General features: G+C 60.2%; 44 protein-coding genes, 1 tRNA gene and 1 pseudogene (1 of these 46 running past the window's edge). 19 read left to right on the plus strand and 27 right to left on the minus strand.

Annotation, left to right across the window (positions count from 1 at the left end; all coding sequences use genetic code 11):
- The 4 genes from T370_RS26255 to T370_RS0104795 all read right to left on the minus strand — a co-directional run.
- Window positions 1–353 (minus strand): tyrosine-type recombinase/integrase (locus T370_RS26255; RefSeq protein ID WP_428829476.1); only part of this gene is annotated, 353 nt, incomplete at its 3' end.
- Window positions 266–655 (minus strand): Arm DNA-binding domain-containing protein, encoded by a 390-nt coding sequence (locus T370_RS25930; RefSeq protein ID WP_248604211.1) that lies wholly within the window; start codon window positions 653–655, stop codon window positions 266–268. The genes T370_RS26255 and T370_RS25930, both read right to left, overlap by 88 nt.
- Before the next feature lie 204 nt (window positions 656–859).
- A tRNA-Ser gene (locus T370_RS0104790) sits at window positions 860–952 on the minus strand.
- Between the two features lie 94 nt (window positions 953–1,046).
- Window positions 1,047–3,461: an LPS-assembly protein LptD gene (locus T370_RS0104795; protein ID WP_248604215.1), complete on the minus strand. Its 2,415-nt coding sequence runs from the start codon at window positions 3,459–3,461 to the stop codon at window positions 1,047–1,049.
- 417 nt (window positions 3,462–3,878) lie between these two features.
- Here T370_RS0104795 and alr point away from each other — a divergent pair, with 417 nt between their 5' ends.
- Window positions 3,879–5,033: an alanine racemase gene (gene alr / locus T370_RS0104800; RefSeq protein WP_029434934.1), complete on the plus strand. Its 1,155-nt coding sequence runs from the start codon at window positions 3,879–3,881 to the stop codon at window positions 5,031–5,033.
- Window positions 5,034–5,073: 40 nt separating this feature from the next.
- On the opposite strand, the gene cfa is transcribed toward alr, so the two are convergent.
- From cfa to folK, 3 genes are all read right to left on the minus strand, one after another.
- Window positions 5,074–6,186 (minus strand): cyclopropane fatty acyl phospholipid synthase, encoded by a 1,113-nt coding sequence (gene cfa, locus T370_RS0104805; protein ID WP_005027343.1) that lies wholly within the window; start codon window positions 6,184–6,186, stop codon window positions 5,074–5,076.
- 282 nt (window positions 6,187–6,468) lie between these two features.
- The gene (locus T370_RS0104810; protein WP_005027345.1) at window positions 6,469–6,756 is read right to left on the minus strand and encodes a hypothetical protein; all 288 of its coding nucleotides are present in this window, start codon (window positions 6,754–6,756) and stop codon (window positions 6,469–6,471) included.
- Between the two features lie 21 nt (window positions 6,757–6,777).
- Window positions 6,778–7,278, minus strand: coding sequence for a 2-amino-4-hydroxy-6-hydroxymethyldihydropteridine diphosphokinase (gene folK, locus T370_RS0104815; RefSeq protein ID WP_248604212.1), 501 nt, complete (start codon window positions 7,276–7,278; stop codon window positions 6,778–6,780).
- Between the two features lie 77 nt (window positions 7,279–7,355).
- On the opposite strand from folK, the gene xerD reads away from it, so the two are divergent.
- From xerD to T370_RS0104845, 6 genes are all read left to right on the plus strand, one after another.
- Window positions 7,356–8,366: a site-specific tyrosine recombinase XerD gene (gene xerD / locus T370_RS0104820; protein WP_029434936.1), complete on the plus strand. Its 1,011-nt coding sequence runs from the start codon at window positions 7,356–7,358 to the stop codon at window positions 8,364–8,366.
- 18 nt (window positions 8,367–8,384) lie between these two features.
- Entirely contained in the window at window positions 8,385–11,135 is a 2,751-nt protein-coding gene (locus T370_RS0104825) for a CBS domain-containing protein (RefSeq protein ID WP_029434937.1), read from the plus strand.
- 93 nt (window positions 11,136–11,228) lie between these two features.
- Window positions 11,229–11,735, plus strand: a complete 507-nt coding sequence (locus T370_RS0104830) for an HIT family protein (RefSeq protein ID WP_005027354.1) — start codon at window positions 11,229–11,231, stop codon at window positions 11,733–11,735.
- A gap of 10 nt (window positions 11,736–11,745) precedes the next feature.
- Entirely contained in the window at window positions 11,746–12,156 is a 411-nt protein-coding gene (locus tag T370_RS0104835; RefSeq protein WP_009367972.1) for a hypothetical protein, read from the plus strand.
- Between the two features lie 67 nt (window positions 12,157–12,223).
- Window positions 12,224–14,884, plus strand: a complete 2,661-nt coding sequence (gene mutS, locus T370_RS0104840) for a DNA mismatch repair protein MutS (RefSeq protein WP_034505785.1) — start codon at window positions 12,224–12,226, stop codon at window positions 14,882–14,884.
- Window positions 14,881–15,348: a hypothetical protein gene (locus T370_RS0104845; RefSeq protein WP_009367969.1), complete on the plus strand. Its 468-nt coding sequence runs from the start codon at window positions 14,881–14,883 to the stop codon at window positions 15,346–15,348. The genes mutS and T370_RS0104845 overlap by 4 nt, the downstream gene beginning before the upstream one ends.
- Window positions 15,349–15,743: 395 nt before the next feature.
- Here the strand turns inward: T370_RS0104845 and T370_RS0104850 are convergent, their stop codons facing one another.
- The 11 genes from T370_RS0104850 to T370_RS0104900 all read right to left on the minus strand — a co-directional run bounded on the left by T370_RS0104850 (window position 15,744) and on the right by T370_RS0104900 (window position 27,885).
- Entirely contained in the window at window positions 15,744–16,211 is a 468-nt protein-coding gene (locus tag T370_RS0104850) for a phosphatidylglycerophosphatase A family protein (RefSeq protein WP_029434939.1), read from the minus strand.
- Window positions 16,212–16,222: 11 nt separating this feature from the next.
- The gene (gene thyX / locus T370_RS0104855) at window positions 16,223–16,951 is read right to left on the minus strand and encodes an FAD-dependent thymidylate synthase (RefSeq protein ID WP_029434940.1); all 729 of its coding nucleotides are present in this window, start codon (window positions 16,949–16,951) and stop codon (window positions 16,223–16,225) included.
- 11 nt (window positions 16,952–16,962) lie between these two features.
- Window positions 16,963–17,991, minus strand: coding sequence for a Holliday junction branch migration DNA helicase RuvB (ruvB, locus tag T370_RS0104860; protein WP_009367967.1), 1,029 nt, complete (start codon window positions 17,989–17,991; stop codon window positions 16,963–16,965).
- A complete protein-coding gene (gene ruvA / locus T370_RS0104865) occupies window positions 17,991–18,602 on the minus strand; it encodes a Holliday junction branch migration protein RuvA (RefSeq protein WP_005027369.1) in 612 nt (203 codons plus the stop codon). The genes ruvB and ruvA overlap by 1 nt, the downstream gene beginning before the upstream one ends.
- Window positions 18,603–18,696: 94 nt before the next feature.
- Window positions 18,697–19,779: a DVU_1553 family AMP-dependent CoA ligase gene (locus T370_RS0104870; protein ID WP_029434942.1), complete on the minus strand. Its 1,083-nt coding sequence runs from the start codon at window positions 19,777–19,779 to the stop codon at window positions 18,697–18,699.
- Entirely contained in the window at window positions 19,776–21,143 is a 1,368-nt protein-coding gene (gene trsS / locus T370_RS0104875) for a radical SAM (seleno)protein TrsS (protein ID WP_009367966.1), read from the minus strand. The genes T370_RS0104870 and trsS overlap by 4 nt, the downstream gene beginning before the upstream one ends.
- Complete coding sequence (locus T370_RS0104880; RefSeq protein WP_029434943.1) at window positions 21,140–21,589, minus strand: DVU_1555 family C-GCAxxG-C-C protein; 450 nt, start codon at window positions 21,587–21,589, stop codon at window positions 21,140–21,142. The genes trsS and T370_RS0104880 overlap by 4 nt, the downstream gene beginning before the upstream one ends.
- Window positions 21,586–22,296: a DVU_1556 family methyltransferase gene (trsM, locus tag T370_RS0104885; RefSeq protein ID WP_029434944.1), complete on the minus strand. Its 711-nt coding sequence runs from the start codon at window positions 22,294–22,296 to the stop codon at window positions 21,586–21,588. The genes T370_RS0104880 and trsM overlap by 4 nt, the downstream gene beginning before the upstream one ends.
- Window positions 22,293–22,508: a DVU_1557 family redox protein gene (locus T370_RS0104890; protein ID WP_005027380.1), complete on the minus strand. Its 216-nt coding sequence runs from the start codon at window positions 22,506–22,508 to the stop codon at window positions 22,293–22,295. The genes trsM and T370_RS0104890 overlap by 4 nt, the downstream gene beginning before the upstream one ends.
- A 154-nt stretch (window positions 22,509–22,662) precedes the next feature.
- A complete protein-coding gene (locus T370_RS0104895) occupies window positions 22,663–25,026 on the minus strand; it encodes a pyridine nucleotide-disulfide oxidoreductase/dicluster-binding protein (protein WP_029434945.1) in 2,364 nt (787 codons plus the stop codon).
- A 132-nt stretch (window positions 25,027–25,158) separates the two neighbouring features.
- Window positions 25,159–27,885, minus strand: coding sequence for a molybdopterin-dependent aldehyde oxidoreductase (locus tag T370_RS0104900; RefSeq protein ID WP_005027384.1), 2,727 nt, complete (start codon window positions 27,883–27,885; stop codon window positions 25,159–25,161).
- Window positions 27,886–28,187: 302 nt separating this feature from the next.
- On the opposite strand from T370_RS0104900, the gene T370_RS0104905 reads away from it, so the two are divergent.
- The 4 genes from T370_RS0104905 (at window position 28,188) to T370_RS0104920 (ending at window position 34,312) form a co-directional block, all read left to right on the plus strand.
- Window positions 28,188–28,478, plus strand: coding sequence for a cysteine-rich small domain-containing protein (locus T370_RS0104905; protein ID WP_005027389.1), 291 nt, complete (start codon window positions 28,188–28,190; stop codon window positions 28,476–28,478).
- Window positions 28,479–28,551: 73 nt separating this feature from the next.
- Window positions 28,552–28,776, plus strand: coding sequence for a hypothetical protein (locus T370_RS0104910; protein WP_005027391.1), 225 nt, complete (start codon window positions 28,552–28,554; stop codon window positions 28,774–28,776).
- Between the two features lie 140 nt (window positions 28,777–28,916).
- Complete coding sequence (locus T370_RS0104915; protein WP_029434946.1) at window positions 28,917–32,447, plus strand: response regulator; 3,531 nt, start codon at window positions 28,917–28,919, stop codon at window positions 32,445–32,447.
- Window positions 32,448–32,461: 14 nt separating this feature from the next.
- Window positions 32,462–34,312 (plus strand): sigma-54-dependent Fis family transcriptional regulator, encoded by a 1,851-nt coding sequence (locus tag T370_RS0104920; RefSeq protein ID WP_005027396.1) that lies wholly within the window; start codon window positions 32,462–32,464, stop codon window positions 34,310–34,312.
- A 161-nt stretch (window positions 34,313–34,473) separates the two neighbouring features.
- On the opposite strand, the gene T370_RS0104925 is transcribed toward T370_RS0104920, so the two are convergent.
- Window positions 34,474–34,935, minus strand: coding sequence for a CYTH domain-containing protein (locus tag T370_RS0104925; RefSeq protein WP_029434947.1), 462 nt, complete (start codon window positions 34,933–34,935; stop codon window positions 34,474–34,476).
- Between the two features lie 292 nt (window positions 34,936–35,227).
- Here T370_RS0104925 and typA point away from each other — a divergent pair, with 292 nt between their 5' ends.
- A complete protein-coding gene (gene typA, locus T370_RS0104930; protein WP_005027401.1) occupies window positions 35,228–37,078 on the plus strand; it encodes a translational GTPase TypA in 1,851 nt (616 codons plus the stop codon).
- A 263-nt stretch (window positions 37,079–37,341) separates the two neighbouring features.
- On the opposite strand, the gene T370_RS0104935 is transcribed toward typA, so the two are convergent.
- On the minus strand, window positions 37,342–38,313 hold the full coding sequence (locus tag T370_RS0104935; protein WP_029434948.1) for a hypothetical protein: 972 nt from the start codon (window positions 38,311–38,313) through the stop codon (window positions 37,342–37,344).
- A 414-nt stretch (window positions 38,314–38,727) separates the two neighbouring features.
- On the opposite strand from T370_RS0104935, the gene T370_RS0104940 reads away from it, so the two are divergent.
- From T370_RS0104940 to hflX, 6 genes are all read left to right on the plus strand, one after another.
- A complete protein-coding gene (locus tag T370_RS0104940) occupies window positions 38,728–40,143 on the plus strand; it encodes a biotin carboxylase N-terminal domain-containing protein (RefSeq protein ID WP_029434949.1) in 1,416 nt (471 codons plus the stop codon).
- 18 nt (window positions 40,144–40,161) lie between these two features.
- Window positions 40,162–42,411 carry an acetyl-CoA carboxylase gene (locus tag T370_RS0104945; protein WP_029434950.1) on the plus strand — a complete coding sequence of 750 codons (2,250 nt, stop codon included), beginning with the start codon at window positions 40,162–40,164 and terminating at the stop codon, window positions 42,409–42,411.
- A gap of 72 nt (window positions 42,412–42,483) precedes the next feature.
- Entirely contained in the window at window positions 42,484–43,134 is a 651-nt protein-coding gene (locus T370_RS0104950; protein ID WP_005027409.1) for a hypothetical protein, read from the plus strand.
- 1 nt (window position 43,135) lies between these two features.
- Window positions 43,136–43,480, plus strand: coding sequence for a hypothetical protein (locus T370_RS0104955; RefSeq protein ID WP_005027411.1), 345 nt, complete (start codon window positions 43,136–43,138; stop codon window positions 43,478–43,480).
- 23 nt (window positions 43,481–43,503) lie between these two features.
- Window positions 43,504–44,025 carry a single-stranded DNA-binding protein gene (locus T370_RS0104960; RefSeq protein ID WP_016361055.1) on the plus strand — a complete coding sequence of 174 codons (522 nt, stop codon included), beginning with the start codon at window positions 43,504–43,506 and terminating at the stop codon, window positions 44,023–44,025.
- 347 nt (window positions 44,026–44,372) lie between these two features.
- Window positions 44,373–46,001, plus strand: a complete 1,629-nt coding sequence (hflX, locus tag T370_RS0104965; protein ID WP_051643736.1) for a GTPase HflX — start codon at window positions 44,373–44,375, stop codon at window positions 45,999–46,001.
- A 319-nt stretch (window positions 46,002–46,320) separates the two neighbouring features.
- Here the strand turns inward: hflX and T370_RS0104970 are convergent, their stop codons facing one another.
- The 5 genes from T370_RS0104970 to T370_RS0104990 all read right to left on the minus strand — a co-directional run bounded on the left by T370_RS0104970 (window position 46,321) and on the right by T370_RS0104990 (window position 53,390).
- Window positions 46,321–46,830, minus strand: a complete 510-nt coding sequence (locus tag T370_RS0104970; protein WP_029434952.1) for a 3'-5' exonuclease — start codon at window positions 46,828–46,830, stop codon at window positions 46,321–46,323.
- Between the two features lie 51 nt (window positions 46,831–46,881).
- Window positions 46,882–48,435 carry a sulfatase family protein gene (locus T370_RS0104975; protein ID WP_005027419.1) on the minus strand — a complete coding sequence of 518 codons (1,554 nt, stop codon included), beginning with the start codon at window positions 48,433–48,435 and terminating at the stop codon, window positions 46,882–46,884.
- Between the two features lie 10 nt (window positions 48,436–48,445).
- Window positions 48,446–49,858 (minus strand): Na+/H+ antiporter NhaC, encoded by a 1,413-nt coding sequence (gene nhaC, locus T370_RS0104980; protein WP_029434953.1) that lies wholly within the window; start codon window positions 49,856–49,858, stop codon window positions 48,446–48,448.
- 437 nt (window positions 49,859–50,295) lie between these two features.
- A complete protein-coding gene (locus T370_RS0104985) occupies window positions 50,296–51,726 on the minus strand; it encodes a trimethylamine methyltransferase family protein (protein ID WP_029434954.1) in 1,431 nt (476 codons plus the stop codon).
- A 104-nt stretch (window positions 51,727–51,830) separates the two neighbouring features.
- Window positions 51,831–53,390: a BCCT family transporter gene (locus tag T370_RS0104990; RefSeq protein ID WP_029434955.1), complete on the minus strand. Its 1,560-nt coding sequence runs from the start codon at window positions 53,388–53,390 to the stop codon at window positions 51,831–51,833.
- 522 nt (window positions 53,391–53,912) lie between these two features.
- On the opposite strand from T370_RS0104990, the pseudogene mttB reads away from it, so the two are divergent.
- Window positions 53,913–55,391, plus strand: a pseudogene (mttB, locus tag T370_RS25935) ([trimethylamine--corrinoid protein] Co-methyltransferase).
- Between the two features lie 172 nt (window positions 55,392–55,563).
- On the opposite strand, the gene rarD reads toward mttB, so the two are convergent.
- Both rarD and T370_RS0105010 read right to left on the minus strand, forming a co-directional pair.
- Window positions 55,564–56,514 (minus strand): EamA family transporter RarD, encoded by a 951-nt coding sequence (gene rarD, locus T370_RS0105005; RefSeq protein WP_029434957.1) that lies wholly within the window; start codon window positions 56,512–56,514, stop codon window positions 55,564–55,566.
- A 110-nt stretch (window positions 56,515–56,624) separates the two neighbouring features.
- Window positions 56,625–57,671, minus strand: the 3' portion of a protein-coding gene (locus T370_RS0105010) for an aspartate ammonia-lyase (protein WP_029434958.1). Its footprint extends 378 nt past the window's final position; only the last 1,047 of its 1,425 coding nucleotides appear in the window; the start codon falls outside the window, past its right edge; the stop codon is at window positions 56,625–56,627.

A 57,671-nucleotide genomic window follows, 5' to 3' on the forward strand; every position in this document is an offset into this window, starting at 1 on the left:
AGGGCACGCATCACAGCACGCGCACCGTCTTTCGTGGTCAGGGCGGCATGGTGCTTCTCCTGTGCCGGAGCCAGCGCCCCGCGCAAATCCCGGCAGGGATCGCTCTTGGCTTTTCCCGTGGCCACTGCCCTTCGGAAAATCTGCGAGCAAATCCCCAAAACCCGATTTGCCGTCTCAATGACACCCCGCTTCTCCAATGATGTCAGGATACCCATGATCTCGATGGGGGTTATCTCCGACAGTGAGCGTTTGCCCAAGCGTGGGATCAAGTATTCGTCAATCCTGCGCCGCACCAGCCCCTTGTAGTGCTCCGACCACAGCACAGAGTACAGGGAGTACCACTCCTCCGCCATCGCCGCAAAAGAGTTCTCCGCCGCGCGGCTCTCTCAACCTTCTCTTCCTTGCGGGCCTGTGAAGGATCCACCCCGGATACAAGCAACTCCTTCGCTGCTGCCCGCCTGTCACGGGCCAGCTTCAGGGGTACTTCGGGGTATATTCCAAAACTCAGAAGCTTTTCCTTTCCGTTCCACCGATAGCGCCATCTCCACCGCTTTGATCCGGTCGGCGCAACCTCTATGTAAAGCCCCTCTGAATCGTATATCTTGTAGGGCTTATCCGTGACCTTAGCCTGTTTGATTTTTGTGTCTGTCAGCATAGGGAACTCTGGGGTATGTGGGGTATCCAACTGGGGTATGGATTCCCCACTTGGTGAAGATCCCCTCGAATATACCCCAAAAAAGAGTGAGCTGACAAAAGATAATATGAGACGATATGAGACTTCGTGAGACGAAAGAGAGGGAAAAAAGTAAAGGCTCCTGAGACGTTATGAGTCGTCAGGAGCCTTCATGAGATACAAATATGGCGGAGAGGGAGGGATTCGAACCCTCGATACAGTTTTATCCGTATACCCGCTTAGCAGGCGAGCGCCTTCGGCCGTCTCGGCCACCTCTCCGTGGAAATGACGTTCAATGCGTCGTTTCGTGGATTCTTCTAGCGATTCTTCCCGTACCTGTCAACCGTTTTTTCGATTTTATCGTTCCCGGCGATCAATCAAAAATGCCGGGGAGCTCTACCATGATAGAATAACTCTTGTCGTAACCATCGTAATTATACCGGCCTATAATGCGGTAACATTGCGCCGAATAGGCAATATCAATACTTTGATCGTAGGTTTTTCCGAACGTTCCACCTTGGCGCATATTACGGTAGTCATCAAACCTGATAGACCACTCAGGCGTCAAATTGATCGTCAAGTCATTGTGGATAAGCCGCAAATCCGAAGTAAGCTGGACATTGTTCCAGTTTTCATACTGGAATTTTTTTCTGTAGTCGTAATACTTATCACGGAAGCTCATACCGGTGTACCATGATATCTTATCCTTGTAGCGCAGATTGATATCATGATCATGGCGTGTAACTTGTCCATCATACGCCGAGAAATACGTTTTATCATGATACCCGAGCCACGGCCAAGGATAGATCTCGAAATCCGAAACAATATCCATGAATGGCCTGCGCCCATATTCATCCCGATACCGATCCCGGCGAGCCTCTTCAAAGTCGTAACCGCTCTCAAGCCGCCAGCGCAAAAGATCCTGATAAAAAGTACTGCGCCGGGCTTCCTGCTTATCCCCCTCTCCGGTTACCGAAACAATGGAACCCTTCCGCGTTACAATATTGGTGATGGAGTACGTCAGTTCATCCCGGGGCAGGATTCTATCCTCCATCAAATAGAAAGGATTCTTTTCTTGGTCAACATGCGGCGTGCGGGAATACCGGATACGCGGCTGGATTTCGTGACGAACCGCCGTCCACATTTTCTTTCCGGCGTTTTCAGGTTTGAGCGGAATGCTCGATTCGTCTCCAAGCTGCCAGATGCGGCTGGCTTCCGTATACCCTTGGATGTCCATATCGATCATGGTACGGGATTCGCCTGTCTGACGTGGGGAAGCCGAATTGTCCATGTACATGGCCAATGGGCTGGTATGCTCCTTGCGATCCGTATTGTAGTAGGTCTGACGGAGCCCGACCGTACCGATGACGGAACCAAAACCAAAATCGAGAGGAACAGAGAGCTTCGGATAGATTTCCGTACGCCCGCCGGTTGTTCCCGAAGCACGGTACATATATCCGGACTGGAACTGCGCTTCCAGTTCCAAGGGAATCTGCGGAACGATTCTTCCCTTATACAGGAACAAGTCAAGCTGCGGCAGGCGCTGGACCAGTTCATCCTGGCTTTGCGCCCTGTTCCCGTGGCCGAGGGCAGGATCCTGCTCATACCGCATACTGGCGACGATGCCCACGCGCTGCCAATCATTGCTCACCAAAGCGGCGCTCACGCGGTTTTGATCGTCTTCCTGCAAATCACGCCCAAACATCCTGAACAAATTGTCACGGGTCCTGTCAAAACCTGTAGGCCCTTGGTTGAACTCACGAAGAAAGTCCTGATCCGAAACATAATCGATATTGGAGCGGTAACGCCACGTGGAGGCCCCAAGGAATCCGTCGGCCATTCCGCGCAACCAGTACCGATCGTTGTTGGTACGCAGCGTTTGCTTATTTTCGCTTACCCGGCTCGTCCCTGGAATCGCCACGGTATCCTTATCGTAGATGCCGGTGGCGGCGAGCCATGTCTTTTGATCCGTAAATTCGTTCGCCCGATATTCGACACTGAGCGACGGCCCGATCTTCGTCATCCAGCCACCGTAGAACGTCATATCATGGCTTTCATCAATGGCCCAGAAATACGGCTGGGTATAATAAAAGCCACGCTTATCGCTGATGCCGTAGTCTGGCGGCAACAACCCGGACTGGCGAGTTGTCTTTGCCGGCAATACCATGAAGGGGCTGTAAAAGATTCCCGTATTTTTTACGTCAAAAGTCGAGTGGAAAAGCTGGGCATAACCGTCAATCTCCACGACGGCCTGCTCGGCATTCATTGACCACGCGGGACTGGTTCCGTCGCAGGTCGTCACTTTTGCCTTGTTGAAGGTATAGCGATCACCCCAATGCTTGATGATCCGCGAGCCGCTGAAATAAATGTGCGGTCCCTCCATGAAAACATGGCCATTCGTCAGCCAGCCGGTTTTGGAGTGCAGATCAAACTCGGCTTCATCTGAATGGATGTCGTCCTTGCCCATGCGGACGAACACGTTGCCTTTCAGATAAACCCAGTTTGTCGCGGAATAGTACCGGGCGAAATCAGCTTTCAGGATGTCGTTTCCCCGCTGAAGGACAACCCCGCCCTGCGCCTCAACGATGGTATTGTCGCTGAGCGTGACCAGTTTGTCCGCCTCAAGATTCCACGAAGCCTCCTTCGTGTCTTCCATCGGTATGGTGAGCACATCCGTAGCGGCATACGAATGGACCGGCGAACAAAGAAAAAGCGCCAGCAGAGCTATGGGCGCGCAAACCGTTTTTGTCACAAGCCGGAACATTCCGCGAGGCAGGGGCACAATCATGGGCACGGTAAACTTCCTGTTGCATCCAGCGTTCGGACGCACTATAAAAATGCTCCGCACAGGAGCGTGTTTAAAAGGATAACTCCGCAGCAACGTTTCTTTTGTATCACTCGAACCAATTGCCGGGCGCTATCCCGAAGCCTCTCAATGCCTGCCTCCCTCGCGGGGGTGCCTTTTGAAAAACAACGCGGCTTCATGCTCTGGTTCGTGCGGAGTGTACTCTAGCCCATTTTTCAAACAAAAAAAACCCTCGGTTATTCCCCGCCGCCGGGGGGCGGCGAAAAAAAGAGGATCCTTTTTCCGATTCATCCATAACTTTCCCGAGATACGAAATGGGGGATGTTTCCACGCCCGTTTACCGTCCAGAATCCTTGTCCCTGTTTTTTCACCAGCAAAGCGCTTGAGCGTGGAGGTCCCATGTTTTTGAGCAGTGCCATCATCACCGTCCACCTTGAAAACCTTAGGCATAACCTGAAAACACTGCTGGCCCGCCACCCTTCTCTCATGCCGGTCATCAAGGCCGACGCCTACGGGCACGGCGTCGTCGCCGTGGCGCGCGTGCTGGCGGAAGAAGGGATACAGCATATGGCGGTGGGTTCCGTGGGGGAAGGCGCACTGCTCAGGCAGGAAGGGCATACGGCTTTCCTGCTCGCCCTGATGGGACTGGCAAGGGATGAAGATACGGCTCTTGCCGCGAGCTACGACATCACGCCGCTGGTCCATAGCCGGGAAAGCCTTGAGCGGATCCTTGCGCAAAGCCATCTGACGGGACGGGCGAAGCCGTTGACGGTTGCCATCAAATTCGACACCGGCATGTCCCGGCTGGGGTTCCGCGTGGATGAAGCGGCGGAGCTGGCCGACTATCTGCGTACGCTCAAGGAAGTGCGGCCCGTGCTGATCATGTCGCACCTCGCCGCTTCGGATACTCCGGCACTCGACGATTTCACCCACGAACAGGCGCGCCGCTTCCACGAAGCGACGGAAAGCATGAAGGCCGTTTTCCCGGGCCTCAAAACATCCCTGACAAACTCTCCGGGCCTCCTCTGCTGGCCGAGCTACGTCGGCGATCTGGCCAGACCCGGCGTCACGCTCTACGGAGGAAATCCGCTTCACGGCACGGATAGGGCCAAGCTGGGCATGGGCCTGCTTCCCGTCATGGAGATGGCGGCTCCCGTGCTTTCCGTCCACCCCGTCGTGAAAGGTGCCACGGTCAGCTACGGCTGCCTGTACACCGCCCCCAAAGACATCAGGGCGGCCGTCGTCGGGGCCGGCTATGCCGACGGCTACCCGCGTTCGCTGTCCATGCGCGGCTCAGTCCTGATCCGGGGACAGCGCGCCCCTATCCTTGGGCGGGTGTGTATGCAGATGTGCATCGTCGACGTGACCGATATCCCGGGCGTCGAACCCGGCGATACGGCTTATCTGCTGGGGGGCTCGGGCCCGCTGGCCATCCGGCCCGAGGAACTTGCCGAATGGTGGGGGACCATTTCTTATGAGGTATTCTGTGCGCTAGGCCGCAACCGCCGCGTAAGCGAGAAAAAGTTCAGCGAATACAGTAACCGGCGGGCCTAAGCTTCAGCTTCTGGTGCGGCAGGGCTCCCCGCCGCACCGTTCAGCGCTGGCAGCAGTAGCCGCCTTCCACACCTTCCGGGCTCAGCACGATCTGCCAGAGCTGGATGTCACGCGCCCGGAAAGCGCCCGCGCAGCTTAAAAGATAGTACCGGTACATGCGGCGTACGCGCTCGCTGCACTGGAAAGCGCCTTCCGCATAGCCTTCCTCAAAGCGCTGGTGCCATGCCATGAGCGTCTTGTCGTAATCGGCGCCGAAGTTGTGCCAGTCTTCCATGACATAAAGCCCGGTGATGGCCTTTGCGACGCAAACGGGAGAGGGAAGCATCCCGTTGGGGAAGATATATTTATTGATCCACGGATCGGTTCCCGTCTTCTTCTTGCTGTTGCCGATGGTATGCAGCAGGAACAGCCCCGAAGGTTTCAGCAGCCGTTTGGTCGTCTTCATGAAAATATCGTAATTTTTCCGTCCCACGTGCTCGAACATCCCCACGGAGACGATGCGATCGAACTGCCCTTCCATGGAACGGTAATCCTGCAGCAGCCAGTTGACGAGATGCCCGGCATCGTGTTCCCGGGCATAGGCCAGCTGTTCCGTGGAAATCGTGACCCCGGTGACCTTCACCCCGTATTCTTTGGCCATATATAAGGAAAGGCCACCCCAGCCGCACCCGATGTCGAGCACGGACATCCCTTCCTTGAGATCCAGCTTCCGGCAAATCAGATCCATCTTGTTGCGCTGCGCCTCGTCCAGCGTCTCGGCATCCTTCCAATACCCGCAACTGTAATTCATCGTAGGCCCGAGCATACGCGCGAACATGGCATTGTCCGTATTGTAATGCTGTTCCGCGACCATTGGGGCCCTGGCTACGCTTTGCAGGTTGAACAGGAGCTGGCTCGCCACGATCAGCGCGTTGGGCAGGTTGCGCCGTACCTTATCCTCCAGATGCGCGTGAAGGGCCTTACAAAACATCACATCCAGCTGGTCGCAGTCCCACCAGCCCTCGAGATAGGCCTCGCCCGCTCCGAGCGTCCCCTCCCGAAGCACCCGTTTATACAGGCCTTCATTATGAACCCGGATATCCCAGGGACGGTCTCCCCCAACCCGGATATCCGCCTCAGCAAGCATCGAAGTCAAAACGGCTTTTGCATCCATGACTAACCTCCGAAAATATCGCCTTCACACCCCTTCCCGGAGTAAAGGCGGCTTTCCATGATGCACCACGGAATACCCTTTTCTTCAATTATTAGTTGGCGCTAGAATCATTCAACCATAAAAACCTCCTCCATGCGGAGGGACACGAAAAAGCCAAAAAATCCCCACTATTCGGAGAGGCTGTGCGGGCGGCTGAGCCCCTGCCGCCATGATCAAAAAAGAGAAGACGGACAATCCGCCTCCTCTTTATTGTAAGACTGCAACCGCCCTTCGCAAGGGAGATTATTCGTCGTCATCCCCGCCGGTCTTCTCGGGCAGCTTTCCGATGCGCTTCAAGAACTCGTCGCGGCAGTCGTAGCTGCAAAAACGGTGAACCGTCTTGCCGTCCCGAACGGTGATGTTGCTGTCGGAGTCAATATAGGCTCCGCAAACCGGGTCTTTGACCATCTCCCCGGTAGCGATAAGATGTTCCTTTTCCTTCTTGGTATCCTCGCCGCTCTTTTTGCGGTCGTTCATGAACATGCGATACAGGGCATAGCCCACAAGGATGAGGATCAACCATTTCCACATGGTTCAACTCCAGCATTGCCGTTACTGGCGGATGCGGTTCCCTTCCACGGCATGAGCGAGGGAACGCAACGCCTCTCCGGGAGTCCGTCCGTCGGAGAGGAGCAGATTCGGTTCGATATCCCGCAGAGGGACAAGCACAAAAGCCCGTTCCGACATGCGAGGATGGGGCAGAGCCAGATGCGGCGTATCCCAGCGCTCCTGATCAAACAACAAGAGATCCAGATCGATAACGCGCGGGCCGAACCGCATCGCCGGGTCCGACGTCTCCCGGACGCGGCCCAACCTCTTTTCCACATCAAGCAGCATATCCAAAAAATCGGGGGCTGTCATGTCTAAAGCGCAGGATACCTTGAGAACCTGATTGGCGAACCAGGGCTGGTCGCGCATATCCTGCGGCTCCGTAAAATACACGGGCGACGACGCCTCGATTTTCCAGCCCGGCAGGGCCCCAAAAACCTCACGCGCCCGGGCCAGATTCGTTTCCGGTTCGCCCATATTGGAACCCATGCACACATACGCCATATGCCGCTCATTCATCATATCACTCCAAAAGCCGCGACCGGTTTGCGATTCCCCATGCTCTGGTGTATTCTGCGAACATGAAGACGACCACGCGAATCCATGCATCTCCCGTTTCCGACAAGAACGGGCAGTGCCCCGATACTCCGGCAGGTTTTCCCGCCAGACTGGCTTCCCGCTGGCTTGATGGACTCATAGCCGAACGGGGGCTCTCGCGCAACACCGTCGCCGCCTACAGGCAAGATCTGGACGCGCTCCGGGACTTCCTCGACGAGCTGGAAACGCCCCTCAGCGGCCTAGACGACGAAAACATCACGCTGTTCATCGCTTGGCTGCGCAAACGCGGCGACGCGACCCGCACGCTCGCGCGGCGCATTTCGTCCCTGCGCAGTTTCCTCGCATGGTGCGTCGAACGGGGGGAACTGGCCTCCAACCCGGCCGCCCTCATCGACACGCCCAAACTCCCTTCCCTCCTGCCCGACGTGCTGACGCAAGATGAGATCGTCCGGCTGCTCAACGCGCCGGACGCCACCAGCAAGCTCGGGCTCCGGGATCGGGCCATGCTGGAGCTGCTGTACGCCGCGGGTATGCGCGTTTCCGAGCTCATCGAACTGCAACCCATCGATCTGGATCTCCAGCGGGGCGTCGTGCGCATTTTCGGCAAGGGAAGCAAGGAGCGCCTTGTCCCCCTGCATGACGCGGCGGTCATGCGCATGGCCGAATACCTCAAAATCGTGCGCCCCCTCTTCACCCCCGTTGAGGACCGGGTGTTCCTCAACCGCTCCGGCAACGGCCTCTCCCGGCAGGGCGTCTGGAAGCTGGTCAAACGCTACGCGCTGGAGGCGGGCATCCGAAAACCCATTTCCCCGCACACGTTCCGGCACTCCTTCGCCACCCACCTGCTGGAAGGCGGGGCGGATCTCCGTTCCGTGCAGATCCTCCTCGGCCATGCGGACATGAGCGCCACGGAGCTCTATACGCACGTCCAGTCCGAACGCCTGCTCCAGATCCACAGGAAATACCATCCCCGGTCCCAGCACGCCGAGCCCGGCCCGGATGACGCCTCCTCTCCCGAAGACGACCTGTCGTAAGCTGCATAAGGAAACCGCATGAAACCTTCCCTGGCCTCCGCCCCCACCGTCATCACCTGCCACAGCAACGCCGACTGGGATGCCCTGTCTTCGATGATCGGCATGTCCATGATCTACCCCGACAGCATCATGATCTTTCCGGGCAGCATGGAAAAGCCGCTGAACCAGTTCTTCAACGAAACCGCCGTATTTCTGTATACCTTTAAAAATATAAAAGAGATCGATCACGCCAGCGTGAAGCGCGTCGTCGTCGTGGACACGCAAATCCGTTCCCGCGTGCCGCAGGTGCAGGATCTGCTCGATCTTCCCGGCGTGGAGGTGGAGGTATGGGATCACCACCCCACCCCCTACTCCGGCGAAAAGAACAAGGTCATCAATGCCGACGTGACGCACATCGGGACCACGGGCTCCACCTGCACGCTTATCTGCCAAGCCTTGCAGGAACGGGGCATCACCCCGGCCTGTCAGGAAGCCACCTTTCTCGGGCTCGGCATCTACGGCGACACGGGCGCGTTCACCTACACGTCCACCAAGCCGGAAGATTTCCTTGCGGGGGCATGGCTGCGCCAGCACGGCATGGATCTGCCCTTCATCGCTGATCTCGTCCAGACGGGCATGACCAGCGTCCACATCAAGGTTCTCAACGAACTGCTCGACTCCGCCACCGCGCACGAAATCGGCCCTTACAGCGTGGTCCTCGCCGAAGCCACGCTGGACAGCTTCATGGGCGATTTCGCCTACCTCGCCCAAAAATTCATGGAGATGGAATCCTGCAACGTCCTGTTCGCCCTCGCCAACATGGAGGAAAAGGTACAGGTCGTGGCCCGCAGCCGCGTGGACGCCGTGGACGTCGGCCAGATCTGCAAGGCGCTCGGGGGCGGGGGGCACCGTTTCGCGGCGTCCGCTTCGGTCAAGAGCATCCCCATCCCCGAACTCAAGGACGCCATCTTCCAACAGCTGTACATGCAGGTAAACCCGAACAAGCAGGCGCGGGATCTCATGTCCTCGCCCGCCGTCGGCATTGAGGACAGGCAGACCATCCGGGAAGCGGAACAGCTCATGAACCGCTACGGCCTCAAGGCCGCTCCCGTCTTCCGGGCGGGGACGCGCCATTGCATCGGCTATATGGAATGCCAGACGGCTTCCAAGGCTATAGCCCATGAACTGGGCGACATGCCGGTTTCCGAATACATGCAGCGCACCATCCTGACGGTCCCGCCGGACGCCCCTCTCCAACGCCTCATGAAGATCATCGTGGGCGCGCACCAGCGGCTGGTTCCCGTCGTCGAAAAGAACGAGGTCATCGGCGTGGTCACCCGCACCGACCTCATCAACATGTTCGTCGAGGATCCTTCCGGCGTGCCCATCCCGGTCAACACCAGCGCACGCGAACGGAATCTGGCGAAACTGCTGTCCACCCGGCTCCCACAGCCCATGCTGCACATGCTCCACAGGGCCGGGGAACTCGGTGACCGCCTGCAGGTCAGCGTCTATGCCGTGGGCGGTTTCGTCCGCGACATCATGCTCAGCCGCCCCGCCGTGGAGTTCGACGACGTCGATCTGGTGGTCGAAGGCGACGGCATCGCCTTTGCCAAGGCGCTGGCGCAGGAACTTGGAGGCCGCGTCCGCGAGCACCGGACCTTCATGACGGCCCTCATCATCTATCATGACGAAAACGGCGAGGAACAACGCCTCGACGTGGCCACGGCGCGCCTCGAATACTATAAATACCCCGCCGCCCTGCCCACCGTGGAGCTCTCTTCCATCAAAATGGATCTGTTCCGCCGCGACTTCACCATCAACGCAATGGCCCTCCGCCTCAACAAGGGGCAGTTCGGCTGCCTCGTCGACTTCTTCGGCGGCCAGAGCGACATCCAGCGCAAGACGATCCGCATCATCCACGCCCTGAGCTTCGTGGAGGATCCCACCCGCATCATCCGGGCCGTGCGCTTTGAGCAGCGGTACGGCTTCCACATCAGCACGCAGGGCGAAAAGCTCATCAAGAACGCCCTGTCCCTGAACCTCGTGGAAAAACTGTCCGGCGCGCGCATCCTGCACGAGCTGAACCTCATCTTCCGCGAGGACGAACCGGAAACCTGCCTGCGCCGCCTCAACGAACTCGGCGTACTGGCCGCAATCCATCCGAGCCTCGTCCTGAACGCCGACAAGAACGAACTCCTCGACTCCCTGCGCGAAGTCATCGACTGGTACCGCCTCCTCTATTTCAAGGAAACGCCGGAACTCTCCACCCTGTACCTCATGGCCCTGTGCAGTGCCGTCCCGGCCATCGAGACGGCGGACATCCTGCACCGCCTCGGGCTGACGCCCACGATGCGCGAAGAAATCCTCAGCCTGCGGGAAAGCGTGCGCATGACGCTGGTGGAACTCATCAACTGGCACCGGGATACGCAGAAGAAGGGGCAGGCGGAACAGTCCGTAAGCCGCTTGTGCGCCCTGCTTGCTCCCCTGCCCCTCGAAAGCACGCTCTACCTGATGGCCCGCTCCGACAACGAGGAAATCAGCAGCAGCGTTTCCCAGTACATCTACAAATGGCGGCAGATCAAGGTGGACATCAACGGCGACGACCTGCACCGCCTCGGCCTGGAGCCCGGGCCGCAGTTCGGCAGCGTAATGCGCATGGTCCTCGCCGCAAAGCTGGACGGGAAGGCCGAAACGAGAGAAGCGCAGCTGAAACTGGCTGAGGAACTGATCAGGAAAGGATTTCCGGGAAACGGGACGGCGGGCGCCGCCCCGAAGAAGCCGCGCTGAAGCCTCCTCCGCAAGCGGGAAGGGCTTGCCGTGAGCGCCCTTGCCGTGTAGAAGAGGAAAAACGATTTTCACTCAAGATAAGGAAGCTGTCGTATGACACATCCTCTGTGGGCCCCGTGGCGTATGGACTATATTTTGGGGCCGAAACCGGATTCGTGCGTTCTGTGTCTCCCTCCCGATGATCTTTCCCATGACGAGGAACGGCTCGTCCTGTACCGTGGCAAGACCGCTTTCGTCATCATGAACAAATTTCCGTACAACAACGGGCATATCATGGTGGCTCCCCTGCGGCACGTCATGGATCTGCCGCTTCTGGCGGCGGAGGAATCGACGGAAATCATGGAATTGCTCAAGCAGTGCACGACCATTCTCAGGGAGTTTTTCAAACCGCAGGGCATCAATGTAGGCCTCAACCTCGGCGAAGCCGCCGGAGCGGGCATCCGCGACCACCTGCATTTCCATCTCGTCCCCCGCTGGAATGGCGATTCTTCATTCATGGCCGTGATGAGTGAAACGCGGGTCATCCCCGATCATCTGGCTTCGACCTATACCAAACTCAAACCCCTTTTCGCCCGGTTGCGCCCGGGCCAACCCGCATGAGGAGAGGTCTATGCGTTACATCAAAGTGCTGCTGCTGGTCATTCTGTTTTTCCTGGTCATGATGTTCTTCGTGCAGAACCAGAGTGCGTTCTCGCAGGCCGTCGCGCTGAAACTCGACCTTCTGTTCCTCCCTCCGGTCGAATCCGCTCCTCTGCCCTTCTACACCCTGCTGATCATCTGTTTCGTCCTTGGCGCCCTGTGCATCCTCGCCATGCTGATGTGGGACCGGGTTTCCCTGTCCGCCAAGCTGACGATGGCCAACATGCGTGCCCGCGGCTTTGAAAAGGACGTCGCCAAGGCCCTCAAGACCAACGAGGCCCTTCAGAAGAAGCTTGACGCCGCCGAAGCCAAGGCCGCCCAGCTCGCCGAAGATGTCGAAAACGCGAAAAAGTCCGCTTCAGCGCTCACCGAACAGGCGTAACCCTTAATCTTTCATAATGCCCACGGATGGTCCCTCGCGGGACCGTGCGTGGGCATTATTGCAGCATATGAGCCAACAGCCCGCATCTCCCCGCCTTACTCCTATGTTCGAACAGTACCTCCGCATCAAGGAGGGCTATCCTGACGCCCTGCTCTTTTATCGCATGGGCGACTTTTATGAACTTTTTTTCGAGGATGCCGAAGTCGCCTCGCGTGAGCTTCAAATCGCGCTGACTTCGCGCAATCCCAACGCGGAAGCCCCCATTCCCATGTGCGGCGTCCCGTGGCATGCCGCCGAAGGCTACGTCAGCCAGCTCCTGAACAAGGGCTACAAGATCGCCTTCTGCGATCAGGTCGAAGACCCCAGAGCCGCCAAGGGGCTTGTCGAGCGTGCCGTCACCCGCGTCTACACGCCCGGGACCGCCGTCGAGGACGTCAGCCTCGAACCCAAGGGGCATACTTATCTCGGGGCCCTGTTCTGGAGTGCCGACACGGATCGCGGCGGGTTCGCGTGGGTGGACGTCTCCACCGGCTACTGGGCCGGGCTGCACGTCAAAAAGAGTCAGGAACTCTGGCAGTGGGCGCAGAAGATCGCCCCGCGCGAACTCCTGTTGCCGGAAGACGCCGACGTCCCGGCCTCGCTGCACCTCACGGACATTCAGGCCGTCCGCGTCCCGCTGCGGAGCCATTTCGACTACAAGCGTTCCGCCGAGCGCGTCCTTGCCGCCCAGTCCGTCGCCGAACTGGGAGCCTTGGGTCTGGAAGGCCGCAAAGAGCTGGTGCAGGCCTGCGGCGCACTGCTCGCCTACCTGGAACAGACGCAGATGCAGGATACCAAACATCTTGCGCCGTTCGAGCCTCTGGATCTCGGCCAGCACCTCCTCATCGACGACGTTACGGAGCGCAATCTGGAACTGTTCCGCCGCCTCGACGGGCGTAAAGGCGTGGGTACGCTGCGCCATGTGATCGACTCCACGCAGACGCCGATGGGCGGCCGCCTGCTTGAGGAGCGCCTGCGCAACCCTTGGCGCGAGCTTGCGCCCATTCAGGAAACGCAGGATGCCATTGCATGGCTTATCGCACATCCCGAAAACAGGAAAAAGCTGCGAGAAACGCTTTCCGGCGTTTATGATCTTGAGCGGCTGTCTACCCGTATCGCCCTGAACCGGACCTCCCCCCGGGACATGCTGTCGCTCAGGCAGAGCCTTGCGGCGCTTCCTCCGGTCAAGTCCGCTATCACGTCCTCCGATGCCGATACGCCCAGAGTGCTCCGCTCCATTACGGAACATTGGGATGATCTCGGCGACCACGCCGCCACGCTGCAAAAAGCCCTTGCCGACGATCCGCCGCAGTTCATCACCGAAGGCGGGCTGTTCAAGCAGGGCTACAACGCCGAACTGGACGAACTGCTGGATCTTGTCGAGCACGGGGAAAACAGGGTCAAGGCGTTGCTCGACGAGGAGCAGAAAGCCTCGGGCATCAGCAAGCTCAAGCTTGGCTACAACCGGGTCTTCGGCTACTACTTCGAGCTGTCCAAAGCCGTTGGCGGCACACCTCCCGAGCATTTTATCCGCAGGCAGACGCTGGCCAACGCCGAACGTTTCACGACCGTCCGCCTCAAGGAACTGGAAGAAAAACTGCTTTCCGCCGCCGACCGGCGCAAATCGCTTGAGTACAAGCTGTTCCAGCAGCTTCGCGGGGCATTGGCGGAAGCCCGCCCCCGCATCCTGTTCATGGCCGACATGCTGGCGCAGCTGGACTATTGGCAGTCGCTGGCGGAAACGGCGGTGCGCCACAACTGGTCGCGCCCCGTGCTCCATACCGGGCAATCCATCACGATCAGAGAAGGACGTCACCCTGTCGTCGAGGGCATCATCGGGGAAGCCGCGTTCGTGCCCAACGATCTTCATATGGATGAGGACAGACGGCTCTTGCTGATCACCGGCCCCAACATGGCCGGTAAGTCGACCGTGCTCCGCCAGACCGCGCTGATCTGCCTCCTCGCGCAGATGGGCTCTTTCGTCCCGGCCCGGGAAGCGCAGCTTGGCCTGTGCGATCGCATCTTCTCCCGCGTGGGCGCTTCGGACAATCTGGCGCAAGGCCAGAGTACGTTCATGGTGGAGATGATGGAGACCGCGCGCATCCTGCGTCAGGCCACCAAGCGCAGCCTCGTCATCCTTGATGAAATCGGACGCGGCACGAGCACGTTCGACGGGCTGGCTTTGGCGTGGGCGGTTGCTGAAGAGCTGGCAAGGCGGGCCGGGGGCAGCATCCGAACCCTCTTTGCCACGCATTACCACGAACTCACGGCACTGGAAGGCAAGATCCCCGGCGTGCACACCATGAACATCGCCATCCGGGAATGGAACGGGGAAATCGTCTTCCTCCGCCGCCTGATCCCCGGACCGTCCGACCGGAGCTACGGCATCGAAGTTGCGCGTCTGGCGGGCGTCCCACAGCCCGTCGTCCAGCGGGCCCGGGAAATCCTCGCCCAACTGGAGCAAAACAAAGGCTCCTCACCCGTCCGCCAGGTCATGCCGAACCTTCTGCCCGGCATCCAGCTTCCCGAGTCCAAGCCCAAGAAGGCCGTCGAGGAAGTCGCCGTTGCGGAACCGGAGCACCCGTTGCTCGTGGCGCTGCGGGACACCAATCCCGATGCCCTGACCCCTCTTGAGGCCCTGAAACGAATCACGGAATGGAAACTTTTATGGGGAGGCCCAAAGCAATGAAAACATGGATCACGCCGATACTGTGCTGCCTGCTGCTGATCGCGGCGGGATGCGGCAAGAAAGGGGATCCGGTCCCCCAAGACAAGAAAAACCTTTTCTCGTGGGAAAGCGCTGATGCCGCCCTCACCGGAAACGGCTGCCTCGCCATCTCCGCGCTCATGAAAGGCGCGGCGCGCAACGTGGACGGTTTCTCCATCGAGCTGGAGCCGCTGGCCGCGTCCGCCGATTCCACCCTGCCGAAGGAATTGCAGACGCCGCAGGATACCTGCGAAGGCTGCCCCTTCACCCCGCGCGAAACGCAGGAACTGACGCCGCAGCAAGCCGTCCCCACGGATTCGGGAACGCGGTTCGCGTTTACCTACTGCCCGCAAACCAAGGCGGCGGCGTACCGCTGGCGTCTGGTGGCTCGGAACGTCTTCATGGCCTTCCCCTACGCGCTGACCCCTGTGAAGACCGTTCGCTAGATCAGATTCCTCGAAACACTCTGAAAGTATCAGTGAGGGAGCCTTTTTCTCAGGAAAGGCTCCCTCACTTCCCCTAAAAACCTTACAAAAAGAAACGCCTCTACCTCCCTCCAAAACCTTTTGTGCATACCAAAAGCCTGCTCGCAGTTTTCCGGCACAAACGGCCTTTGGAGCAAGGCCATCAAAAAAAGAGGATAGTTTTAACCATCCCCTCTTATATTGAAAACGCGGCAAAGCCTTCATCAAAAAGGACCTGCCGCGTTTTTCTCTTATGGCGCTTAAAAATGCTTCCGCCAGATTCCGCCGTAGGGGAAATTTCCGCCTTCGCCTTTGGAAGCCTTCCCCAACAGAGGCTCTGCGAAAAAATCCCATTCCCTGATGGGGCATCACACTGTTCAGACACCCCAAAAACCGACCAGCTGCAACAGCCACATGACCAGCAGCGCCTGCAGACCCGCCATGACATCATCGATCATGATGCCGTAGCCTCCGGGCAACCAGCTCTCGGACGCATGGACGGGCCACGGCTTCCACATATCGAAAATACGGAATAAGACGAAGGCAATGCCGATTTTCGCCCAACCAGGATCGGAAAACGGCAACAGGACCAGCCACATGCCGAGCAGTTCGTCGATAACGATCTCCCCCGGATCCTTGTAGCCGAGTATCTGCTCGCCACGGGTCGCGGCCATCCCGCCAATCCAAAACACGAGCACGAGCACCACAATCCGGGCGACGAACGGCAGCGGGATGAACAGAAACGGAGCCAGAACCGCCGCCAACGCGGAACCGCATGTCCCCGGCATGATAGGAGACAGCCCCGCAAAACCGAGCCGGCAAAAGGCGAGTATCAGTTTATCCATTACAACCCTCTCTATGCTTTGGCAGGAAAACGCCCGCACGAGAACTTTTCCCCTTCGGGACAGTACCGCAGCCGCTCGCACTTGGCACCAGCCAGGCCAAACACCTCGGGCAGCACGCCCCGGCACAGCGCGAGCATCTCGTCCGCAACGTGCCGGATTTCCCACTGCGCACGGCGGCAACAGCGGTGCTCAAAGAAATTCAGCAACGCGCGGCAGTTCATGGTCACGACAATGTTGCTCGCCGTGGCCTGCGGCAGGACAAAACGCGCATCCTCATTCGCCTTGGACCCGGTCCGACCTGCTTCTTCAAGCAATCCTTTAAGATCCCGGTAAGCGGAACCAATTTCCCGCATGATCCCTTCAAACCGCGCCAGCGCTTCCGGATTTTTCTGGATCTCCGGCGGGATCAGATAGTCGAAATCGGAACCGTCCACATAGCGCTGGCTCTGCTGCGAATATGAGGCGATACGGTGGCGCACGAGCTGATGCGTCAAGGCGCGGGACACGCCGCCGAGCGCAAAGGTGAAACTGACGTGCTCAACCGGGCTGGCATGGCCGGACTCCATGATGGAAGCCACAAACTGAGCCTGCTTTTCGCGGCCAATGTCCCCGGCGAGCAGGCGGGGCCACATATCGGCCACAAATCCGGCGTGATAGCATTGACGAAACGCCGCATACACCAAGGAAAGCGGTTCCGGCGTATGGGCAAGCAATTCGACACGAGGTTGGACTACGGGCATATGGTCTCCGGCTATCCGAGCATATTTAAATGTTTATACGCTTTCGCCGTAGCCATCCTGCCCCGTGAGGTGCGCTTCAAAAATCCACATTGAATAAGATACGGCTCGTAAATATCCTCAATCGTACGGACTTCTTCGGAGCAAGCCACGGCCAGCGTCTTCACGCCCACGGGCCCTCCTCCATAAATGTCCACAAGGACGCGCAATAATTTACGGTCCATCTGGTCCAGCCCGTTCTCGTCCACATCCATGCGCCGGAGCGCGTGAGACGCCTGTTCCTCGTCCACCACGCCGGAACCGTAGACGGCGGCAAAATCGCGCACGCGCCGCAGCAGCCGGTTGGCGATACGCGGCGTTCCCCGCGAACGGCGGCCGATTTCCAGCGCGCCGCCCTCGGTGATCGGCACCCCCAGAATACGGGAGGAACGGATGACCACGCGGGACAGCTCCTCAGGCGTGTAGAACTCCAGACGGCTGATAATGCCGAAACGGTCCCGCAGCGGAGAGGAAAGCAAGCCGATGCGCGTCGTGGCGCCCACGAGCGTGAACGGCTCCAGATCGATTTTGACGGTGCGTGCGGCGGGCCCCTGCCCTATCACCAAATCGAGTTTGTAATCCTCAAGCGCCGGATACAGGATTTCCTCCACGGCAATGGGCATCCGGTGGATTTCGTCCACAAACAGGATGTCGTGTCGGGACAGATTGGTCAGGATGGCCGCCAGATCGCCGCTCCGTTCCAGCACCGGGCCGGACGTGCAGATCAGGTTGACCCCCAATTCCGCCGCCATGATCTGGGCGAGCGTCGTTTTCCCGAGGCCGGGGTTTCCGTAAAAAAGGACGTGATCCATCGCCTGCCCGCGTTCACGGGCGGCGTTCAGGAAGACGCGCAGATTGGCCCTCAGCTCCTCCTGTCCGATGAAATCCTCCAAACGGGAAGGACGGATGCTTTCGTCACCGGGAGAGCCGGAGTCAGGAGCCGACAGTTCTTTCGCCAAGTCTGCGGGGGGAAGGAATGATGGCGTATTAGGAGAATCGGACATTACTTCTGCCGTTCGCGGGCAAGGGCTTTCAGGGCCGCACGGAGGGCTTCGCTGACTTCAAGATCAGGCTCCTCGTGCAGGATGTTCTTCAAAACGGGTGCGGCTTCGGCTTCGGCATAACCAAGCCCTTCGAGACCCGTCAGCGCGTCGCGGTAGACGCTTCCGGGCACGCCCAGCTGCAACGAGGCCGCCGCCGGCATGTCCTCAACCTTCAACTTATACTTGAGCTCAAGGAAAATATGCTGGGCGCTCTTCTTGCCGATACCGGAAACCTGCGTGAGCGCAAGCACGTCGTCCTCAAGCACCAAGCGCCGCAGGTCGTCGGGGCGGAACGCGGAAAGGATGCCGAGGGCCGTCCGTGCGCCCACTTTGGAAATGGACGTCAGCACAATAAACGTCTGCCGTTCGTCCCATGTCTCAAAACCGAACAGTTCCTGCGCGTCCTCCCGGACGATATGGCAAATGTAGAAACGGACATGGCCGCCGCGTTCCGGCAATTGAAGCCGCGTCTGCTGCGGCAGGTAGACTTCATAGCCGACGCCGCCTTCCGTGACGACGACGCAAGCGTTGGCGCACACTTCCGCCAACCGCCCTTCTATATAAGCGATCATGGGGTGTTCTCTCCCTGTTTGAGCGGCAACACCCGGATGGCGTACCGAGGGCCAGCATAGCCCAAACCCCGCCGGGAGGAAACCCCCTCTCATGTCAGCCAGAATCTTCCATCCAGCCCTTGCGTGGAGCGAGCACTTCCAGCCTGCCCCCGACCTTCCGGAACCTCCCCCTTATCCGCGAGAGCCGTCTCAGCGGGCTCCCGCAAACGCACGGGCCGGGCAACATGGCCGCCATGTCTCCCGTCCGGTAACGGATCAGAGGCATGGCCTGACGCGTCAATGTGGTGAAGACCACTTCACCCGGCGTCCCGTCGGGCACAGGCTCACCGGAAACCGGATCGATGATTTCGAAAAACAAATCGCCTTCGCGCAGATGGTACCCCTGTTTCCCGCAGCATTCGACCCCGCCGCCGTAGCCTGTCTCAGTGAGGCCGTAGTGATCGAAAACCTCACAATGCCAGCCGTGGACAAGCGCTTCTTCCAAATCTTGCGGCAAAGGTTCCGCGCTCGACAAAATGGCCCGAATTCCCGGGGAGGCCGGATGCGCACCCAAAAGACGGCGCAACTGCCCCGGCGCGGCGACCAGACAGTCCGGGCGATGCAGTTCCAGTTCCCGGCAAAAGCCAGCCTGTTCAGCTGCGGGATTTCCGGCGACGCCCCGGGCTCCGATCCGGGGCAATGCCCGGATGAGCAGATCCGTAACCCCATCGGGGCGTTCCGCTCCGGGCAATAGAATGAGCACCGTATCGCCGGGACGCACCAGCACGCTGATGCCGTGGGCGAAAAAATCCAGCGTCCGCTCCAGATCAGCTGAAGCGAAGGCCAGCCGTTTGGGTTCTCCGGTTGTTCCGGACGTGCTCAGCGTCACCATCCGGGCGATGGCATCCAGCGGAACGCAGACAAACCGCTTCCAGCCGTCCTCGAGATCCCGCGCCGTCGTAAACGGCAATTGCGTCACACCGTCGGGCGACGCGGGCCACATTCCCGCCCGGATCGCCTCACCGTGACGTTCGAAAACGCCAGCAAGACGTTTCCGGTACAGCAGGCTGTTACGCTCCGTATAGCGCAACACCTCGTTGATTTTGTTCAACTGATACCGCCGCAACGATTCTTCGCTCAGCACCTCCAGCCCACAGCAACGCGCGATCCAGTCATCCAGAAACGGGCGCTTCATCATACACGGCCCCGGTACAACGTGGTGCCGTCAAACGAGGTCAGGTTGTACAGGCAAAATGGGATTAAGGTTCCTGATGGACTGACGACATGGATGCAGCACCCTTTGACCCGCTCCAGATCCAGCGTCATGGCATCCTGAAACGCCATGCAGGACACGGTAAAGCGCTGCTCTATCCCCGCCGACGCCAAAAACCGATCGAACGCATCCCCATCCCGAGCCGCTGCCGGGGACGCGGGCGCGCTCCAGTGCCGGGCGGCGAAGGCTTTGGCTTTGCGGGCCCCCTCAGCGGCGGACGGCGTTTCTCCGCAATCGCAACAGGAAGAAGCGCCCTGCACCAGCTCCAATGTTTCCCCGCTTCTCCGATAGACGGCACTGAAGGAACACAGCGCGTTTTCACATCCCGGGGGATGAAAATCCGTCCATCGGATTTGCCCTTGCGACTGCCGTTCCAGCTCCGCGGCGATCTCCGGCAATGTCACGCGCGGCGCGCCATCGGATCGCCACGGGCAACGTCCGAACGAAGACATGGGCTGAAAATGCACGCCTCGGACATGTGCCCCCAGACGCAATCCCATTTCCACCAGCGGCCACAGACGATCGGCGTTAACGCCCGCCGCCACGGTCGCCACCAGCACGACCCCGATTCCCGCTTCGCCGCACGCCCGGATTGCTTCCAGCTTTTCGGGAAGGCAACGCCTTCCGCGCAGGATCTCATGGGCCGCATCATCCGCCGCGTCGCATTGCAAATAAACGGAATCCAACCCCGCTTCGCGCAGACTCGCCGCGTATCCGGGCTCCGTCCCTAGACGCAATCCGTTGGTGTTGCATTGGATCAGCGCGAAACCGCGTGCTTTGGCCATGCGGATGATCTCGGGAAGATCGTCCCGTACCGTGGGTTCGCCGCCGGAAAGCTGCACATTGCACGCCCCGGAAGCCTGCCTGAGGCGATCCATCTGAAAGGCGATACGCTCAAGGGACGGTTCCGGCGCAACCTGTTCTCCGGCGCTGGCATAACAGACGGGGCAACGCAGATTGCACCGTCCCGTCACTTCAATCAGCCCCGTACAGGTATGCTGGGCATGATCCGGGCACAACCCGCAGTCGAAAGGACAACCGCGCTCCCGCTCCACGAACGGATGCCGGGGATGCGAGGGCGTCTTGTCGCGGACCCAAGACCGGAAATCCGGCATACCGCGCCATACGGGAACGGAAAAAACACCGTGCTCCGGGCACTCCTTACGCAAAAGAACGGAGGGGATACCCTCTTCCGCCGGATCAAGCACATATTCGGCGGGAATGCGCCGCAAGCAGACGGGGCAGACGCTCTCCGTGGCCTGCGGCAGGGAACGGGCCGGGGGCATCATCGGGGCTCCGTCATGTCGATCCCGTACTCGGCGCACAAATCGACAAGTTTGTCCCAACACTCGGCGAGCAGATCCCCGCACAAGGTCATGTCAGCGCCGCCGCCCGTTTTTTCCTGAATCGATGGGCAGGAAACATCCCGGCATCCTCCGGTGCATACATGCTGGGTAAACCACGCCGCATAGTCGTTGATCAGCGGTTCCGCCATCGGATGGGCGGCTTCACCCGCGGCCCCTTTGCACGCCAGATACCCGAGCGCCGCCGCGCCTCCCGTCAAAAGCCCGCACGCACCGCCGCTTTGCCCCATTCCGTGACAAAGCCCGCCAGCGGCCCTGACCAACCCGGGATTTTCCACACCCTGCTGCTGCAAGACGAGCAGGACGAGGAGCTGACTGCAACAATATCCTTCCCGAATCAGAGGTATGAGTTCCAACATCAATGCGTTCATTTGTTCCCCTTTTCCGCGACGAACATCCAATACCCGAACCGTTTTCCCGAACACGCCGAATCGCCGCTCCCCGGACATGCTCCCATCCATGCGAGCAACGCCGAACGGGGAACCCCCTGAAACAGGAGCCTGCCCGCCAGTTCACCGAGCAATCGGGAATGATCCTCCGAGGCCAAAATCCGAAATCCCTGCCGCGCCAGCCGTTCCGCCACAACGTCAGCAGGCACGGCACCGCGCGCACAGCCCTGCCCGCCCGCTCCGTGGCTGCCCTCGCGGACCACTATGTCCGTAAGCAACAGCCGTCCCCCCGGCCGCAGGACACGCCCCATCTCCCCCAAAGCCCGTTCAGGGGTGTACGACAGGGAGAGGACGCATTCGCAGACTATGCCGTCCATGCAAGCATCCCGAAACGGAAGGGCTTCAAGCGTCCCCGCGAGGAGCGGCACTCCGGATAACCGTCTTTCCGCCTCCTGAAGCATGGCGGCGGAACGGTCCATCCCCACGGGGCTCAGGCCGCGTTCCGCCAGCAAAGCCAGCGTTACGCCCGGACCGCAGCCCAAATCCGCCACCCGCTCGCCGACGCCGAAAGCGCAGTGCGTGAGCCCACGCTCGGTAAGCTCCACGCCGCCGGGACGGAGGCAATCCGCCGACGCCAGCCGGAAAAGCTCCCGCTGGTATAAGGGCTCTTCCCGATGCTGCGGGATCATTTGTCTTCCAACAGGGCTTCCACTTCCGCCATTTTTCCCTCAGCCAGCGACTTTGGGATCATCGTCAACCCACAGGACGGGCAACGGGGCAAAGAGACGTCAAACGCACTGCCAAGATAGCCGACCTGAACTTTGACCTGCTCCAGAGGGCATTGGCAGCGGGTACATACCCAGTCGCCGGGGTCCGGCGCATAATTCGGTTCCATAGCCATGATGATCCTCCTGCCGGGAATTCCTGCTTTCGCACATAGCAGATTATCACTGAGCCCATTATAAAGGCATCCCATTTCATACGAGGTCCGAACCCCCATTCCACCTCAACGGGGTTGGGGGCGGCAGCCTCCCATGTCCCTTCGGCGGCATTCCCTAAAGGTGGAACGGGTTGCGGACAGCCTCGTAACGGCCTTTTGGGGTCGATGTGCCGGGCACTTCCATCCGGTGACAGTAGGCGTCATGGACGACACATACGCCGTCCTCAACGCTGTATTCCACCCAGAACGTCACCCGCACAGGGCGTAAGGACGCAAGGAAGTGCCCGTTGTCCCGATTCAGGAACGTGTCGCCGGAGGCCTCGGCATGGCGCACGACACGCACGGCGTCCTCCCGCAGGATATGGCGCTCTTCCATCTTTTCCAAGACATCCGGCGCAATACGGACAGGAATGCCGTCATCGGCCGTTTCCGCTACGCTTTCCCCGGCATATCGCCGGAGCACCTCGGTCCGCAGCGCGGCACGCCCCGCGCGCCGTGCCGAAAGCCCGCTTCCTTTTGCGGTCGCCGCCGCATGAAGGGATTCACCGGGATACAGCAGATCGAGCATATGCAGGGAAGGTTTGCCTTCCGCGACAAGACGTTCCCGGCACATAATGCAGGATGTAACGGCGTCGTGTTCAAGCTGGCCGGCCCGATCCGCCGCGATAGCCGAAGCAAGCTGCGGATTGGCATCCCATGTCAGCCCTCCGTACCCGCAACAGGGCGTCGTTTCGCCGGACAAACGCGGCTCCTCGAACGGGACGCCCCGCTTGGAAAGGAGGCTCCGCACCGACCGCAACCACGCCTCATCGTGACGGGCGGAACAGGGGTCATGGATGCTCAACGTGGGGACGCCGCCGCAACAGGCTTCCTCACGGAAGGACAGGGAGGGGCATTCCGTATCGAGCACTTCCCAAAGCGACACCACGGACACTTCAGGCAAGGCTTCACGCAGCGTCTTGCAGCATGAGGCGCAAGCGGCGATCACGCGAGGACGCCCGAGCGATTCCCATGTGGACTTGAGCGCCTCCACGGTTTCCGCAAACAGTTTTTCTTCTCCGGCCCACTGCGCGGGAACGCCGCAGCACTGCAACAACAGACCGACGCTGCCGAGATCTTTACGCAACGTCTCGTACACGGCCAAAACCTGTTCTCCCCGTGCGCCCGCAAGCTGGCAGCCGGGAAAAAACACCTGTCCGCACCGTTCCGCCGCCTTCCCGTCCGCTCCCGATCCGGCGAAGGACAACGCGCACTCCGGGCCGTTGGCGGCGGCCATATCCTCCAGCGCGAATTCATGCGCCGAAGGGGGCATCATGCCGCGCCGAACCATATCCTCACGGAACGACAGGCACAGATCCGCCATCGAAAAGCCTTCCGGACACAAGACCTCGCACTGGCCGCACAGCGTACAGCTGTTGATCATCGTGTTGGCCTGATGGTGCCCCTTCACGATCGCGGCGTTGTTGTACATCTGGCGGGCGTAGACGCGCGGGTACCCCTTGTATTTCTGCATGTACAAACACTCGCGCACGCAAATGAGGCATTCGCACTGCAAACATCTTCCGGCTTCGGTTTTGGCCTCTTCAAGCGAATAGCCCTCGCCGGGGTGTTCCGGTTCCAGCCGCTGCAGCGGAGCCAGCCCGTCGAGCGGAGTGTGCAGCCGGGTCGCGCTCGCGCCTTCATTCTCGCGCGATGCCGTCAGGGAAACGCCGGTCATGGAACGCTCAAGCGTCATGGCGGCCCGGCGGCCTTCCGCCGCCCATGCGACGGGGGTGCCCGTCCCATCCGGTGACAGCCAGCCGCCGAAACAGACATGTTCCGGCCCGCCCGCCACATGCAGCGTCACGGAATCCACGGCATCCCGTGAGGCCGGGGCCAAGCCCGGGGCACAGGAAACATCCACAAAAACGGCGTCATAGCCTTCTACTTCCTGAAATAGGGCTTTGTCAGGCTCTCGGCGGATCAGCGTCACGCCGCTCTTCCGCATGGATTCGAGTTCGCCGTCCAGCGCTTCCGGCGTCAGCGCGGGGAATGCGGCGATCAAACCTTCCGCAGGACGTCCGCCCGCATAAAACAAATCGACGGGATATGCCTTTCGGGAAAGATCCCACGCCGCGACCAGCCCCGCCATGCCGTCACCGATCACCGCGACTTTTTTGCTTTTTGGGGGACGCGGCAGATTCCGCGTCTGCTGAGCGCACTGCGACACACAGACCCGTTCCAGCGCACCAACGGCGAGCGGCCCGCCAAGCTCCTGCCGGACACAGGCCGTTTCGCACGGGTGTTCGCAAATCCGTCCCAGAACGCCGGGCAAAGGCAAATGCCGCTCCAGCACTTTGCGGGCCCCGGGCGTATCCCCGTGCGCCATCCGTTCGAGAAACGGCCTCACATCCATCTGCAGCGGGCAGGCCGCCCGGCATTTGGGCATATCATCCTGTGTACACTGCCGTTCCCAGCTCCGCAGATCCGCCTGTTCCATAACGCCTCCCGGAAACCGTCAAAACCAAACGGCCCTCCCGGCCCGCATAACGCATCTCGCTACACAAGAACCGGGAGGGCTTTAACGCCCGGCCCTCTTTGGAAGGCCGGACATGTCACGTCTCACTATCGATTACTTCTTCAGAGCGGCCAGCACCTTCTCAGGCCGTGCGGGCAGATGCCTCACGCGGGCGCCGCAAGCCTGATAGATGGCGTTGATGATGGCGGCATGTGGAGCGGTGAGCGGAAGCTCGCCCACGCCGGATGCGCCGAACGGGCCGTCCTTGCGGGAGTTTTCGAGGTAGATCAGCTCAATGTCGTCCGGGACGTCCTTGATGTAGGGCAGACCGGCGCCAATGAGCGTGGAGTGCTTCTTGATATCCTCATAGTCCTCGGTCAGGGCGAGGCCGATGCCCTGCGCCAGACCGCCGTACAGCTGGCCGTCCGTCACGAGGCGGTTGTTCACCTTGCCGATGTCGGCGATCATGGTCAGCTTTTCCACCGCGGTCTTGCCGGTCGTGATGTCCACGGCCACTTCGGCCATGAACAGGCCGTACATGTAGCAGCAGAAGGGTTCGCCCTGCCCGTTTTCGTCCGGGGACGTGCACGGGGTGGTCCACTTGCCGTACTGGCGGACCTCGCGGCCTTCGGCCTTCATTTCGTCATAGGTATAGAAACCGCCGCCGGGCTTTTTCATGGCCTCGATCAGGGTTTCACAGGCCACGCGGATGGCGTTGCCCACCACGAGCTGCGAACGGGAACCGCCGGCCGGGCCGCCCACGGGGGCCTTGGAGGTGTCGTTCATGACAAGGCGGATCTTGTCGGCGGCAATATTCAGGGGACGCAGGGCCTCGTGGGCCGTGCCGAGCGCGCCGGCGTCGGCGCCCTGACCGTGATCTCCCCAGCACACGCCGATGGTGACCGTGCCGTCTTCATTGTACTGCGCCCAGCTTTCCGCCGAGTCCGGACCGTCCAGACCGCAACCGTAGATGCCGATGGCCACGCCCACGCCGCGCTTCACGGTGTCGGTGGAGTTCGCCGCGGCCTTTTCCTTCGCCGCCTTGAACTTGGGACGCATGATGTCGATCATGTCCGGCAGGCTGAACACTTCGGGGGCCTGACCGGAAGGATTGGTGTCGCCGGGCTTGTAGCAGTTGACCGCGCGCAGTTCCAGCGGGTCCATGCCGAGCTTTTCGGCCAGTTCGTCAATGAGCACTTCGGAGGCGAATTCGCTTTCCGGAGCGCCGTAGCCACGGAACGCCGCACCCCAACCGTGGTTCGTGCAGACCGTTTTGCCGAGGCCGCGGATGTTTTCGATGCCGTAGCCAGCGCCGATGTACTGGGCACCGCGCAGGGTCAGCAGGTCGCCGAATTCCGAATACGGGCCGTGGTCGACGATCCAGTCGGCTTCCATGGCCTTGATCTTGCCGGTGGCCTTGTCGGCGGCGTAGCGGACGGTCGTGAAGAACGGCGAACGCTTGCCGGTGTATTGCTGCTGCTGTTCGTAGTTGTAGCGCAGGTGGCAGGGACGGCCGGTGGCGAGCACGGCCACGCCGATGAGCGCTTCCATGGTCGGGCTGAACTTGTAGCCGAAGGTACCGCCCGCGTTGCACTGCACCATGACCATGTCGTTGCCGAAATCAAGCCCCAGACCGGGTGCGATCATCAGGCCGTGCAAGTGCAGGCCGATGGATTTCGAATGGATGACCAGCTTGCCTTCTTCGTTCATGTAGCCGTACCCCACGTCCGGCTCGATGGGCAGGTGGGGCTGGCGCTGCGTGTAGTAGCTGCCTTCCGCCACCACGTTATTGGCGTCGGCGAAGAAGGGAGCGGTTTCCTGCCCCTTCACTTCCTTCTGCTCGAAGTAGGTGTTCGGGGTGCCGGGGTGGATTTCGATGGCGTCGGGAGCCATCGCGTCCGGGGCGTTCAGGTATTCGGGCAGCAGCTCGAGATCGAATTTGACCTTGTCGGCGGCGGCGCGGGCGTGCGCTTCGGAGTCGGCACACACGATGGCGAGGGCGTCGCCGTACTGGAAGATTTTGGTATCGTTCAGGATGGGACGATCCCAGCCGTCACCCTTGTTGGTCGGGAAGGTGATGAGGCCGGTAATGCGGTTCTTGCCCTTGACGTCCTTGTGGGTCAGCACGCGGTACACGCCGGGCATGGCTTCGGCTTCGGAGGTGTCGATGCCCTTGATGTTGGCGTGGGAAACCTTGGCCTGAGCCAGCGCCAGATGCAGCGTGTCCGGAGGCATCTTGAGGGCGGTATCCGCACCGAAGTCGTGCGTGCCGGTCACCTTGGCGACGGCGTTGGGACGCGGACGGCGGGAACCCCACGTGCGGCCGTCCACGGGTTCCTTATATTCGATGTCCTTGACGGATTTCTCGCCGCGCATGACGGCGGCGGCGTCCATGACGGCATCGACCAGTGGCTTGTAGCCCGTGCAGCGGCAGGCGTTGCGGTGGCTCTGGAACCAGTCGCGCACGTCGTTGCGGGTCGGGGCCGGGTTGTTGTCGAGCAGGCATTTGGCGGACACGATGAAGCCGGGCGTGCAGAAGCCGCACTGCGCGCCGCCGTGGAACATCCACGAAAGCTGCAGCGGGTGCATATGCTCGGGCGTGCCGATACCTTCAAGGGTGGTGACGGCGGCCCCGTCTTCAACGCGTTTCATTTTCAGCGTACAGGTACGTACCAGCTTGCCGTCCAGAATCACATTACAGGCACCGCACTGACCCGTGCCGCATCCGACCTTCACGCTGGTCAGCAGAAGCTGTCCGCGCAACACGTCGGCCAGCGAATCTTCCGGATTCACCAGCAGCGTTTTCGTCATGCCATTCACAATGAGAGTCTTGGAAATCATGTGCCACTCCTTGATTCCACGGCCAGCCCGCCAGACGGGCCCAACCGGAGGGTTTCTGGATACCCGGGCGAAAGAGACTGTTCCCTTTTCGCCGGTTCCCCTGTAGCCTGCTTGATGAATACATTCGGAAGCCGATACTCCGCACCCTTGAGGCACGGTTCCGTACAAAAACGGCTCCCGATGACGTGCACCTATCCCGCCCTGCTTGGAAGAGCGGATATGTTTATTTGTGCATATAAGAAGCCCTGCATTCTGTCAATGCGGTCACCCGAAAAACACTGGTACTGTTTAAGGAAACAGCCATGAAGAACAGCTCACGCTTTTTCAGGAACACGTCCTGCGCCCACTTTCCGTGCCATCCCAACGCGGATCCTGAGACATTCAACTGTCTTTTCTGTTATTGCCCCCTCTATTTCCTGCCGGAATGCATCGGCACGCCCCGCTGGAACGCGAACGGCATAAAGGATTGCACCCTCTGCCGCGTCCCGCATCAGCCCGACAACTATGATCGCATTATCCAAAAGCTTTCCGCGGCGATACGCGAACGCGCGGCGGAAGGGAAGGAAAAGGGGCCTCGACAGCCCACGGAATGATCTTATTTGAAAAGCAGCAAGGCCTGCGTTATAGTCGCCTTTCTGAAACACTTTTGCGCAAGGATGATCTCTCATGCCCAACAAGCTCGAACAGGCCCAAGAAGCCCTCGCCAAGGTTGAAGCCCATATGGAAACCCTGACGCCCCAGACGCAGGCCCGCCACATGGCGGAACGCGTCCGGGACAATCTGGCCGCGTGCATCGCCATGGCCCAGTGCAACCCCAAAGCCGGGGAAATACTCATGCCGAACGTGCTGACCGCCGCCCATGAGTACCTTTCCGGCCTCGGCAAGAACTGATCCGGATTCCCGCATGACCCATAAGCCCGGGATACGCCGATGTGGGACGTTCCGGGCTTGTCTCTTTTTTTGGAGGAACGGCGGGCATCTTCCCCGCCCGCTGATCCTCCCTCACCCGCTCCGAGTTGTATGAGGTTCGCGTGCGTCTGCTGACAGTCCTTCTTTTCGGCGTGTTTCTCGTGGCGACGCAGGTTTTTCTCGTCCTGAAAGCCATGCAGGACAACCTGTTCGAACGGGACGTCGATCCCGTGGATGCCGTCATGGAACGGCAGGCATCCATTTCCGACGAGCTCACCCCCCAGGAACGCCTGTGGCTCAGCAAGAACCATACGGTCCGGGTCGGCGTCGATCCCGACTTCTACCCGCTTGAAAAATTCGACGCCGAAGGCCGCTATACCGGCATAGGCCCGGACTACCTCCGTATCCTCCACAAGATGACGGGGCTCTCCTTCCGCATCGCGCCCCCCTCCGACTGGACCAACACGATCGACATGGCCACGTCCCACAAGGTGGACATGTACATCGCCGCCGCCGAGACGCAGCACCGCTCCCAATATATGTTGTTCACGCCCTCCTATATCGTGCTGCCCGGCATCATCGTGACCAGGCAGCCCACCAAGGGCGAGAGCGTGACCCGCGGGGCCGCCACGGACGAAACGGAACCGAGCATAGACGGGCTCAAGGACTTGGCCGGGAAACGGGTCGCAGTGGTCAACCGGTATTCATGGCACGACTTCCTTGAGGAGCTGCACCCTGAGATAACGCCCGTGCCCGTCAAAAACACGCTGGAGGGGCTGCAGAAAGTCGCCTTCGGCGAAGTCGACGCCATGATCGACTACCAGTTCAACATCACGGAAAAAATCAACAACAGCGGCATCCGCAACCTCCGCGCCGCCGGTTCCATCGACGCGCCTTACGGGCACGCCTTCGGCATCCGCAAGGACTGGCCCGAGCTCCACAGCATCATCAACAAGGCACTCAGCAAGATCACGCCGGAAGAGCGCAGGATCATTGCCCAGAAGTGGCTCCAGCCCTACGAGAAGAAGGCGTTTTCCAAGCAGACCATCTGGATGATGCTCTTTGCGGCGGAAGTGCTGTTCACGGTGTTTGCCTTTGTCCTTTACTGGAACTTCTCCCTCAAGCGGCAGGTATCGCGCAGGACGGCCCAGCTCAATCAGGAGCTGGCCAAATACGACCGAGCCGAAAAGGAGCTCCGGGAAAGCCGGGCCATGCTGGAGCAGTCCAACGTGGAACTGGAGCACCGCGTCAACGAGCGCACGCGCGACCTGCAGGCCATCAACGCCGAGCTCCAGCTCGCCAAGGAAGCCGCCGACGCCGCCACCACGGCGAAAAGCCAGTTCCTCGCCAACATCAGCCACGAAATACGCACGCCCCTGCACGGCATCATGGCGTTCGCCGAGCTCGCCCTGCTCAAGGAAAAGACCCCGCCGCACCGCTACCTCCGGGCCATCCTCCAGTCTTCGCGGGCGCTTCTTGAAATCATCAACGACCTGCTCGACGTGTCGAAAATCGAAGCCGGGCACCTTGAGCTTGAGCAGGCCCCGTTCATGCTGGACGACGTGGTGCACCACGTCTGCACCGTGGCCCTGCACAACGCCCACGCGGGCGGCATCGAGCTCGTCGTAGACATGGACCCGAACATGCAGATCGCGCTGATCGGCGATGCCGGGCGCCTCCAGCAGATCATCATGAACCTCGTGACCAATGCGGTGAAATTCACCGGCCCCGGCGGGCAGATCTGCGTGACGCTCAAGCAGGGCCATGCCGAACCGCTGCCTTCCGACACCTGCCCGGAACAGCGGCGCGTGCAGATCATCTGCTTCGTGCGCGACACGGGCGTCGGGATCGCGCCCGAGTTCCTCGGCCAGCTCTTCCAGCCTTTCCGGCAGGTTGACGCCTCCACCACGCGCCGCCACGGCGGGACCGGCCTCGGCCTGTGCATCTGCCGCCAGCTCGTCGAAATGATGCACGGCGAAATCTGGGTGGAATCCGAACCCAACGTCGGCAGCACCTTCGCGTTCTCCATCCCGCTGTGCACCCAGCCCGACTCGGGAGCGACCGCGCAGTTGCCGCCCCCGTCGGCCCAGCCCATCCACGCACTCGTCCTCAGCGCCTCGCCGCTCCAGACGGAAATCCTTTGCCGCCATTTCTCGGCCCTCGGCATTGATGCGCTTACGGCCACAAACACGGAGGAAGCCGTACGCAAGGCGCAGGAGCTGCCCAAGAAGCAGCCGGACCTCCTGTTCCTCGACCGCAAGCTCTCGGAGCCCAACACGCTGTATGCCCTGCGCGCGCTGCGCACGGCCTTCGGGCGCACCATCCCCGCCATCCTCATGGACGAGCACGCGGGCGAGCAGATCCTTTCCGTATCCAACCGGGACGCCGCCCAGCACGACGGGCAGGTCGCCATCCTGTCCCTCGTGACCCTGCGCGGGCTGCACGAATCCATCGTCTCGCTCAACGAGCCCTGCCTCGTGGCCTACTCCGGGCGGCTGCATCCCCAGCCCTCGCCGATGGAAACGCCGCTGTTCCATGACGTCCGCATCCTGGTGGCGGAAGACAACCCCACCAACCAGGAAATCATGGAAGCGCTCTTTGAGGACACGGGCGTCCAGCTCACCATCGTCAGCAACGGCAAACAGGCCCTCGACGCACTCAGGGTCGGCGCGCAGCGGGGCGAACGCTTCGATCTCGTCCTGATGGACGTCCAGATGCCGGTCATGGACGGCTACGAGGCCACCCGGATCATCCGCACCATGCCCGAACTCGAAGGGCTGCCCATCGTCGCGATCACGGCCCACGCCATGCATGAGGACAAAATGCGGGCGCTTTCCGCCGGGATCGCCCGGTACCTTTCGAAGCCCCTCAGCCGCGCAGCCCTGTTCGGCACGCTGCGGGCGCTGCTCCCGAACAAAATCCTGCCGCGCAAGCCCGAACAGGCCACGCACAGATCGGAATCCGCGGCACTTTCCGCCCCCATCGTACTCAACAACACGGCCCTGCCCCCTTGCCTCGACGCCGGAGCCATCGAACGCCTCAACGTTTCGCCGGAGACGTACCAGAAAATCCTGCGGGGCTATGTGCGCAACACCTCCGAAGCCCTGCCCGCCCTGCGCAAGGGGCTGTACCTCGATCCCGCCATGCCCGAACAGGCGCTGTGCCGCCCGGCGTGGGAATGGCTCATCCGCGAGGCCCACAACCTGAAAGGCGCATCCGCCAACGTGGGGGCCATCGCCGTGCAGCAGGACGCCCACGCTCTGGAGCTCGCGCTCAAGCAGTTCGTCAGGCAATCGGGGAACGCCGCCGTCGAAACGGCGGCGCTGGCGCAGACCTTCTCCCCGCTGCTCGGCGCGCTGGAGGAGGCCTTCGCCACCGTGCAGACATCCGTACTGGAAGCCCTCCCTGAAACGCCGCAGCCGCAGGAAGCCCCGCCCCAGCCCGTACAGGCCGGAACGCTGGATGAAGATCAAAAAGCGCAGCTGCAACATTTTAAGGAGATGCTGGCCCTTGCCGATCCCGAGCGGATCGCGGAGGCGCTCATGCCGTTGACGGCTTTCCTTCCATCTGCTCTGATGGAAAAACTACAGCAGGCGATCGATTTCTACGATTATGACGAAGCGCTGGCGCTGCTTCCCCCGGATACGCTGTGATGGAGCCTCTGCTTATGGAAACGGAATACGAAAAGCCCCTTGTCCTCGTCGTGGACGATGATCCCACCAACCTGCGGATACTCGTCAGCAAGCTGAACCGGGAATACCGGCTCGGCGTCGCCAAAAGCGGGACAAAAGCACTGGAATACATGGGCAAGCAGATCCCTGATCTGGTACTGCTCGACGTCATGATGCCGGATATGGACGGCTATGCCGTCTGCGAGCATATCAAACGGGATCCCCGGCTGTGCGACATCCCCGTGGTCTTCATTTCCTACGTGGACGATCCCAGCCAGAAAACGCGGGGGTTCGAGGTCGGCGGCGTCGACTACATCACCAAGCCGTTCCATGACGCCGAGGTGCTGGCACGCGTGCGTACGCACATCATGAACAAGCAAATGCGCGAGCAGCTCAAACGCCACAACGCCGAAATCGGCAAGGAGCTGGACGAGCACCGCCGCCAGCTGCTGGCCCTGCTCGACAACCTGCCCGGCCTCGCCTACCGGGAAACCGTCATCGGAGGCATCCCCGACGCCCGCCGCGCGGTCAGCTTCGTCAGCGACGGCGTCCTTGGCCTGACGGGGTACGCACCGGACAGGTTCATGGGCGAGGAACGCCTCGGCCTCCTGGACATCGCCCACGAAGAGGACCGCGAAACCATCCGCAGCGCCATCGCAACGGCCCTCAAGGAGCACCGACGCTGGGAACTCGTCTACCGCATCATCACGGCGTGGGGCGAGGAAAAATGGGTGTGGGAGCAGTCCTCGGGCGCGTTCGACGCCTCGGGCACGCTCATCACCATTGAAGGGCTCGTCAACGACATTACGGAAAAGCAAAAGAACGAGCTCGGCATCCGCAGGGAAAACGAAGAGCTCCGCGAGCGCCTCAAGGCCCGCTGCTTCAACAACATCGTCGGGGATTCGCCGCCCATGCGCGAGGTGTTTGAGCTCATCGCCCGCGCCGGGGCCACGGAGGACTGCGTGGTCGTGTTCGGAGAATCCGGGACGGGCAAGGAGCTGGCCGCCCGTGCCGTGCACGAATGCAGCGCCCGCTGCGACAAGCCGTTCATCGCGGTGAACTGCGGGGCCATCCCCGAAAACCTCTTTGAAAGCGAGTTCTTCGGCTACAAGAAAGGCGCGTTCACGGGCGCGCTGGCCGACCGCAAGGGCTGCCTCGACCGGGCCGACGGCGGAACCCTTTTCCTCGACGAACTCGGGGAATTGAGCCTTTCCGCCCAGACCAAGCTCCTCCGCGCCATCGAGGGGCAGGGCTTCACCCCGGTCGGCGGCTCCGACCTGCACAAGCCCAACTTCCGCATCATCGCCGCCACCAACCGCAATCTGGCCGAACGGGTCGCCTCGGGGCAGATGCGCGAGGACTTCTTCTACCGCATCCACGTCATCCCGATCCACCTGCCCCCCCTGCGCCAGCGCAAGGAGGACATCCCCCTGCTCATCGAGTACTTCCTCAACGCCTATCCCCGCGTCGGGGATCTCCCCGCCCTCAACGGCGAGGTCATGCAGGCGTTCATGCAGTACGACTGGCCGGGCAACATCCGCGAGCTGCACAATACGCTGTACCGTTATCTGACGCTCGGCAAGGTCCAGCTCGGCACATTGCAGGTCGGCTCGGGGCAGCTTCCCGCAGGGGGACAGACAGGCACCGGCGAGGCCGAACACCGCCAGGCCCTGCCGCAGGAACCGCTGGCCTCGGCGCTGGACCGCTTCGAGCGGGAATACCTGCTCGAAACGCTCCGCCGCAACGACTGGAAGCGGGCGGAAACGGCGGATATCCTCGGCATCGACCGCCGCACCCTGTTCCGCAAGATCAAGCAGTTCGATCTGGAGGACGAAGAGGGCAAATAGCCCGGTTCAGGAAACGCCGCGCCCTGGGATTCCATCAACGCGAAAGCTTTTGGGAAAGGGGACGGACCCGATCCGTCCGGCGGGTTTGGGGAACAAAAGGAAAAGCTTTTCCCCGGAAAAGCCCCTCCCCTAAAGCTTCCGCATGGTGCCGGGGCATCCGCCTACCACGTGCAAAACGGGCGACTCGCCAGCGCGGAATTGGCATACCGGCGGTCGCCCGTCACCTCTTCCCCAATCCAGCCGGGCCGCTCAAAGGCTTGCCCCTCGTCGGAAAGTTCGATTTCAGCGACGACAAGCCCCGCGTTGTCCCCGAGGAACTCGTCGACTTCCCAGACAAAGCCCTGATAGGGGATTTTATAGCGGATCTTGTCGATGAGGGATGGCAGCGCCAGCGTGTCGAGCATCCTGTCGGCGTCCCCGCGCGGGATCTCGTACTCGAACTCCTCGCGGGAAAAGCCCCGTGTCTGCCTTTTGATGGTCAAAACGCCGCGTTCGCCTTCCGTACGCACGCGGACCGTGCACGGGTGCGTCTGCAAGTAGCCCTGCCGGAACCGCACGCCTTCGGCGAGCCCGCGCCATGCCTCGCTTTTGACAAGAAATTTTCGCTCGATTTCCACGTTCATATCATCCTCCCATACGGCCCAATGCCGTATGCTTCCCCTCTACCGCGTTTCGGCCCCGGCGTACAGGCGCGGCGTTTTCCACCGGAAACGCCTTCCGTATGCGGGACGTTTTCCGGGCTCCGGGTGCATGGGGAACACCCCGCCTCCCTTTCCGTTTGGGAATGCGTTTTTACAGCCGCTTGCGTAACAAGGCGAAACGGTGTACAGATACCGATTCCGTCATTGTTGACGCGCCCCTTTTTCCGGCCTGCCCTTCCGGTCTCGTCCGGCCAATCTCCATGAGGATACTTTCTTGAAAGATCTCGTTCGTAACGAAAAGCTTCGTAATATCGCCATCATTGCTCACGTTGACCACGGCAAGACCACGCTCGTGGACGCACTCTTCCGCCAGAGCGGGATTTTCCGAAGCGACCAGCAGGTCGATGACCGTGTCATGGACAGCATGGATCTGGAACGGGAACGCGGCATCACCATCTCCGCCAAGAACTGTGCCGTGAGCTGGAACGGCGTGAAAATCAACATCATCGACACCCCCGGCCACGCCGACTTCGGCGGTGAGGTCGAGCGCGCCCTGTCCATGGCCGACGGCGCCATCCTGCTGGTCGACGCGGCGGAAGGCCCCCTGCCCCAGACCCGTTTCGTGCTCCGCAAGGCGCTGGAACGCGGCCTCAAGATCATCGTGGTCGTCAACAAGATCGACCGCAAGGACGCCCGCGCGCAGGAAGTGCTGAACGAAGTCTACGACCTGTTCATCGATCTCGACGCCACGGAAGAACAGCTTGAATTCCCGGTGCTCTACGCCATCGGCCGCGACGCCGTGGCCATGCGCGAACTGGACGCCCCCCGCGTGGACCTCTCCCCCCTCTTCGAAACCATCCTTGAAGTGGTCCCCGGCCCGTCCTACGATCCCGAGGAACCTTTCCAGATGCTGGTTTCGGACCTCGACTACTCCGAATACCTCGGCCGCCTCGCCGTGGGCCGCAGCCTGCACGGCACGGTGCGCTCCAACGAGGCGATGGTCTGCGTCAATGAAGCGGGCGTCCCCGTGCCCCTGCGCGTGACCCGCCTGCAAGCCTACGAGGGCCTGCGCCTCGTCGACATCACGGAAGCCATGCCCGGCGACATCGTCATCATCGCGGGCATGGACGACGTGGCCATCGGCGACACCATCTGCACCAAGGAAAACATCCGCGTGCTCCCGCGCCTCCGTGTTGACGAGCCCACCGTAGCCATGCGCTTTACCATCAATACCTCGCCTCTCGCCGGGCGCGAAGGCAAGAACGTCCAGTCCCGCAAGATCCGCGACCGCCTGCTCAAGGAAGCCCTCATCAACGTGGCCATCAAGATTGAGGAGCCCGACGAGAAGGACAGCTTCATCGTCAAGGGCCGCGGCGAGTTCCAGATGGCCATCCTCATCGAAACCATGCGCCGCGAAGACTTTGAACTCTGCGTGGGCCGCCCCGAAGTCATCTTCAAGCGGGACGAGAACGGGCAGCTCCTTGAGCCCATCGAGCAGCTTTACGTCGATTGCGACGAAAACTTCATGGGCGTCGTGACCGACAAGATCGCGCAGCGCAAGGGCCGCATGGTCAACTGCGTGAACAACGGCACGGGCCGCGTCCGTCTGGAATTCTCGGTTCCGTCCCGCGGGCTCATCGGCTACCGCGACGAGTTCCTCACCGACACCAAGGGCACGGGCATCATGAACTCCCTGCTCGAGGGCTACGAGCCCCATCGCGGCGATTTCCCGAGCCGTTTCACGGGCTCCATCGTGTCCGACCGCGCCGGGAATGCCGTCGCCTACGCGCTCTTCAACCTTGAGCCGCGCGGCCAGCTTTTCGTGGTGCCGGGCGATCCCGTCTACGAAGGCATGATCGTCGGCGAGCACAACCGCGACAACGACATCGACGTGAACCCCACCAAGGAAAAGAAGCTCACCAACATGCGCGCATCCGGCAAGGACGAAGCCGTTGTCCTGACGCCCGTCCGCCCCATGACGCTGGAGCACGCCCTGCATTTCGTCCGTGAAGACGAGCTGGTCGAAGTGACCCCCCACTCCATCCGTCTGCGCAAAGCCGAGCTGAATGCGCTCAAGCGCTACCAGTCCGCCGGCAAGAAAAAGATCGCCAGCCCTGGGAAATAAAGTTTAAGATTGGAGAGGGGGAAGGGGAACCTTTCAGGAGAAAGGTTCCCCTTCCCCCTCTCCAAACCTCTCCCCCTTCCTCTCCAAAGACTTTCGCGTTTATCGAATCCCTGTTCAAATGTGTTGCCGTAACAGGCAAGAAAGCCCGTGCTGGTCTGTTCCGCACGGGCTTTCTCATTCTCGTAAGTGGATGATCTGCGTAGTTGATGGGAGAAGACGGACGGGGCCTCTTGCGGGGAAGAGTAAAGGCTCTTCCCGGCCCGCTACAGCAGTACGAGGACGCCGCTGTTGGCGATGGCGACGACCAGAAGCAGGAGGGAGAAGATCATGCCGATCTTATGGCGCATCGGCGTCGCGCTCCGGGCGATGACGGTCCAGATGATGGAGGGGATGAGCAGCGCCGCAAACAACGCTGTGACGAACAGGAGCGCCCCCTGATTTTCAAGCGTCAGCAGATCCTGCGTTTGCAACATGAAGCACAGCACGCCCGCCATGATCAGAGAGAACCAGCCGCCCCACGCGGCCCACTCGCCGCACCAGTTGGCCGCGAAGACGTAGTAGTCGCGCCCGAAATCGTCGATCTTCCGCCGGACGAGAAGCCAGAACAGCCCCAGAGCCCCTGCAGAGGCGACCTCAAGGAAGTGGATCAGCCCAAAGTACAGCCAGAAAGGATCACTGGCGGAAGGCAACAGGAGATCGATCAGCGTCTGAAGATCGTTCTCTTGCGGCAGCTCCGTGCCCTGCAAGGCCACGCGGCCCAGAATAAGCCCGATGATGGGGAGGCAGGCAAGGCTGCTTCCGGTCAGGAACGCGAGGAAACCGTGCAGCACGGGCCAGCCGCGCAGCGGCTTCCACGCCGCCACCACGACGGTCCAGAGGATGGTGCCGCCAAGCAGAAGGCCCGCCGAAAGGTACAGGCCCGCCTGATACAGCGGGGGGAACGTCTCGTAGGGGACGACCTTGGACAGCCCGAGGCCCACGAAGCACACAAGGAAAAGCCAGTTCAGAAAATTGGCGAACCGCGCCTGCTGGCGGGAACAGCGCTCCAGCAGGCTCCTCCTGCCGAAATGGGCGCGGATCAGTCCGTAGAGCACCACAAAAGGCAAAACGACAGCCGCGAGATATAAGCATACCGGCACGGCGAACAGCACAAGCTGGCCCCATGCTTCGATGAGGCCCGGCGGCAAGGCGGGCAACAGTTCGGACAAACGCTCCAGTACAGACATCGATTCCATGCCATTTCCTCATTACAGGGCAGAAAGTGAAGCGCCCTCCGCCGCATCCCGCTGGCAAACGGAACGCCCGTCGGAGGCACGCGCAACGATTCAGGCATCAACATGGGGTCACCAATACCAAAAGTAAACCCTGTTCGTACACTTTTTTTACGCATCTAAGGGCGTATTCCGGAAATAGTCATTCGAAACCGGAAGCTAGCCCATGCAAAAAGGCTTCCATTTTCCGAAAAAATCTTGAATCCCCTAGCAGAGCGATTGCTAACGGCCCTGATTTAGGCGATACTGTCAGACCCGCAGGAGCTCTCCGCATCTGCAAGCTGGGAACGGAGCAGGAGAAAATCCATACCGGGCCAGTCGCCCGGCGACGGGCAGCGCGCCGCTCCGAAGCCTACAAATCATGCATGAGGTACAACGGTGGAGAAAACAGAACATAAAGTCCTCGTAGCCAACCGAGGAGAAATCGCCGTGCGCATCGTTCAGGCCTGCCGTAAACTGGGCCTGGAATTCGTTTGCGTGCATACGGCCGAGGACATCCATTCCGGTCACGTACGCATCGCCAAAGAACTTGGTGGGGAAAAATCCCTCTATCAGGTGTCCTCCTATCACGACGCCAACGAAATCCTGTCCGTCGCCGACGACGCCGGCGCCACGGCCATTCACCCCGGCTACGGCTTCTTCGCGGAAGACTTCCGCTTCGCCCGCCGGGTCACTACCAGAGAACGCAAGCTGATCTTCATCGGCCCCTCATGGCGGGTCATCCGGGAGCTCGGCGATAAAATCAATACCAAACGCCTTGCCCGCAGCCTCGGCGTGCCCACGGTTCCCGGTTCCGACCGCCCCATTTACGACGAAATGGAAGCCGAAAAAATCGCCAGGAGCCTTTACGACTTCCAGCTCCAGCAGGGCATCACCCGCCCGCTGGTCCTCGTCAAGGCTTCCGCGGGCGGCGGCGGCATGGGCATTGAGGAAGTGTACGACATCGATCAGTTCCGCTCCGTGTACCGGCGTATCCGCAACTACGCGCTCCGCCAGTTCAAGGACGAAGGCGTACTCATCGAACAGCGCATCTGCGGCTTCAACCACCTTGAAGTGCAGATCGTCTCCGACCGGAGCGGCAAAAACCCGGTCCACTTCGGCACCCGCAATTGCTCGATCCAGTCCACCGGCCTCCAGAAGCGTATCGAAGTCGCGCCCGGTTTCGACTCCTCGTCCATCGAATACGATTTCGACGCGGACAAGCTGCTGGAAGACATCACCCGCCACTCCCTCGCGCTGGCCCGCAAGGTCGGTTACGACAACGTGGGCACGTGGGAATGGATCGTCACCAAGGACGGCAGCCCCTTCCTTATGGAAGTGAACACCCGCATTCAGGTGGAAAACGGCGTCTCCGCCCGCATTTCCAAGGTCAAGGGACAGGGCGACGTCGACATCATCGCCGAGCAGATCCGCATCGGCCTCGGCGAACCCCTCGGCTATACGCAGGAAGACATCACCTTTGAAGGCGTGGGCATCGAATACCGCCTCATCGCCGAAGATCCCGACAACCGCTTCACGCCGTGGGTCGGCCGTATCGACGCCTTCGGCTGGCCGAGCCATCCCTGGCTCAAGATGCACACGCACGTGCCCACGGACGAGTCGTACGAAATCCCCACGGAATTCGACCCGAACCTCGCGCTTGCCATCATCTGGGGCGAAAACCTCGAACAGGCCAAGGAACGTGGTATGCAGTTCCTCGACGAGCTGACCCTGCAGGGTGAGAACCAGTCCGGCGAACTGAAGTCCAACGTCAACTTCCTCCGGGCCAATACGGGCCGCATTCTCCGCTTCTAGCGGATTACTGGATACAGCATGGATATCGAAAAAAGAGCACATCATCTGAGCGAACGCCTCAATTATATCCGGGATATCTTTGACGGCAAGCACCCGGAAGACATCGAGCTGCTGCACAACCGCCTGAACGAATTCTTCCGCCGCGCCACGGAGGGCATCCAGTCCGATCCGGACGCGGAGCTCACCACGCTGGAAGAACTGTTCACGTTCATGGAGCGCAAGCTGGAAACGAAGATCCAGCCTATGGACAAGGTGCGCATCGTCCGCCACCCGCAGCGTATCTGCCTGCGTGACATCCTTGAGAACGTGTACGACAACTTCACGGAAATCGGCGGTCAGGAAGAGCACAGCATCGATCCGAGTATGCTCATCGCCCGCGCCACCATCACCCGCCGCCGCGGCAAGAAGACCTACAACCAGCTCATCATGGTCATCGGCCAGGAAAAAGGCCACGGCGAGGAATTCCGCAACGGCGGCTCCGTCAAGCCGTGGGGCAACTCCAAAGCCCTCCAGTACATGAAGGTCGCGGAAACCGAAGGCATCCCGATCCATACCTATGTCTTCACGCCCGGCTCCTTCCCCATCGAGGACACGCCCGGCGCGGCGCAGCAGATTGCGAAAAACCTCTATGAAATGGCCGGGCTCACCGTGCCTATGGTCGCCGTGTTCTCCGAAGGCGGTTCCGGCGGCGCCGAAGCCATTTCGCTGGCGGACCGCCGCCTCATGCTCTCGCACGGCTACTACTCGGTCATTTCCCCCGAAGGCGCTGCGGCCATCGAAGGCCGCCTGAAGCCCGGCCAGCGCGCCACCCCCGAGCTCATCGAGCGCTGCGCCACCCAGCTGCACATCACCGCCGAGGACAACCTCCAGTTCGGCTATATCGACAGGGTCATTCAGGAACCCAGCCTCGGCGCGCGCCCGTACCATTACGACTTCTTCCGCACCTTGCGGCAGGAAATCATCCGGGCCACCGACGAGACCGTCCTGTCCGTGCGCTCGGGCATGTTCCGCGGCGCGCTGCTCCGCCGCATGAGCCGCGACGACATCAACCTCGACGAGATGTATATCCGCTGGCACCTCAGCCAGGGAGCCCGCGAGCGCCTTGTCCTGCGCCGCCAGAAAAAATTCCTCCGCCTCTCGCGCGGGGCCTACATCGACCGCCGCCCCTTCCTCAACAAGATGCGCAACAGTATGCGCGAGTCGTGGGGCAACATCTCCGCCCGCATCAAATATGCGCTCATCACCAAGCATCAGCGCAAATTCGCCTATCTGATGGACGAAATGACGTCCGAGATGCACCTGCTGAAGCGCCGCCTGACCGCGCCCTTCTGCCGCATCCCGCGAGATCAGCGCCCCTCCATCGAACCGGAAACCGTGCGCAACCTGACCACGCTTTCCGACTGGGACGAGGAAAGCGAATCCCGCAAGGGCAAATGGACGTACATCAGCCCCCGCGCCAAGGAAGACCGCGCCATCACCTGCCCGAATGCCGGCACGCATGGCTGCCTCGACCTGTGGTCCCCGGATCTGTACGGCGAATTCGCGGGCGTCTGCACGTGGTGCGGCCACCACTTCCCGATGGAATACCAGTGGTTCGTCAAAAACGTGTTCGACGAGGATTCCGTCCGCGAATTCAACGGCGAAGTGGAAGCCACCAACCCCTTGCAGTTTGAAGGTTTCGACGCCCGCCTCGCCGAAGCGCGGGAACGTACCAAGCTCAAGAGCGGCTGCATCACCTTCGAAGCCAAGCTGGACGGCACCAAGATGATCGTCGCCCTGTTCGCGGGCACTTTCCGCGGCGGCTCCGTCGGTTCCGCCGAAGGCACCAAATTTGTGGAAGCCGCGGAACTGGCCATGAAGAAGCGCTACCCGCTTCTCGCCTATGTGCACGGCACGGCGGGCATCCGCATTCAGGAAGGCACACACGGCGTCATCCAGATGCCCCGCTGCACGGTGGCGGTGCGCCGCTACATCAATGCCGGGGGCCTGTATACGGTCCTGTACGACACCAATTCCTACGCCGGGCCGGTGGCGAGCTTCCTCGGCTGCTCGCCCTACCAGTACGCCATGCGCTCCTCGAACCTCGGGTTCGCCGGACGCGGCGTCATCAAGGAAACCACGGGCATAGACATCGAGCCCCACTACCACAGCGCATATAAGGCACTGGCGCGGGGGCACATTCAGGGTGTATGGGATCGCCGTGAGGCGCGCGCCAATCTGAAGCAGGTCCTGCTGACGATGGGCGGCCGCAACCTTTACTACCGTTAACCGCCGTGGGGCTTCGGGGCCGGGGATTCCCGGTCCCCCGCCTTTCCCCTTTGCAAGAAGAGAGTCAACAGCATGTTAGATGTCACAAGCCTTCTCGAAGAAATCAAGGCTTCCCCTTTTGAGGAACAGGAAATCGTCGCTCCGCATACCGGTGTGGTGACCTTCGGTTCGCTCAAACTGGGAGACAAGGTCATCGGCCCGAACGGCACATGGAAGGAACGGCCCGGAACGCTCATCGCCACCATCACGCGCGAACGCAACCCAAAGCCGCTCAACGCGGTCCAGAAGGGCGAAGTCTGCGCCATCCATAGCGAACTGGAAGGGACATACGTGCAGGCGGGCACCCCGCTCGCCACCATCCGCCACTTCCTGTCCAAGGACGAGGTGCTGCGCATCCTGCTCAAGCAGGCGCTCAACCTTTTTGTGGCTCCCGAGCGGGCCAAGTATTATTTCGTCCCCCAGATCGACACCAAGATCAAGGTGTCGGGCTGCCGTTCCGTCTCCGTCTACGAAGGCATGGAACTCTTCATCGTTTCCCGGATGAAGCGGGAAATGCCGCTGTACTACACCGGCCCGGACGGGCTCATCTATACGGTATATTTCGAGCACAATGAAAACGTGGATGCGGGAAGCCCGCTGATCGGCGTCTGCCCCCCGGATCAGCTCCAGCAGATCGAAGAAGTCGTGCTGAAAGTCCAGACCGAATGGCAGGAGCAGGAATAACATGGGCAAACTCCTCCAGATCCGCGTCAGCGCATGGACGTACCGCGAAGAGGACGTCGTCCGGGCATGGCCCGCTCTGACGGCCTTGGCATGGCCCCGCCCCCAGTACCCGGACGAGAAACGCGGCGTGCTGGAACTGGTGACGGCGCTGGAAAACGGCCTTTCGTTCGAAGACTGGCCCCAAGCCGTCGCCGAGGGCCTTCGGGAAGGCATCGGGCGCGCCGCCGCCGTCAAAAAGGATCTGGAGGAAGCGCTTTTCCAGTGGGAACCGCGCAAGGCCAACGAGCTGAGCGAAACGCTGGAAGAGGAACTTGCCACATTGAACGAACGGGCGCCCAAGCCCTAGAGGGCGTCCTGCAAGGAGTTACTATGCTGAACAAGGTTATGATCATCGGCAGGCTCGGCCGCGATCCCGAACTGCGCTATTCCCAGAGCGGCAGCCCCGTCTGCACGCTCAACATCGCCACGGACGAATCCTACACGGACCGCGACGGCAACCGTGTGGACCGTGCCGAGTGGCACCGCGTCGTGGTGTTCCAGAAAGCGGCGGAGAACTGCTCCCAGTACCTGACCAAGGGCAGCCTCGTGTTTGTGGAAGGCAGCCTGCAAACCCGCAAATGGCAGGATCAGCAGGGGCAGGACCGCTACACCACCGAAATCAAGGCCCAGCGCGTCCAGTTCCTCGACAAGCGCGGCGGCGAACAGGGCGGCATGCCCAGCGGCGCGGGCGGCAGCGAAGGCGGCTACAGCGCTCCCCGCCGTCCTGCGGCGGCTCAGCAGGGAGGCGGCAGCCGTCCCCAGCAGCGCCCGCAGCAGCGGCAGGACGATTACGAAGATCTGGGCCCGGCGTTTCCTTCCGAGGCCAGCGGCATGGACGACGTGCCGTTCTAGAGAAATATGGGGAAGGGAAAGGGGGACTTTTCTCCAGAAAGGTTCCCCTTTCCCTTCCCAAGCCCCTCCCTTTCCCCTCCCAAGACGTTTGACTGATGAGGAGGCCGCACGGAAGGAGTTCGTTCCGAGGTACGGCTGGGGAGACGGGATTTCCGTGTTTGACTCAAAGGTAACTTTTCCGCATCATACGGCGTGTCCGTTGATGGCAACGCCTCCGAAACACGCGCCATCGGATCACAGGGGAGCACCTTGGAAAGAGGCAAGCTCCGTTTTTCATCCATAAACACGAGGCACTGATCATAGCTACGCGACTGGAAGGCAACACGGCGGGCCTGAAGCCCAGCCAGATGAAGGCGCTGACGCGTCTGGGGCAACGGCGATATCCCGTACAGGGCGGCTACACAACGGAACAGGCCCGCGAACTCGCGCTCCTTTCACGTGCGCTCGGGCGTCAAGTCGGCCTCGTCATCGATCGGCAGGGCAAGGTGGATATGGTTATCGTGGGCGATCCCGCGTCCATCCTGATCCCGGAATTGCCGCGCGGGCGCGGCGCGGCGGGCCGTCTGCGCGGCATCCGCCTGATGCACACGCACCTTTCTCCGGACGGGCTTTCGCAAGAAGACTTGATGGACATGCTGTTCCTGCGCCTGGACAGCGTTTCCGTGCTGACCGTCAACGATTACGGCGATCCCGTCAGCTTTCAGAGCGGGCACCTGCTTCCCCCCAACGCGGACAGCAAGCCTTACCGCATCCACCCCATGACCGCATGGGATCGTGTGGACATCGATTTCAACGCCGAAGCCGTCTCGCTGGAAGAGGAGCTTGGCCGTGTGCTCTCCGAAGCTTCGGAGGCGGGGGACAGCCCCCGGGCGATCCTCGTATCCGTCTCTCCCCTCCCCCGCGCCATACAGGAAACGCACATCGAAGAGCTCCGGGAGTTGGCGCGCAGCGCAGGCATCGTGGTGACCGGGACGCTTATCCAGCGGGTAGCCGACATCCATCCCCGGCATATTTTGGGTAAAGGCAAACTGACGGAACTTGAGATTTTGGCCTTGCAGGGCCAAGCCTCGCTGATCATCTTCGACGGCGAACTCACGCCCGCTCAGCTCAACAGCCTTTCGGAAGTCACCGAGCGCAAAGTGCTCGACCGGACACAGCTTATTCTGGACATCTTCGCTCAGCGCGCCACGACCAGGGCGGGCAAGCTGCAAGTGGAAATGGCCCAGCTCAAGTACACGCAGCCCCGGCTTGTGGGCAAAAACCGGGCTATGGACAGGCTCATGGGCGGCATCGGCGGCCGTGGCCCGGGGGAAACCAAGCTGGAAACGGACAGGCGCCGCATCCGTGAGCGTATCGCCAAGATCAAGAAAGAGCTTGATGGGTTGCGCCAGCAGCGGGCCTTTACCCGTGCCCGACGCGCCCGGCAGGGTTTGCCGGTAGCCGCGCTGGTGGGCTACACCAACGCCGGAAAATCGACGCTCCTCAACGCCCTGACCCGTTCGGAGGTGCTGGCGGAAGACAAGCTGTTCGCCACGCTGGACCCCACCACCCGGCGGCTCCGCTTCCCCGAAGAGCACGAACTTGTACTGGCGGATACGGTCGGATTTATCCGCGACCTCCCAAAGGAATTGACCGAAGCTTTTCAAGCCACCCTTGAGGAACTGGAAGCCGCCGATCTGTTGCTGCATGTGGCCGATGCCTCGCATCCCGAGCTCGACCGCCAGATCGCGGCTGTGGACGGCATCCTTGCCGATATGGAACTGAACGAAGTTCCGCGTGTCCTTATCCTCAACAAGTGGGACCGGCTGGAGGACGAGATGCGCGATATCCTGCGCGACAGATGGCCCGATGCCCTGCCCATTTCGGCGGAAACCCGGGACGGCCTCAACGCGCTTTCCCGCTGCATCGAAAACACGATCCACTGGGAAACGACGGCCAACATCGAAATAACGGGCCCCATGCCCAAAGTGTACTGATAAGCCGCCCTACTCCGGAAAACGCCACGCGTTCCTCCCCCGGGCCGACATTACAGCACACGAAAAACACGCGCCACACGGACAAGGGAATCCCCTTGATCCTGTGGCGCGTTTTCTTTGGTACCGTCCCACTGTTACAACAGCCTATGAGGAAAAAAGCACAGAAAAGCCGCATCCCGATAAACATGGAACAGCTCCACAATCCATCTGACCGTGAGAGCGACCATGCGGCAGAATCCCCTTCCGTATTGCCCCCATCGGTCAAACGGCTTAAGGGGAAAAAGGAAGGTGTGGGCCGTGCCAGCAGTTCCCTACTCTTTCACTCTCCCCCCTGCGACTCTCCTTGAAGATATATCAAAATCCGGGCGGCGGCGATGGCGTCCGAACCAGCATGGTGATGATCAAGCGGGATGCCGCAGTAACGGCAAACGGCATCAAGCTTGTGGGAAGGAAGCTTGAGCTTCCTGCGCGACTCCCGCAGCGTGCACACGAAAGGAAGATCCGGAAGGGCTATGCCGTTGGACTGACAGCAGGCTTCCAGCACCCGCCGATCAAAAGGGGCGTTGTGCGCGACAAGATGCGTAACGCCTTGCAGAAACGACGCCATCTGCGGCCAAAATTCAAAAAACGTGGGGCTGCCCTGCACGTCCTTCCACGTGATGCCGTGGACCCATGTGAACAGGACACGCCGCCTCGGGGGACGGATCAGGCTATACAGCGTGTCGACGACTTCGCCGCCGCGCACTTTCGCCAACCCTACGGCACAGGCGCTGTCCGGCTGATAGTCGGCGGTTTCAAAATCCAGAGCGACATATACGGGGTCGGCCATCGTGTCTTCCCAAAACAAAAAAGGCGGGGAAATCCCCCGCCTTTTCCTAAACTACAGGGTCCTTAATTCACCGATATACAACTTCAACTGCTGAAGCAGTTCCTTGGCCTTTTCGGGATGCTCGCCAGCCAGATTGTTCAGCTGGAACGGATCGGCCCGCCTGTCATAGAGTTCGTCCTGCTCGGGCACCGTCACTTCGGCCCCCTGAACGCACGTCCACATTTCCTCTTTCATTTCCAGTTCGGCGGACTGCCGGCCTGCGTTGCCGCCCTTGCCCGAGCCGTCATAGAAAAGGCGGTTCATCTCGTCGGTATCGATATCGTTCTTGAGCCAATGGATATACGACCAATCCTTGGTGATGAGCGACCACGACATGCCGTAATATCCGGCTATGGCGACCTCGCGCACGGTATCCGTCTCCCCGCGCATGACCGGGAGCAGGCTGATGCCGTGCATCTCGTCCGCGCCGTAGGTCTGGATGCCTTCATGTCCGGCTTCGGAAAGCGCGGACTGCCCGTAGCCGAGCGCATCCATCATGGTCGCCGTGACATCCACATTCTGGACGAAACTTTCGATCCGCTTCCCACCCTCAAGGCCGGGCACATGGATGAGCAGCGGAACATGGACCAATTCCTCATAGGGCCAGGGGCGGCACTTGCGCATGATGCCGTGCCCGTGTTCGCCGTTGCCCATGGGCTGGCCGTGGTCCGAGGTGATGATCACCATCGTCTCGTCCCAAAGCCCCTGCTCGCGGATCGAATCGAGCAGGTTGCCGATCCATTTGTCCACGAGTTCCACTTTTTCCATGTACAGGGCGCGGATATGGGCGCACTCCTCTTCCGTCATCACCCCCTTGACCTCGGTCCACGGGGCAAGGATCATCGGATTGCCCTGATAGTCCGGGTCATGCGGGCACGGTTTCCCTTCCCAGACGGACGGCGGATCCCAAGGTTCATGGGGATCGAACGAGTCCACCCACATCAGGAAAGGCCGCTTCGGATCGCGTTTGCGCCGCAGCCAGTCGTCGGCTTCCCGGGCGACGACGCTGACATAGTTGTCGGCGTCCGACTTCCAGAACTGACGCTGCTTGAGGTAGCACTCGGCTTCCCGGATCAATGACTGCGACGAACTGTCGTATTCGCCGTCCTCGTTCCTGTGCAACATGCCGGGCGACAGATAGTCCTCGGCCTTCACGGCGGGGTCCAGAGGCACGTTATGGAACGTCTCGTGGTCCAGCTCATGCCCGTTGCAGAACTTTACATAGTCGAACCCGCGCGAATAGCCGTACTTGGGCAGGCGCATGGGCGGCGTATCGTACACCAGCGCCGTCTGCACTTCCCGGCACCACAGCATGTCGGTCAGGCTGGTGTCATTCAGATCCAGCGGCTTCCACCCGGCATAGGGCAAAGTGAAGCGCCCGGTCATGATCGCCCTGCGGACGGGAATGGTAGGGAGCCCTTCGCTATAGGCGTTCTCGAACAGGAACCCTTGTCTGGCAAAACGATCCAGATTGGGCGTTTTGACGTTCGTGTTGCCGTAGCACCCCAAATAGTTGAACTGGAGCGTATCCAGCATAATGAAAATCACATTCTTGATCGGAGACATGTTGTCCTCTTTAGGCTTTTCTGGAGCCGTGAACCGGCGTGCCGTTCAAACGCCAGATGCCGAAGCCGGTCAGGGCGCACAGGATGGAGAAAATGGGGACGAACCAGTTCAGGAATGCATACGGCGCGAAATCGAACGCACTGACGCCGAGCACGCCCGCAATGTAAAACGCGTGGACGCTCCACGGCACCAGCGGGCAGCCGATGGTCCCGGCGTCCTCGCAGGTGCGCGACAGCACGAGCGGGCTGATGTCGGCCTTCTTGAACGAGTCGAGGAAGGCGCGGCCGGGCACGATGACCGCCAGCATCTGGCTGCCCGTGCCCAAATTGATGATGTAAGCCGCCGCCAGCACGGACGCGACCAGACGGACAGTGGAACGGGCACCCTTCAGCACCGCGTCGAGCAAGACTTCAAGCACGCGGGAGCGTTCCAGAATACCGCCGAAGGCCATGCCCGAGCACAGCAGCAGGACCGTCGGCATGATGCTGAGCAGGCCGCCGCGGGACAGCAGCGGATCAAGCTGCTTGATGCCGGTCTTGGAAACGTAGCCGGAGGTCATCATCTTGGCGAGATCGTTGAAGGCCACGCCCTCGTACACAGCGATGGCCACGGCACTGAGCAGGCACGCCACCATGACCGGCAGGACCGGGAAGCGCTTATACGCCAAGGCGATCATCAGGATGGGCGGGATGAATGCCACAAAATCCAAACTGAAATGCCCTTCAAGGCCGCTGAGGATCGCGTTGAGGCTTTCCAGCGAAGCGGTCTGTTCCTGCGCGAAGGAGAAACCAAGCACGGTGTACACGATCCCCGCCGCGACGAACGCCGGGACCGTCGTCCAGAGCATGGACAGGATATGATCGAAAAGCGGCACTTCGCAGACGGACGCAGTAATGTTGGTCGAGTCGGATACCGGAGACATCTTGTCGCCGATGTACGCGCCGGAAACGATGGCCCCAACCGTCATGGCCGGGGGATAGCCGAGCGCCTGCCCAACGCCGAGCAGCGCCACGCCGATGGTCCCCATGGTCCCGAATGAAGTGCCTGTGGCGATGGAGGCCACCGAGCACAGCACCATGGCGGACAGGAGGAAATGTTCGGGCGCAATCAGTTTCAGCCCCCAATAAATGATGGCGGGAATGGTCCCCGAGGCGAGCCACGCTGCGATGATCATGCCTACCAGCGCAAGGATGGCGATGGCGATCTGGATGCGTCCGAGCGCCTCAAACATCCCTTCCTGCAATTCTTCCCAACGGTAGCCCGTCTTCAGCCCCATAAGACCGGCCAGCGCCACGGCGCCGATGAGCGGCAGCACGGGAGGCCGCACGCCGACAACGAGCGTGCCGTACAGGATCATCGCAACAGGCAACACCAACGACAGGATCGCCCATCCTAAAGAAGGCTTATTCCCTTTCGTCTCCATTCCACACTCCTCTCCACAGTCTTCCGTCCGTCCCCTTCAGGAACGGGTACCGGCGAGCACACGGGCTCTGAGTTTTTTGTTGTTCTTCCGAGTATGACCCGCTCTTCACAAAAAGACAACTCACGCCCCACCCCTTTCCCCGCAAAAGGCGTTCATTTTATATCCTATGCTAAAAAATATTAAACCACCCATATTACCACCATTTGGGGCAGTTTGGGAGAGCCAGAGCGCCCTGCGCTGAGACAATGCCAAAGCATGAGCATAAAATGCTCTCGTAGTGGTGATATCCTTGTGCCCAGGCATCGGCTCCCTTTGCCATCTTCGGATGCCGCAATATAAACAAGAGCCAAACGCCCGCGAAGAAAGGCACAGAGTAATGCGAAAGCCCCGGCAGTATGGGCTGTCCGGGGCTCTTCTCAAAAAGTCACCTATTCATCTTAAACAGTTGCCTCCGCAAATGCGGAAAGTTCCTGATTGAGCTTTGGGGTCAGAAGATCGTCAGGGGCGGACTCCAGGCGCTCGCGGCATTTTTCCGCAGCCCTATCCAGAATGGAAGGGCAACCTTCCGCAAACCATGTATCGTAGTTGCTCCAGCAAGCCACATCAGGCTGCCATTGCCCGGAACAGGCGGCGAGGGTCGATTCGTGCATCAGGAAAGGCTCCATATGCGGCGTTTCGAGGAGCACACCCATGTCAAAAGAAGCCTCACTGGTGTCAAGCCCCCGCATCATACAACCAACACGCCGCAGCATTTCCTCGTCAATGATGTATTTCTCATAAGATACCGTCATCATGCCATCAAGAATGCCAAGGCATTCATTAATCATATGGGTGCCACCCATGAGCAGCTGGATATAGTTCTGCATTGTCTCATATCCGGCTTGGATATCCGGCACTTTGGCGTCGGTATTGCCCGCGAGTGTACGGGTGGGCATATGGTAAAGCGACTGGGCAAGCTGCAGCGCGGCGCGATCAATAAGGTTGGAAAGGGGGGAACCGGTGATGAATGCCCCGGAGCGCATGTCGGCGGCATATGTGGCAGTCCCGTAGATAACGGGAACACCGGGCTGCACAAGTTGCGCAAGGACAATGCCCGCAAGGAGTTCGGCATTCTGGGCGACAAGAGCGCCAATGTCACTGATGGGCGTGCTCACTCCTGTCATCGGAGCGGTGAGCACGGTAACAGGCTGGTTGGCACGGGCGTAGGCTATGATGGTGTCGGCTGACTCCTGTGCGTACTGAAGCGGCGAAAGGGCGCACACGGAAGCCGTCACGAAATAGTGGGAAGCGAGGTAGCCCTCACCCATAACCATTTCGATCATCTTGAAGACCTTTTCGTTCTCTCCAATGGTCGCTACCGGCCACGACATGATCGGCTTGTCGGTATGCCTGAGAAGCTGATGGGTGACGAGCAGATGCTTGTTGGGTCCATCCACCTCATGGGGGTCGACGGTACATTGACCGACGATGGCATTGACCCGGCTGGTCTGCCCAAGCTTATAAAAATTGATTACATCCTGCATGGTCCCATGACGGCGTTCACCGTGGCGCTCCTGCACATAGACCGGGCCATGATCCTGCATGACGAATACATCCGTCTGCCCTTCTCCCGTATAAATGCTTTTTTGTGGATCACGGGCACGCCACACAAAACCGGCCGGGCATTGCGAAAGGCAACGCTCCACAAGGGAGGCCGGGAATGTGACACACGCTCCGTCCACTTTCGCACCGTGTGCCGCGAGGATGTCACGGGCAACTTCCGAATGGAACAACACGCCCTTGACCCGCAGGATGTCCAGCGTCAGAGCATGGACCCGTTCCAGTTGTTCACGGCTCAATACTTTGAATTCTCTATTGAAATAGGACATATCAAACTCCTTTTCAGTATGGCAGCCCATAAGGGGAACCGCACCGGAATGGCAGGCGGATACAGCCGCCCCTTTGGGAAGGGCTGCCCCGCCTACGTTCCCGTCTACTCCGTTTCCTCCTGTTGCCTATCGTGCTTCATCATCTTCACGATGGAGATGATGTAGGCAAACGTAACAAGTACAAAAGGAGCCGCCGCCGCGATGGCAAGGGACTTGATGGCCGCAAAGCCTCCCGTGACTTGGAAGAGGATGCCCGTAAACCCGATGGTGCAGCCCCAAAAGACGCGCATGGTCAGGCGGGGTACTTCAATGCCGTTGGTCGTCTGTTGGGCAATGAAGTGGGAAGCGGCGTCGGCGGTAGTGATGGCGAACAGGCAGAAGCAGATAAAGGCGATGAAGCACAGCACCGAGCCAAACGGGAATGAGCCGAGCAGGATGTAGAGGGCCTGTTCCGGGCTGCCCTGCACGGTTTCCCAAAGGGGCAGGAAGCCCTTGAGCTGTTCATAGCAGGAATTGCTCCCCCATACGGAGAACCACAGCAAAGTCATGAATAGGGGCACAAGTACCGTGCCACAGACAAATTCACGCATGGTGCGCCCACGCGAGATACGGGCGATGAAGCCGCCTGTGAACGGAACATACGAAATATTCCATAGGATATAGAAAATGAACCATGAGCCCGACCACTCTCGCGGCTCAAAATTCCCGGCATCCGTCCAGAGCAGGTTCTGAGGCAAGCGGAAAAGGAATTCTCCCGCGACCTGCATAAGCATGTTGATCACATAAGTAAAAGGAGTGGCGCCAAGAATGAGCACAGCAAAGAGCAAGCCAAGGGTAATGTATCCATTGGATTCGCTGAGATACCGCATACCGCGCGCAAGGCCGGTGGACGTGCTGATGATGTAGGTGAGGATGAAGCAAAGCATGATCGAGAACTTGCCTGTCGCGCCCAATTCAATGCCGAAGAGGATCTGAAAAGCGTAGCTGATGGAGGCTACCCCAAGGCCGATCATCATGGATACGCCGCCGATAGTGCCGATGGCGGCGAGTACGTCCACAGCCTTGCTGACCAGGGTATCGTTGCAGCGCTCGCCAAGAAGGCCGTAGAGCCCGGTGGAAGTACGGAGAGGTTTATTATGGCGATAGGCCGCATACCCGATAGCCCATCCACCGACGGCGAACAGCGGCCAGCCGAATAGGCCCCAGTTCACTACGGAGAGCCGGATGGCCTCGGGGACGCCCCGAACGGCCCCAGCGCTCCCGGCATCCATGACCGTGGGGGCGGTGAACAGGTGATAGAGCGGCTCGGCAGCCCCGAAGATGACGAAACCTGTGCCGAGGGCTGCGCAAAACAGCATGGCGACCCATGCAAAGAAAGAGAATTCCGGCTTTTCGTCCGCCGCACCGAGCTTCACTGTTGCAAAACGGCTGCTGCAAGCCATCCAGACCGAGAAAAAGATGGCACTCGCTCCGGTAAGCAGGATGAGCCAGCTGAAATGTGCAATGATGAAACGCTGGATGGAACTGAAGGTCGCCCCGGCTCCGGAGGGATCGATGATGGCATAGGCGATAATGCATCCGTACAAGATGGCCACTGGCCAAAAAATCTTATTGTCGTAGTTGCCAAGAATGCTGAACTTCTTTGGATCGTTGGCGCTTTCCATAAAAACTGCTCCTCAATTTTTGGGGGAATGCGTGGAACCTCCTTGAACGGCGTTGGTTGGGTCATGTGCGGAATCGCATAAAGCGATGCATGGAAACCTCCTTCGTACTGCGTAAAGGTGTTCATCAGGGGACAAGCAAAACATGTGTACACATAAATTTATTCAATAATTCTATCTTATTGGCTATTGATGCGGTGTCATATATGAATGGAATTGTTTTATATATGTACGCACGATAAATATATCACTATCTCTTTTTTTGCAAGCACACCTCACCCAAAAAAAGAGTTTTCCTTAGGAAGGATGCATATTAATATTTTTATATTTCAAATGATTAAATAAAATTTCAAAAAGAACTTGCTCTTGGCCCATCGTTAGGCTAGCATAGACACATCATAAACAGAAATATCTTTCATATTTTAAATATATCTTTTAACATATTATAAAATAATACTTTTTTAGTTTAGCCGTTCCCGCATACCACTGTTTGCGGAAGGCTTCACAGTCCAGCAAGGAGGTCATATGGCACAGCGTTGGAAAAAAGCAGGTAGCCTCACCACCGGCGGGATGAGTCTCAACGTCTTCACGCAGGACGAGATGGACGCTATCCACCGGGCTACCCTTGAAGTGCTGGAGCATACGGGAGTGCTTATCGGCTCGCCCGAAGCCCGTGCGCTGCTTGTCGAGGCAGGTGCTTCCGTCATCGACGAGGACATCGTCAGATTCCCTCAGTGGATGGTTGCGGATGCCGTATCATGTGCGCCCGAAACCCTGCTCCTCGCAGGGCGCACCCCGGACCGTGACGTGGTGCTCGACAGCACGCGCGTCATGTTCACAAATTTCGGCGAGGCGGTGTACCTTATCGATCCCGATACCGGCGAGGTACGCAACACCACCAAAAAAGACGTCGAGAAGCTCACCCGTGTTGTGGACGCCCTCGACGTCATCCCGGTTTGCGAACGTATGGCAGGGGCGCAGGACTACCCCGAGCAGGTGGCTGAACTGCATAACTACGAAGCCCTGCTGATGAACACGACCAAGCATGTGTTCACAGGCGGCGGCAACGGAAAACTCACCCAATACATGATCGATATGGCGAAGGCCGCTGTGGGGGAGGAAAACTTTGAGGAACGCTGCCCAGTGACCTTCAATACCTGTCCGATCAGCCCGCTCAAACTGACGGCGGACGTATGCGAAGTCATCATGACGGCGGCCAGGAACGGCGCGACGGTCAACGTGCTCTCAATGGGAATGGCGGGGGGCTCCACTCCGGTGAACCTCGCCGGGGCATTGGTCGTGCACAACTGCGAAGCCCTCGCCGGGCTTGTCCTTGCGCAAACCACTCGGCGGGGCGCCAAGTTCATCTATGGAAGCTCCTCAACGGCAATGGATTTGCGCTACGGCGCGGCTGTAGTGGGTACGCCGGAACTGGCCGTGCTCAACGCCGGGGTCGCGGCTATGGCCCGCTATTACAAGCTGCCCTCCTGGGCGGCGGGCGGATAGGGGGACAGCAAATGCGGGGATGCCCAGAGCGGACATGAAAAGACGCTGACCGGACTGTTGCCGATGCTGGCAGGTGCCAACATCATTTATGGTCTCGGTATGCTGGAGATGGGAATGACCATCAGCTACAGCCAGCTCTTGATGGACGCCGAAATGGCCGAGATGATGCTTTTCAGCATGGATGGCATTGTTGTGAACGATGAAACGCTTTCCGTGGACGTGATCAAGGAGGTCGGTCCGCGCAGTGATTTCCTCGCGCATATGAATACCTTTGAAAACATGTATATCCAATCAAAGCCCAAACTCATTGATCGCCTTACCCGTGACCGCTGGAACGAAGCGGGGCACCTCGACATGGAAAGCCGCGCGCTCATTGCCGCGAAGGAACTCCTCGCCACATGGGAACCGGAACCCCTCCCTGAGGAGGCATGTGCCCGTGTCAGGGCAGTGCTCAACGCCGCCGAACGTGACTACGGCGTGCCGGAAAGCCTGGAGTAAAAACAAAGAAGGAGAAGGCAACAGGCAATATTGTCTTCTCCTTCTTCGCGTACTGGGGCATACTTCTATTTCCGCCACTTCCCCTGCCATCTCCGGTGTCCTCGACAAGCGCGCACCTGAGGATCCTTCCTTCTTCCAGTCATGGCTTAGGGCTCAATAAACCCCTCATTCCTCAATACTTCACCCGCCCTATTTCCGTTACCTGCCGGAGCTTTTTTCTTCCGGTAGAAAAGACGGTACCGGACAGGAAGCACCCAACACCCACCCAGATGAACAGGAACACCAGCAGCTTGCTCGCCGATATGGGTTCGCGCATGACGAATGCGCCGAGCATGAAAACCGTAGTCGGCAAAATGTATTGCATGATGCCCAGCGAGATCATCGGCACGCTGCGGATGCCGAGGCTCAGGCCCAATTGGGGAATGGCGGAGACGAATCCGCAGCCGATGAGCAGCAGATCCATGTATGCGCCTCCTGCGAGGAAATGCCCTTCCCCTCTTTCTCCCAGCCAGATCAGGTAACCCCACAGGAACGGCGCGGAAAACAGCAGTTCCATGAGCATACCGGGAGCGGCTCCGACCGTGGCGCGTTTGCGAAAGAACGCAAACAACGCCGCGGAAAGGGCCACATTCAGTGAGGCCCACGGGACGGCTCCATATCCCATCAGCAGAATAAGCACGCCGATCCCTGCGAAGATGATGCCCATCCATTGCAGGCGGCCCGGACGCTCCCTGAAAAACAGAAAGCCCAGTATCGTGCTGATCATAGGAACGATGTAGTGTCCCATGCTGCATTCGAGCACCTTGCCGTTGGTGACGGCCCATATGTATATCCACCAGTTCCAGAGATGGGCGAGGCTGCACAAACCGATAAGCGCGATCTCGCGCCGATCCCTGATCGCGCGGAAAAACGCGGGAAACTGCCCCTTCCACACCATGAAGGCGGCGATGATCAGGCTTCCCCAAAGCGAGCGGTGGCTGACCATTTCGAGGGCCGAAACCCCGTGCAGCAGATTCCAGTACAGCGGGCTCAGGCCGAAGGACAGGTACACGCCGAAAAGGATGCCCATGCCTTGCCTTTGAGAGAGGCCGCCCGCAGCAGTGCGGGGTGAACGGTGTTCCATCGTTCCCTCCTTTGAAGGCAAATCCGGGCCGTGCGTTCCGAAAACGACGGCCCGGCGGACAAAAAGAGAGCCAGCGGGGGAAACCAGCCCTCTTTCCGTTGGGGACAAGATCAGACGTTGCGGATTCCGGCGTATTTGGCGAAAAGGGCCTCGGTTTTTTTCACGTCGGTCAACGACAACAGATCAAAAAGATCGTCCGCAGCCTCATGCGAAAGCAGGTGTTCCCGTTCGGCGGCTTCACGGCAGGTAATATTGTGTTCGTACGCCAGATTGGCCACACGGCTGCCGATCTTGTAACCGAAGAGCGCACTTACCATCGTCGCCAGCGAGGTCGAGCGTTCGGCCGTATGGAGGCATTTTTCGGCATTGGCGGAAAGGCCCTTCACACACTTGTCCGCGAAGAGCACCATGCTGCGGCTCAGGATGTCGATACTGTTGAGGATGCTGCGGATCGGCACGGCGGAGGAGGCGCCGAGGTCCAGTTCCCCGGAGAAGGCTCCGAAGCCCACGCCCGCCTGATTGCCCGCTACGCGGTGGCAGGCCAGAATCATCACTTCCGTCATGACCGGGTTGATCTTGCCGGGCATGATGGATGAGCCGGGCTGCACTGCAGGGATGACGATGTCCCCGAATCCCGCGCGCGGGCCGGAACCCATCAGGCGGATATCGAGGGCCGCCTTCGCCGCCACGGTGGCGAGAGCTTGCAGGTGCGCGTGCAGGATGATGAAGGAGTCGGAAGCCTGAAGGCCGTCGAACAGATTGGCGTCACGGCGAATCTCACGCCCGCAGACGGCTGAAAGGTTCTTGTAGATATGCTCCGAGAAGCCGGGCATACATCCCATGCCCGTACCCACGGCAGTGGCGCCGAGCACGCCGGTGCACCAGCGCGCCCGTTCCCTTTCCAGCAACAGCCGATTCCGACGTATTCCCGCAGCATAACCGGAAAATTCTTGCCCCAGCGTGATCGGTACGGCATCCTGCAAACAGGTACGTCCCATCTTGACCACATCGGCGAACTCTGCGGCCTTGGCGTCCAGAGCCGCCTCAAGGTGCGCAGCGGCCTTGAGAACCCGGCCCACTTCATTATAGATGGCGATCCCCTTGGCGGTCGGCACCACATCGTTGGAGGACTGGCACATGTTGACGTGGGTATTGGG

Origin of the sequence: Bilophila wadsworthia ATCC 49260, from assembly GCF_000701705.1 — a bacterium.
Lineage (GTDB): Bacteria > Desulfobacterota > Desulfovibrionia > Desulfovibrionales > Desulfovibrionaceae > Bilophila > Bilophila wadsworthia.

Coding starts and splice junctions, on each gene's coding strand:
- T370_RS25930 (WP_248604211.1), bottom strand. CDS start 655: ATGCTGACAGACACAAAAATCAAACAGGCTAAGGTCACGGATAAGCCC.
- T370_RS0104795 (WP_248604215.1), bottom strand. CDS start 3,461: ATGATTGTGCCCCTGCCTCGCGGAATGTTCCGGCTTGTGACAAAAACG.
- alr (WP_029434934.1), top strand. CDS start 3,879: ATGTTTTTGAGCAGTGCCATCATCACCGTCCACCTTGAAAACCTTAGG.
- cfa (WP_005027343.1), bottom strand. CDS start 6,186: ATGGATGCAAAAGCCGTTTTGACTTCGATGCTTGCTGAGGCGGATATC.
- T370_RS0104810 (WP_005027345.1), bottom strand. CDS start 6,756: ATGTGGAAATGGTTGATCCTCATCCTTGTGGGCTATGCCCTGTATCGC.
- folK (WP_248604212.1), bottom strand. CDS start 7,278: ATGGCGTATGTGTGCATGGGTTCCAATATGGGCGAACCGGAAACGAAT.
- xerD (WP_029434936.1), top strand. CDS start 7,356: ATGAAGACGACCACGCGAATCCATGCATCTCCCGTTTCCGACAAGAAC.
- T370_RS0104825 (WP_029434937.1), top strand. CDS start 8,385: ATGAAACCTTCCCTGGCCTCCGCCCCCACCGTCATCACCTGCCACAGC.
- T370_RS0104830 (WP_005027354.1), top strand. CDS start 11,229: ATGACACATCCTCTGTGGGCCCCGTGGCGTATGGACTATATTTTGGGG.
- T370_RS0104835 (WP_009367972.1), top strand. CDS start 11,746: ATGCGTTACATCAAAGTGCTGCTGCTGGTCATTCTGTTTTTCCTGGTC.
- mutS (WP_034505785.1), top strand. CDS start 12,224: ATGAGCCAACAGCCCGCATCTCCCCGCCTTACTCCTATGTTCGAACAG.
- T370_RS0104845 (WP_009367969.1), top strand. CDS start 14,881: ATGAAAACATGGATCACGCCGATACTGTGCTGCCTGCTGCTGATCGCG.
- T370_RS0104850 (WP_029434939.1), bottom strand. CDS start 16,211: ATGGATAAACTGATACTCGCCTTTTGCCGGCTCGGTTTTGCGGGGCTG.
- thyX (WP_029434940.1), bottom strand. CDS start 16,951: ATGCCCGTAGTCCAACCTCGTGTCGAATTGCTTGCCCATACGCCGGAA.
- ruvB (WP_009367967.1), bottom strand. CDS start 17,991: ATGTCCGATTCTCCTAATACGCCATCATTCCTTCCCCCCGCAGACTTG.
- ruvA (WP_005027369.1), bottom strand. CDS start 18,602: ATGATCGCTTATATAGAAGGGCGGTTGGCGGAAGTGTGCGCCAACGCT.
- T370_RS0104870 (WP_029434942.1), bottom strand. CDS start 19,779: ATGATGAAGCGCCCGTTTCTGGATGACTGGATCGCGCGTTGCTGTGGG.
- trsS (WP_009367966.1), bottom strand. CDS start 21,143: ATGATGCCCCCGGCCCGTTCCCTGCCGCAGGCCACGGAGAGCGTCTGC.
- T370_RS0104880 (WP_029434943.1), bottom strand. CDS start 21,589: ATGAACGCATTGATGTTGGAACTCATACCTCTGATTCGGGAAGGATAT.
- trsM (WP_029434944.1), bottom strand. CDS start 22,296: ATGATCCCGCAGCATCGGGAAGAGCCCTTATACCAGCGGGAGCTTTTC.
- T370_RS0104890 (WP_005027380.1), bottom strand. CDS start 22,508: ATGGCTATGGAACCGAATTATGCGCCGGACCCCGGCGACTGGGTATGT.
- T370_RS0104895 (WP_029434945.1), bottom strand. CDS start 25,026: ATGGAACAGGCGGATCTGCGGAGCTGGGAACGGCAGTGTACACAGGAT.
- T370_RS0104900 (WP_005027384.1), bottom strand. CDS start 27,885: ATGATTTCCAAGACTCTCATTGTGAATGGCATGACGAAAACGCTGCTG.
- T370_RS0104905 (WP_005027389.1), top strand. CDS start 28,188: ATGAAGAACAGCTCACGCTTTTTCAGGAACACGTCCTGCGCCCACTTT.
- T370_RS0104910 (WP_005027391.1), top strand. CDS start 28,552: ATGCCCAACAAGCTCGAACAGGCCCAAGAAGCCCTCGCCAAGGTTGAA.
- T370_RS0104920 (WP_005027396.1), top strand. CDS start 32,462: ATGGAAACGGAATACGAAAAGCCCCTTGTCCTCGTCGTGGACGATGAT.
- T370_RS0104925 (WP_029434947.1), bottom strand. CDS start 34,935: ATGAACGTGGAAATCGAGCGAAAATTTCTTGTCAAAAGCGAGGCATGG.
- T370_RS0104935 (WP_029434948.1), bottom strand. CDS start 38,313: ATGGAATCGATGTCTGTACTGGAGCGTTTGTCCGAACTGTTGCCCGCC.
- T370_RS0104945 (WP_029434950.1), top strand. CDS start 40,162: ATGGATATCGAAAAAAGAGCACATCATCTGAGCGAACGCCTCAATTAT.
- T370_RS0104950 (WP_005027409.1), top strand. CDS start 42,484: ATGTTAGATGTCACAAGCCTTCTCGAAGAAATCAAGGCTTCCCCTTTT.
- T370_RS0104955 (WP_005027411.1), top strand. CDS start 43,136: ATGGGCAAACTCCTCCAGATCCGCGTCAGCGCATGGACGTACCGCGAA.
- T370_RS0104960 (WP_016361055.1), top strand. CDS start 43,504: ATGCTGAACAAGGTTATGATCATCGGCAGGCTCGGCCGCGATCCCGAA.
- hflX (WP_051643736.1), top strand. CDS start 44,373: ATGAAGGCGCTGACGCGTCTGGGGCAACGGCGATATCCCGTACAGGGC.
- T370_RS0104970 (WP_029434952.1), bottom strand. CDS start 46,830: ATGGCCGACCCCGTATATGTCGCTCTGGATTTTGAAACCGCCGACTAT.
- T370_RS0104975 (WP_005027419.1), bottom strand. CDS start 48,435: ATGTCTCCGATCAAGAATGTGATTTTCATTATGCTGGATACGCTCCAG.
- nhaC (WP_029434953.1), bottom strand. CDS start 49,858: ATGGAGACGAAAGGGAATAAGCCTTCTTTAGGATGGGCGATCCTGTCG.
- T370_RS0104985 (WP_029434954.1), bottom strand. CDS start 51,726: ATGTCCTATTTCAATAGAGAATTCAAAGTATTGAGCCGTGAACAACTG.
- T370_RS0104990 (WP_029434955.1), bottom strand. CDS start 53,390: ATGGAAAGCGCCAACGATCCAAAGAAGTTCAGCATTCTTGGCAACTAC.
- rarD (WP_029434957.1), bottom strand. CDS start 56,514: ATGGAACACCGTTCACCCCGCACTGCTGCGGGCGGCCTCTCTCAAAGG.